We start from the raw sequence: 56,419 nt of genomic DNA, 5'->3' as shown, positions 1-56,419 counted from the left end.
ACGGCGTCGTCGACCAGGGCGGCCACGTCGGCGGGGTCGCGCACGTCGACGGCCCGGAACGCCGCGCTCCGCCCGCCGGCCGAGGGCAGGGACCCGGGCTCGTTGCGGGCGCATACCAGGACGTCGGCGCCCGCGGCGAGGAAGTGTTCGGCGACGACGAAGCCGATGCCCTTGGTGCCGCCGGTGACGATCACGGCGCGTCCGGTGTGGTCGACGGGATTGGGAAGGTGCACGTGGCTACCTTTCTGGAACTCGGGTCGGTTCGAGACTGCTTGCCGTCGCGCGCCTTTCGTGGCCGCGAGCGGGAACCGACGTGGACAAGCAAGTGCTTGGTCAAGGATAGTGGACGGGACGCCTGGGGCACCAGGATTTCCGTAGTGGCGAGAGAACCGGGAGCAGGGACACATGGGCAAGCTGGACGGCAAGGTCGCGCTCATCACGGGCGCGGGACAGGGGATCGGACGGGGCATCGCCCTCGCGCTCGCCAAGGAGGGGGTGCACATCGCGGCCGCCGGCCGCACCGAATCCAAGGTGGTCGCGACGGCCGAGGCGATCGAGGAACTCGGCGGCAAGGCGCTGGCGTTGCGCTGCGACGTGAGCAGCGCCGACGACGTCGACGCGGCGGTGCAGCGCACCGTGGCGCATTTCGGCGGCGTGGACATCCTGGTCAACAACGCCAACGACTGCCGGCCCGGCCCGCTGCTGTCGTTCACCGACGCCGAGTACGAGCGGTCCTTCGCCACCGGCCCGCTCGCGACGCTGCGGCTGATGCGGGCCTGCTACCCGGTGATGAAGGAGCGCGGGGGCGGCTCGATCGTCAACCTCGTCACGTCGGCGGCGGTCCGCTGGGACGCGAGCAACTACGGCGTCTACGGGTCGATCAAGGAGGGCATGCGGTCGCTGACCCGCGCCGCGGCCTGCGAGTGGGGAGTCGACGGGATCCGCGTCAACGCCATTGCACCACACGCGATGTCGCCGGGACTCGAGGCCTGGATGGCGCGCAACCCGGAGGAGGCGGAGGAGTTCCGCGCGGGAATCCCGTTGCGCCGCATCGGCGACCCCGAGACCGACATCGGGCGGGCGGTGGTCTTCCTAGTCGGCGAGGATGCGGGGTATCTCACCGGCGCGACGATCCCCCTCGACGGCGGCCAGTCGCGCTGGGGCTGACGCCCCCGGTGCGTCCTTTGGGCTGCCCTGGCGGCCCAAAGGACGCACCGGCGCCGCAGGCGCCTATCCGGTGACCCGCCCGGCGTTGCCGGCGTCGACCGGCAGCACGGTGCCGCTGATGTGGGCGCTCGCCTCGGCGGCGAAGAACAGCACCACGCGGGTGATCTCCGCCGGTTCGAGCCACGGCACCGGCTGCGCGTGCAGGCTCTGGAAGATCGGAGCCACGTCGTCGGCGCCGGGATGCTCGAGATCCGGACGCATCAGGCCGTAGAGGAAGTCGTTGTGGATCATCGGTGTCGAGATGTTCCCGGGGGCAATCGCATTCACCGTGACACCGTGCGGCGCCAGATCCAGCGCGGCGCTCTTGGTCAGGCCGATCACGCCCCACTTCGATGCGCTGTACGCCGCCATGTTGGTGTTGCCCGCGCGGCCGAGCATCGATGAGATCGTCACGATCCGCCCGTAGCCGCGCGCGACCATGCCGGGCGCCACCGCACCGACGGTGTTGAAGACACCGGTCAGATTCGAGCCGATCGCCTCCGCCCACTGCGCCTCGGTCATCGCCTGGATCGGGGCGGCCACCGACACGCCCGCGTTCGCCACCGCGATGTCGATCCGCCCGAACTCGGCGTGCGCCTGCGCCACGAGTTCGTCCATTGCCGGGCGGTCCGCGGTGTCCAGCTTCGCGGTCAGGCACCGGCGCCCGGTGGCGCGCACCGCCGCCGCGGTCTCCTCCAGATCCGCCTCCGTGGCCAGCGGGTACGGCACCACCGGGCTGTCGGCGCACCGGTCGCACAGCACGATGTCGGCGCCGCGCTCGGCCAGCGCCACCGCGTGGCTGCGGCCCTGGCCCCGCGCCCCGCCCGTGATCAGCGCGACCCGGCCTTCGAACTCACTCATCGAACCCACTCCTGTCCTCCTCGGTCAGCAGGTCGATGCTCCAGCCCCGGCGGGCCCGCAGGGGTGCGGCGATCCCGCTCAGCGGGAAAAGGGCAGGCCGCGGGCCGTCACACCACCGCTGCGGCGGGCACCAGCGCGGCGCCCAGGCCGGACGGCGCGTAGTTCGGCCGGTACGACGGCTGGGGCCGGTTCCCCGCGACGAGCAGCGCGACGACGACGAACGCGATCGCCAGCACGAGCGCGAGCGCGCCGACGATCGACCAGAAATCCGGCCGCAACGACCGTCGGCGGGGTTCGTCGCCGTAGGTGAGCCGCTTGACGCGCCGGACCTCGGCGGCGGGCGGGGCGGAGTGGGCGGCCGCCGCGTGCCGGGACGCCGGCGGGCGGACCGGCTCCGCCGCGGAATCGCCCGGCGTGAGCACCTGTGCGATGGGCTGTGTGATCGCCTGGGGGTCCACCGACTCGAGGTTGTGCATGGCCGTCCGTTCTCTCCATTGCCGACGGCCGTGAATCGCCGATTCGGAGACGTCCGTTACCGCGATCCTCGCGACACGGTCAGTCGGTCCACGCGAAGCGGAACCGTTCCGCGAGTTCGGCGGGCGGCCGCGAGCGGTACTCCCCGAACTCGTAGCGTTTCACGGCGAGCAGGGCCTCCATGATCGACGGCCCGAACAGGCGCTGCGCGAGGCCGGAGGACCCGAGCGCGGCGAGCACGCCGTCGGGGTCCGTCGGCAGGACGCGGACCCCGAGTTCGGCGCGTTCGGCATCGCCCATCCGGCCCGGATCGACCGGGATCTCCGGCGGAACCGGGAGCGCGTCGGTGAGACCGGCGTGGGCCGCCCCGAGGATCGCCGCGCCGGCGAGGTAGGGGTTGGCCGACGGGTCCACGGGCTTGACCTCGAGGTGGGCGCCGTAGGGGCTCCCGGGCGTGAGCGCGCACAGCCGCAGCGCGGCCTCACGGTTCTCGAGCCCCCAGCAGCACCACGCGCCGGACCACATGCCCGGCTGCAGCCGCAGATGCGAGAGCACGGACCCGGTGAGGACCGCCCCGAACTCGGGCAGCGCGCGCACGATGCCGGCGACGACGCTGCCGCCCGCCGCAGTCACCCCGTGCGGGCCGTCGCCGCCGGACAGGAGCGGCCGCCCCTCGCGGGTGAAGGACACGTGGACGTGGGCCCCGTTGCCCGCCCCGCCGACGACGGGGACGGGGGAGAACGACGCCCGCAGACCGTGCCGCCGGGCGGTGCGGCTGATCAGGATGCGTGCGAGCACCAGGTCGTCGACCGACTCCACGGGGGCTGCCGGAGACAGGGAGAGTTCGAACTGCTGCGCGCCCGCCTCGGCGTGAATCTGGTCGATGCCCAGACCCGCTTGCGCGGCCGCGTGCAACAGATCCGCGACGAACGGGTCCCGCCCGAGGACGGCACCGAGACCGTATGCGGACCATTCGCTGCGCCCGCCGTCGAAGAGCGTGAACTCGATCTCGTGCCCTGCCCGGGCCTGCACGCCGGCCGCGGCGAGCTCCTCGACGACGCGTTCGAGCGCTGCGCGCGTGCACAACGGTGACCGCGTCCCGTCCTGCTCGTACAGGCCGGCCGGCGCCCACCGGACGCCGTCCCCGACGGGCCGGAGCCGGTCGCGGTCGATCCGCAGCCGGAGATCGCCCGTCACCGACAGTGACGGCGTGAACGCCAGGTGGTCGTCGACGCAGAAGACCGCCCAGCTCGGCGACGCGCCCGCGCCCGACTCGACGAACGACGTAAGCCTGTGTCCGGGAAACACCTTCGCCCGCGAGATGCCGGTCGAATCGACGACCGAGCCGACGATGCGCTCCTCGCGGGCGCGTTCGCCCGTCACGGGGTCGAAGCGTTCCTCCGTCACAGGGTCGAAGCGTTCCTCCGTCACAGGGACCTCCCGCCCGCGCCGTCGGCCACCGGCGGCATCGCCGGGCACGAGGACGCCGGGCACAAGGACACAGTAGAGGCGAGGTCGGGTCACGGGGACCGTCTTCGCCGACACAGGACCGTGCCGGCGAAGACGGGCGTCCTCACCGCGGCTGATGCTGGGTGATGCAGTGGATGCCGCCGCCGCGGCGGAAGAGCGGCCGGGCGTCCACTCCCACGACGCGACGGCCGGGATACGCGGCCGCCAGGATCTCCGCGGCCTCGTCGTCGGCGGGGTCGCCGAAGCGGCAGGCGATCACCCCACCATTGACGACGTAGTGGTTGATGTAGCTGTAGTCCACCCAGCCCTCGTCGTCGCGGACCGTCGCCGGGGCCGGCACCCGGACGATGCGCCACGGCTCACCGCGCACGTCCGCCGTGCGCTGCAGCCGCTCGACGATCAGCGCGGTGACGTCGAAATCCGGGTGGTCCCGGTTGCGCTGGTCGTGGACGAGGACCACACCCGGGGACGCGATCGCGGCGACGATGTCGACGTGACCGCGGGTGCCGTAACGATCCTGGTCCCGCGTCAGCCCGCGCGGGAGCCAGATCGCGCAGGTCGCGCCGATAGTGCGCCGCAGTTCCGCTTCGACCGCGGCCTTGTCGAGGTGCGGGTTGCGCCCGGGGTCGAGCTGGACGGTCTCGGTGAGCAGGACGGTGCCGAGACCGTCCACCTGCATGCCACCGCCCTCGTTGACGAGTGTCGACGCGACCCGTTCCACGCCGGCCCGCTCGAGGACGAACGACGCGATCCGGGCGTCGTGGTCCCACCGGGCCCAGTCCTGCGCGCCCCAGCCGTTGAACACCCAGTCGACCCCGCCGCACCGGCCGTCGTCGTCGAGGACGAAGGTCGGCCCGATGTCGCGCATCCAGGCGTCGTTCAGCGGGGCCTCGACGAGTTCCACGTCGCGGGACAGGTACCGGCGGGCCGCGTCGACCTGGCCGGGATCGGCCACCACGGTGACCGGTTCGAACTCGGCGACGGCGTGCGCGACCGCGGCCCACGTGGCGCGGGCCTCGTGGTGCTCCTCCGCGGTGTCGCCCAGCGAATATCCCTCGGTGGGGAAGGCCATCCACGTGCGCTCGTGCGGTTCGCTCTCCGCGGGCATGCGCCAGGTCATCGCGTGGCTCCGAAGGGTGCGTGCGCGTCCACCGGTGCGGTCAGCGAGCCGTAGGTGTCCGGGCGGCGGGTGCTCAGGAACGGGAACAGCGACAACCAGTCCCGGCGCTGCGCGAGGTCGAGATCGGCCACCAGCACGGCGGATTCGTCGCGCGGAGCTTGCACCAGGATGCGCCCGTAGGGATCGGAGACGAACGAGGAGCCGTAGAAGGTGATGGCTCCCTCGCAGCCGTGCCGGTTCGGCACGATCATGAACGTGCCGTTGGCGATGCCGTTTCCGACGATCACCTGCTGCCACAGCGGGCGGGTGTCGAACTCGGGGTGGTCGGGCTCGGAGCCGATCGCCGTCGGGTAGACGAGGATCTCGGCCCCGGCGAGCGAGTACGCCCGCGCCACCTCCGGGAACCACTCGTCCCAGCAGGTCGGCATGCCGATGCGGGCGCCGTCGAGGCCGTCGGGGGTGTGGACGGGATACGGGTCACCGGCCGGACCGCCCCGGAAGTAGGTGTCCTCGTAGTATCCGGCGGTCACGGGGATGTGCAGTTTCCGGGTCCGGGCCACCGGTTCGCCGGCGGGGGAGACGAGGACGGCGGTGTTGTAGCCGAGGCCGTCGGGTGCGTCGGCGCGTTCGTAGAGGGACGCGTGTACGAACACACCGTGGGCGGACGCGGCGGCCGCGGCGAAGGCGACGGTCGGGCCGGTCCGCAGGTCCTCGGCGGTCCGGGCGGCGTCGGCGCCGCCGGGCGTGTCGGCCGGGTAGCGGCTCAACGTGAGTTCGGGCAGGAACACGACGCGCGCGCCGAGTCCGGCGGCGCGGGCGATGCCCTCGGTGAGTTCGGCGTGCAACGCCCGCTCGTCGTCGTGCCAGCGGTGCTGAACCAGTCCGACGCGCAGCGGCGGCCGATCGGGGGCGTCGACCCGGCACAGCGAGTCGGGCGGCGTGGTGGCGGTGATGGTGAGCATGGAAGTCCTCGGCTCGATCCGGGGGGATAAAACGAATTTGATTCGTTAAGTATGGTGGACGAGCGCGTCCCGGGCAAGAGCCCACGACGATTTCGAGGAGTTTTCGTATGCCACGACCGCCGAAGCGGCTGCTGTCGCCCGAAATCATCACGGACGCAGCGATTCACATGGTGGACACGGCGGGCGACTTCACCATGCCGGGATTGGCCGAGCGGCTGAAGGTGCGGCCGTCGTCGCTGTACAACCACGTGTCGGGACGCGCCGAGATCGTCGAGGCCATGCGGGCGCGCATCATGTCCACCATCGTCGTGGGCGAACCGGCCGGCGACTGGTCCGAGACGGTCGCCGGCCTCGCCCGCGAGTACCGTCGCGCCTACGCCGCGCATCCGCGGTTGATCCCGTTGTTCACCGCGCAGACCGTGCAGTCCCCGGTCGCGTTCGGCCTCTACAACGCTCTCGCGCAGGCCTTCACGGATGCCGGATTCACGCCCGCGCAGGTGCTGCATGCCATCACCACGGTGGACAGCTTCGTCCTCGGCTCGGCGCTCGACCTCGCCGCGCCCGAGGTGGTGTGGGCGAACGTCCCCGAAACCGGCGACGCGATGCGCGCCGCGCTGCAGACCGCCTGCCCGAATCCGCAACGGGCCGACGCCGCCTTCGAATTCGGCCTGCGCGCACTGGTGGCCGGCCTGGTCGCCCAGACGCCGGCCGGGGCCTGAACGGCCCCGCCGGCGTCGGCGCGGTGGTCGGTGCGGTCCGGGTTCAACCGCGGTCGATGGTGAACACGTCCGTCTCCCCCGTGAGCGCGGCGGTGCTGCGCGTGAGGGTCTCCCCGCGGAAGAACTGCGGATTGCGCACCCGCATCACCAGCATCAGGACCGCGCCGAGCAGCAGGATGCCGAAGCCGAGGAAGAACACCAGCCCGACGCCGCCGAGCTCGGCGCCGCTGCCGTTGTCGGGATTCATGCTCTCGCCCACCGAGATCGCGAAGACGGCGGCGAGCATGATCCCGCCCGACAGGGGGAAGACGAACCGGAACACGGCGTTGCGGGCACTGGTGAACAGACGTCCGCGGAAGTACCACACGCACGCGAACGCGGTGATCCCGTAGTACCAGCAGATCATGATGCCCAGCGCGGCGATGGTGTCGAGGAGGGTGCGTTCGGACAGGAACGTCACGCCGGCGTAGAACACCGCGGTGACGACCCCCGCGACGACCGTCGCGTACGAGGGCACCAGAAAGCGGGGATGCACCGCGGCCAGCCGGCGCGGGAACGCGCCGTAGGCACCCATCGCGAGCATCGTCCGCGCCGCCGGCAGGAAGGTGGTCTGCAGGCTCGCCACCGACGAGACGAAGATGGCGAGGAAGAGCAGCAGACCACCCCACTGGCCCAGGACCGGATCGGCGAGGGCGCCGAAGATGTTCTCGGAGTTGTCGGGATTGCCCAGCCCGAGACCCGTCGTACCGACACCGGCATACATCATCGCCGCGACCGACACCAGCAGGTAGGTCAGCAGGATCGTCGCCACGCACAACAGGCCGGCCCGGCCCGGGGTCTTCTTGGGGTCCCGGGACTCCTCCCCGAGGGTGAGGCACGTGTCCCACCCCCAGAACGCGAAGATCGAACCGGTCACGCCGATCACGAAGGCGCCGATCGCAAGCCCGTGGAACGGGTCGAACCAGGAGGCGTCGAGCGACAGCCCGGCGGGCGCGTCGCCCGCGCCGACGTGCACGAGTGCCGCGACCGCGAACGCGAGCAGGAGCACCATCTGGAACCCGACGAGCGCGTACTGGACGCGTTCGCTCGTGGTGATGCCGCGGCTCGCGATCCATGTCGCGATCGCGATGAACACCAGGGTGGTGCCCACGTTGACGAACTTGTTCCCGGGAAGATCTGCGATCGCGGAGTCTCCGGTGATGCGGGCGAGGAACAGGTAGAAGAACTGAACGGCGATCGCGGCCAGGTTGGACAGCACGATGATCGTCGCGATCACCATGCCCCAGCCGCACATCCACCCGACGTACGGGCCGAAGGCCTTCGTCGACCACGTGAACGACGCCCCGCAGTCCGGTGATTCGGAATTGAGTTCGCGATAGGCGTACGCCGTGAGGAACATCGGGATGAACCCGGCGATGAAGATCGCCGGCATCTTCAGCCCGACGGCCGCGACGATCAGGCCGATGCTCGCCGTCAGCGTGTAGCCCGGCGCGACGGACGAGATGCCCAGGACGGCGCCGGCGAACGTGCCGATCCTGCCGGCGGCCAAGCCCTTCGGCACGACCCCGTCGCCGGGGGTGATCACCGGGTCGGCCTCTCGAACCCGGGTGGGAGGAAGCGAATTCGTCATGGCGGGCCTACTCACTGTTCTCGGGGTCGTGGGCGGGAACGACGACCATGGGCACCGGAACGACCCGCAGCATCTTCGCTGCCGTCGAACCCAGGAAGAGCCGGTGCGGCTGGGCGAGCCGGCTCGAGCCGACCATCACCACGTCGCCGTCGCGCCACTCCAGCGTGGCCACCGCCGATTCGACGGTCGCACCGTCCGCGACGAGGGAGGCGACCGGGAAGTCGTCGGGGAGCTGGGCGCGTGCGGTGTCCAGGACGCACCGGGCATGTGCCCGCGCCGATTCGAGCACGTGCTCGTGGGACGGATGTGCGCCGCGCCCGACCCCGTGCGGATCGAACGCGACGAGCGAGACGAGCCGCAGCGGCGTGCGCATGTGCTCGCAGGCGCGCACCGCGGTCCGGAGCAGGACGTCCGCTCCGGTGCGGGTGCCCAGTGCGCACGTGACCTCGCGGATCCGGGGGCGGCGGAGTGCCGGAATCCCCGCGGTGCCAGGGCCAGCGGCACGGGCGCGGAATGCAACAGCTCGGACGACACCGTGCCGATGGAGTGCCGGCCGAGGAGCCCGTCGCCCGCGGCACCGACGACGACGGCGCGGGCGCCGAGCCGCGCCACCTCGTCGAGCAGGCCCTGCGCGAAGGACTCGTGGAAGCTCAGGTGGGTATGTGCCCGCACGTCGTCGGGCACCGTGGCCGCCGCCTGGGCGAGCCACGCTTCGCCCGTTCCGGCGAGGACGTCCTCGTACCCGGGCTCGGTGGGTGCCCGGGAGGGCACCGGGCGATCCGGGGGCAGGACCATACAGATGTCGAGTTCGGCGCCCAGGCTGCGGGCCAGCTGGACGCCGAGCGCCAGCCCGTCCGCGCCGCTGGGGGTGGCGAGGTATCCGACAACCAGTCTCATGGGAATCCGATCCGGTAGGGAAGCCGGAGCCGGGGTGGTGCCGGCTCCGGCGACGGCGCGGTGGGGCCGCGGAAGGTCAGTCGTGGGTGCTCATCACGTGCTTGATGCGGGTGTAGTCCTCGACGCTGTAGGCGGAGAGGTCCTTGCCGTAGCCGGAGTGCTTGAACCCGCCGTGCGGCATCTCCGCGACGAGCGGGATGTGGCAGTTGATCCACACCGCCCCGAAGTCCAGCGCGGCGGACAGGCGCTGGGTGCGCCCGTGGTCGCGGGTCCACACGCTCGCGGCGAGCCCGTAGCGGACGTCGTTGGCCAGGGCGACGGCCTCGTCCTCGGTGGCGAAGGACTGCACCGTCAGAATCGGGCCGAACGTCTCGTCCTGCACGATGGGGTCGTGCTGGTCCACGCCGGTGACGATCGTCGGCTCGAAGAAGAAGCCCTTCTCGCCGGCGCGCGTGCCGCCGGTGACGATCGTCGCCGAGGCGGGCAGGGCGGCGATCTTGTCGGTGACGCGCTGGAAGTGCTGGGCGTTGTTGAGCGGGCCGTAGAAGGCGTCGGGGTCGTCGGGCCGGCCCGGTCGCAGCTGCTCGGCCTGCCGCGCCAGCGCGTCGACGAGATCGTCGTGGACGGACTCGTGGACCAGTACCCGGGTGGCGGCCGTGCAGTCCTGGCCACCGTTGAAGAAGGCGGCCGCCGCGACGGCCTCGGCGGTCTTGGCAACGTCGGCGTCGTCGAACACCAGGACGGGGGCCTTGCCGCCGAGTTCGAGGTGGGCGCGCTTGAGCTGCCGGGCCGCGGAGACCGCCACCTCGATGCCGGCGCGGACCGAGCCGGTGATCGACACCAGGCCGAGTGCGGGATGTTCGACGAGGGCGGCCCCGGTGGCGGCGTTGCCGAGCACGACATTGAAGACACCGTCGGGCAGGATGCCCTGGGTCAGGCGGGCCAGCACCAGCGTGCTGTCCGGGGTGGTGTCGCTGGGCTTGAGCACGATCGTGTTGCCGGCGGCGAGCGCGGGACCGATCTTCCACAGCGCCATCATCAGCGGGTAGTTCCAGGGCGTGACCTGGCCGACCACACCGATCGGCTCGCGCCGCACGTAGGAGGTGTGGCCCTCCATGTACTCACCGGCCGCCTTGCCCTCGAGCAGGCGGGCCGCGCCGGCGAAGAAGCGCAGCTGATCCGCGCCGACCTTGACCTCCTCGTCCGCGATCATGGACTTCGGCTGGCCGGTGTTGCGGCACTCGGCCTCGACGAGTTCGTCGCAGTGCTCCTCGAGGGCGTCGGCGAGCTTCAGCAGCGCCGTCTGGCGTTCCTTGGGGGTGGTCCTGCCCCAGCTCCGGAACGCGCGCTGCGCGGCCGCCACCGCGGCGTCGACGTCGGCGGCGGTCGACACCGGGATCGAGCCCACGAGGGACTCGTCGACCGGGTCGATCAGTGGCAGGGATTCCGTGGCCGTCGAGGGCACGAACGCGCCGTCGATGTAGTTCTCGCGGATGTCGGTCATGGGGGGTCCTCTCGGAAGCCTGCCCGGCCGGGTGGGAGGGGCAGGGATCTCTGGTGATCAGTGTGGGCCGCGCCGCGGGTGCCCGGCCAGGGGTCCGGCGGCGGGATGGGAGCGCAAGCTCGGAAGCCGGCGGCGCCGCCGGAGGGGCGGCGCCGCCGCGACCGGAACGCTCACGTCGTCGTGAGCGCGTCGGGCGCCGCGACGGGCGCGCCGAAGGAGTCGTGAAAAGTGGTGTAGAGCAGGTTCTTCGGGGTCGAGGCGGCCGGGCCGCTAGGGGCGGTCAGTGTGCCGGAGCGCCGGCCACCGCGGCCGCGGCCGACCGGGAGCCGAGGGCGTCGAGGATGCGCCGGGCCGTGTCCTCGCCCATGCGCACGGCTCCGTCGACGTGCTGGTAGCCCTCCGCGGCGAGGTCGGACGACGAGAAGAGGATCGGACCGACGGGGGTGAGCTGGTCCTTGCCGTAGCGGTGCAGGCCGCCGAGGTCGTAGCTTGCCGCGTAGGCTCCGCGGGTCCACTCCTCCGAGCCCCAGTCGGATTCGTAGTAGACGACCGGGCTCAGCGCCTTCTCGCCGAGGTAGCCGGCCATGGACGAGAGGATCGCGGCCTTGCGCTCCTCGGCGGGGAGTTCGAAGACGGCGTCGGCCTTCTCGTCCGCCACGAAGGCCACCAGGGTGCCGCGCGGATCCTCGAAGTTGGTGTTGTCGTAGATCTCCTGGACGAGTGCCCCGGCGCCGAAGCACGTGCCGGACAGGCCGTCCTCGCGCCAGAACGGCGTGTCGTACACGGCATGCACCTTGATGACGAGACCGAGGGACTGGTGCTGGTGCATCTGGTGCTGGCGGCGCGGCAGCGGCGGGACGTAGGAGATCCGGGAGTACAGGTTCGGCGGCACGGCCAGCACGGCGAAGCGGGCATCGACGGTGACGCCGTCGGCCACCGCCCGCACGTGCCCGGGCGCGCCCGGTTCTTCGCCCTCGGACCAGTGCAGGGTCCGGACCGGGTTGCCGAGAAAGACGTCGTCGCCGAGCTTTTCGGCGAGCCGCTGCGACACCTGCTGCATGCCGCCCACGACGCGTTTGTCGAGGATGAAGTCCTCGTCCACGAGGTTGCTGAACGAGCCCGCGGAGGCCGCCATGAGGATCGCCTGCAGTGCGGAGAACGCGTGGGCCGGCTTGGTGAGCATGCCCCCCGCGATGAACAGCCCGATGTTGTTGCACGCCTCCTCGTCGTCGGAGTTGGCCCGCAACCAGTGGTGGAAGGAGACGGTGTCGAGTTCCCGCGCCCGCGGATGCGCCCACGGCTGCTGGGGGCCGATCTCGGCGGCGAGTTCGTCGAGCAGCGCGATCAGCTTGTCCATCTCGGCGCGGGTGTGCTCGGACGTGGGGAACATCTCGCCGCGGTACCGGACGGGCCGGCCCTCGGCGTCGAGGTAGATGTTCTCGCCCTCGCGGTAGCGGGAGAACGTGCGCAGGCCCAGTTCGTCGAGCAGCGCGATCAGGGCGGTCTGGTCGGGGGACACCCACTGACCGCCGATCTCGAGCATCGCTCCGTCGATCGTGTCGGTCCAGGTGCGGCCGCCGACGCGGTCGCGGGCTTCGAGGACGGCGACCCGCAGGCCCGCCTGCCGGAGGCGGTAGGCGGCGGTCAGGCCGGACGGGCCCGCCCCGACGACGACGACGTCACGCTCGATGGATTTCATGGGATTCCCCTTCGAGAAAATGAACGACATTCATATGTGTCGCATCACACTGTAACCTCATCGGGGCGCGAGGAGAAGACCTTCGCGGCAATTCGTGGCCGGAATCGTGAGACGAAGGGGAGCGGCGTGGGGGAGGGGACGCATCGACGCGCCGGCCGGCCGTCGACGAAAGTGCTGTCTCGGCAGGCGATCACCGACGCGGCGCTCGACGTGATCGAGCAGGGCGGCTACGACGCCTTCACCGTCGCCAAGCTCGCCCGTGCCCTCGGTGTGGCCCCGTCCGCCCTGTACAACCACGTGAGCTCGAAGCAGGACGTCCTGCTGTGGGTGCAGGAGGACCTCATGACGAAGGTCGACGTGAGCGGCTTCGGCGCCGAGCCGTGGGCGGTGGCGACGCGGCGGTGGGCCCTGTCCTACCGGGACGTGTTCGCCCGGCACGCGCCGCTGGTCCCGGTGATCGCCGTGATGCCCGTCGCGGGCGCGCCCCGCACCCTGGCGGTGTACGAGGCGGTGGCGGCGGGCTTCGCGGAGGCCGGGTGGCCGATCGACACGATCGTGCCGGTCGTCGTCGCGCTGGAGTCGTTCATCTTCGGCTCCGCGCTCGACGCCAACGCACCGGCCGACATCTTCGACACCGCCGACCTCGCCGGCGACAGTCCGGTGTTCACCGCGGCGATCGACGCGTTCGCCGGATCGGGCGGCCACTACACCCCGGACGCCGGTTTCGACGCCGGACTCGACGCGATGATCGCCGGACTCGAGGCGCGCCTGGAGCTGCTCCGGAAGGACTGAGCCGCAAGAGGATACGGCTCGGTCCGGGACCGGCGGTGTGCCGTGATCCCGGACCGAGCCGGTATTCGATTGCCGGGGCGGGCGTCCCGCCCCGGGTCCTACAGCGCGATGTACTTGGTGTCGAGGTACTCCTCGATACCCTCGGCCGCGCCTTCGCGGCCGAATCCGGACTCCTTGACGCCACCGAACGGGGCGGCGACGTCGGAGATGATGCCGCGGTTGACACCGACCATGCCGGTCTTCAGCGCGGACGCCACGCGCATCGCGCGGTCGAGGTCGCGGGTGTAGAAGTACGCGGCCAGGCCGTATTCGGTGGCGTTGGCGGCGGCGATCGCCTCGTCCTCGGTGTCGAAGACGGTGATCGCCGCGACCGGACCGAAGATCTCCTCCCGCAGCAGCCGCGCGTCGGCCGGGACCTCGTCGAGCACGGTCGGCGGGTAGAACGTGCCGGGTCCGGCGGGGATCTGCCCGCCGGTGCGGACCCGGGCACCGCGCTCGACGGCGTCGCGCACCAGTGCCTCGACCGTGGCGCGCTGCCGGGCGGTGATCAGCGGGCCGAGGTCGGTGCCGTCGTCGAGGCCGTGGCCGGTGCGCAGCGCCGCGATGCGGGCGGTGAGCTTGTCGGTGAACTCGCCGGCGACGCTGCGGGCGACGTGGAAGCGGTTGGCGGCGGTGCAGGCCTCGCCGCCGTTGCGCATCTTCGCGGCCATCGCGCCGTCCACGGCGGCGTCGACGTCGGCGTCGGCGAACACCAGGAACGGGGCGTTGCCGCCGAGTTCCATGGACGTGCGCAGCAGCCGGTCGGCGGACTGGCGGACCAGCAGCTTGCCGACGCCGGTGGAGCCGGTGAAGGTGATCTTGCGCAGCCGCGCGTCGGTGAGCAGCGGCCCGGTCAGCGCCGCGGCGTCGGTGGCGGGCAGGATCGACAGCACCCCGGCCGGCAGGCCGGCGTCGGCGAAGACCTGCCCGAGCAGCAGCATCGTCAGCGGGGTCTCGGCGGCCGGCTTGAGAAGGATCGGGCAGCCCGCGGCCAGGGCCGGGCCGATCTTGCGGGTGGCCATCGCCAGCGGGAAGTTCCACGGGGTGATCGCCAGGACCGGCCCGACCGGTTCCTTGGTGACGAGGATGCGCCCGCCGCCGGCGGGGGCGGTGGCGGTGCGGCCGCCGATGCGCACGGCCTCCTCGGCGAACCAGCGCAGGAACTCGGCGCCGTAGTTCACCTCGCCGCGCGCCTCGGCGACGGTCTTGCCCATCTCGAGGGTGATGACGCGGGCGAAGTCGTCGGCGCGGGCGTGGACGAGGTCGAAGGCGGTGCGCAGGATCTCGCCGCGCACCCGGGGCGGGGTCGCGGCCCACTCGGTCTGCGCGGCGACGGCGAGGTCGAGGGCGCGCAGCCCGTCGTCGGCGGAGGCGTCGGCGACGTCGGCGAGCACCGCGCCGGTGGCGGGGTCCTCGACGGGGAACGTCGCGCCGGTGGACGAGTCGGTGAGCTTGCCGCCCAGCCAGAGCCGGGTCGGGACGCCCGCGGGGAGGGTGTGGGTCATCGGGTGGCTCCTGCCAGGGTCGGGCGCACGCCCGCGACGTCGCGGACGGCGGAGGCGAGGACGTCGAGGCCGTCGGTGAGCAGCTCGTCGGAGATCACCAGCGGCGGCAGCAGGCGGACGACGTTGCCGTAGGTGCCGCAGGTGAGCACGATGACGCCCTGCTCGAGCGCCTTCGCGGCGATCGCCTTGGTGGCCTCCGGATTCGGCTCGCGCGTGCCGGGCTGCACGAACTCGACGGCGAGCATCGCGCCGCGGCCGCGGACCTCGCCGACGATGTCGACGTCCGCGGCGAGCGCCCGCAGCCGCTCGGTGGCGATCTGCTCGATGCGCCGGGCGCGGCCGCACAGGTCCAGCTGCTCGATCCGGTCCAGCGTGGCCAGCGCCGCGGCGCACGCGACGGGGTTGCCGCCGTAGGTGCCGCCGAGGCCGCCGCCGTGGACGGCGTCGATCAGCTCGGCGCGGCCGGTCACCGCGGCGAGCGGCATGCCGCCGGCGATGCCCTTGGCGAGGGTCATCAGGTCCGGCACGACGTTCTCGTCGTTGCTGGCGAACCAGTCGCCCGTGCGCGCGAAGCCGGTCTGCACCTCGTCGGCGACGAAGACGATGCCGTTGGCCTTCGCCCAGTCGACGAGGGTCGGCAGGAAACCCTTGGCCGGCACGATGAATCCGCCCTCGCCCTGGATGGGCTCGAGCACGATCGCGGCGACGTTGTGCGCACCGATCTGCTTGTCGATCTGCACGATCGCGCGATGGGCGGCCTGCTCACCGGTGACCTCGGTGCCGTCGTAGTTGCGGCCCTCGCGGAACGGGTACGACGCCGGCACGCGGTGGATGTCCGGGGCGAACGGGCCGAAGCCCTCCTTGTAGGGCTGGTTCTTCGCGGTCAGCGCCATCGTCAGGTTGGTGCGGCCGTGGTAGGCGTGGTCGAAGACCACCACGGCGCTGCGACCGGTCGCGACCCGGGCGATCTTGACCGCGTTCTCCACCGCCTCCGCGCCGCTGTTGAACAGCACCGTGCGCTTGGCGTGGTCGCCGGGGGTCAGGGCCGCGAGCTTCTCGGCGACGGCGATGTAGCCCTCGTAGGGAGTGACCATGAAGCAGGTGTGCGTGAAGTGCGCGACCTGCTCCTGCACCGCCGCCACGACCGCCGGGTCCGAGGCGCCGACACTGGTGACCGCGATGCCGGAACCGAGGTCGATCAGGGCGTTGCCGTCCACGTCGACGACGATGCCGCCGTCGACGTCGGCGGCGTAGACCGGCACGGAGGAGGCCACACCCGCCCCGACGGCCGTGCGGCGACGCTCGGTCAGTGCCGCCGAGCGCGGGCCGGGCAGCGCGGTGACCAGGCGACGCTGCTGCGGAAGGCGGTATTCGATGCTCGTCATGGGGGACTTCCTCGGGCTCGGCGGCGTAGAGACGATTCGAGTATGGGAGCGTCCGCGGACCCGAGACAGGGCCGATTCGTACAACCCGGTGAATCGCACCGCGCCATTTCGTCGAGCGGTCTTACGATGGCCCCATGAGCGTCGGCATCGCCTGGCTGCTGCGGCAACCGGGACTGGGATTGGCACTGCGCGGCGGCCGGACCGGGAAGGAGCGGCCGATCGGCTTCGTCCAGCCCACCGAACTGCTGGACCCGCGGCCCTGGCTCTCCGGCGGGGAACTCGTCCTCACGACCGGCCTGGGGCTGCATGCGGAGGAGGGCGGTGACTACGTGCGCCGCCTCGCGGAGGCGGGCGTCGCCGCCCTGGGGTTCGGCACCGGGCTGTCGCACGAGCGGATCCCGCAGTCGGTGCTCGAGGCGGCCGACGCGGTGGGGCTGGCGCTGCTCGAGGTGCCGTACACGACGCCGTTCGCCGCCGTCAGCCGTGCCGTCACCGCCCGGCTCGCCGAACAGCAGTACGAGCTGGTGCGACGCGCCGCCGACACCCAGGTGCGCATCACCCGCGCCGCGCTGCGCGGCGGCGTGGCCGCGATCGTGCGGGAACTGGCCGTCGCCACCAGCGCCGCCGTCGCCTACCTCGACGAGCGCAGCGGGGAGGTGGTCGCTCACCCCGAGGCCGCGGCGGAGCTGGCAGAGCAGATCTCGGAGCTGCGCCGGGACGGTGCCGGCTCGGTCACCACGAGCCGGCCCGGCCGGACGCTGACGGTGCAACCGGTCACGCACGCCGGCCTCGTCAGCGGACACCTGGCCGTGCAGGCCGACCGCCCGCTCGAGAACGTCGAACTCGTCCTGATCGGCCACGCCGTCTCCCTCGTCACCCTCGAGCTGGACAAGCCGCGGCGGCTGCGCGCGGAGCGGAACGCGCTGGGCGCGAAGGCATTCGGCCTGCTCGTCGACGACGTCCTCGACTCCGGCGACGCCTTGGAGTATCTCGCCGACGCGGTCGGCGCCCGCAACCGCATCCGGATCCTGCGTCTGCACACCCCGGCCGCGGCCGACGTGCGGCGCGTGCTGGACGCCGGTCTCGGCGCCCGGCAGCGCCCGCTGTACGCGCGCAGCGGCGACGAGGCGCTCACCGTGCTGCTGCGCGGTGAGGACACGCTGTCCGACGTGGCGGCGCTACTGGCGGACCTCGCCCCGTCGCAGGCGCGCACCCTCCGCGCCGGGCTCAGCGCCGCGCACCGGCTCGCCGACACCCGCCGCGCCGTCGAGCAGGCCGAACACGCCGTGGCCGCGGCGGACGCGGCCCACCGCCTCGTCGAGTTCGACGCCACGCACGGAACCGCCCTGCTCGCCTCCCCGGCGGTGCGGGCCGTACTCGAATCCGTGGCTGCGTCCACTGTTTCCGCTCTCGCCGACTACGACCGCGGCCGGGGGACCAGGCTCGTCGCGTCGTTGCGGGCGTTCCTCGAGGCGAACGGGCAGTGGGAGGCGGCGGCCGCGGCTCTGGAGGTGCACCGGCACACCCTGCGCAGCCGGATCGCCAAGGCGGAGCAGGTGCTCGGCGTCGACCTCGGCGACGCCCGCGTCCGGGCCGAGTTGCTGCTCGCCCTGCTGATCGGGGAACCGGCGCCCTAGGTAGCTGGAAACGGCGTAGTGCTGCAGTCGTAGTCGGCCCTTCACGCTGCGGGCGAGCTCGTCCAGCCGGCCGGAATGCCGTCGGAGCCGGCGCGGCACCGTTCCCGGGGAGAGCCCGAGTGGTCTTCGCGGGGCGACTTCGGCCGGGAACAGGAAAGTATGGTTGAGTGTTCAACTATATGATTGAGTAATCAACTATATGACGAGCGTCGCGCCCTTCCGTCGGGAGGGGCGTGACCGAAACCGACCGTACGGAGGATCATGGCTAGCAGTTCGACCAAGCACAGCGGCTCCATCGGGACCGTGTCCCAGAAGGGCATCCCCGACGAGGTGGACGTGGCGATCGTCGGGTCCGGCGGCGCAGGCCTGATGGCGGCGCTCACCGCCGCCAAGGAGGGGGCACGAGTCCTCGTGGTCGAGTCCCGGGAGATCGTCGGGGGCGCCACCGGCATCTCGGCGGGTGCCGCCTGGATCCCCAACCACGGCTTCTCGACCAAGGACCTGAAGGTGCACGACGACCTGGACCAGGCGCGGCGGTACATCTACGGCCAAGGTCGCGACCGGATCCTCGACCACGACCTGGTGGAGAAGTTCCTGGAGACCGGACCGCACGTCGCCCGGTTCATCGAAGAGCACACCTCCTTCGGGTGGATCCCGACGATCTGGCCGGACTACCGCTCCGACATCGACGGCGCGTCCGTCGGTCGGGCACTGTTCCCCGGCCCGTACTCCCCGGAGGGACTCGGGGAGAACGCGAAGTACGTGCGACCGGCCCTGACCACGGGCATGGCCAAGAACCCGCTCCCGTTCTGGTTGCTGGGCGGGATCGGCATCGACGACGTCTGGCTCGCCGGACCGGCCTTGATCGGAGCACTGCTCGAGGCGGGGCTGCGCAACGGCGTCGACGTTCGCGTCGAGACGCCCGCGACCCGGCTTGTCACCGACGAATCGGGGGTGCGGGGGATCGTCGTGCGGGCCGACGGCGTCGAGCACACGGTGCGTGCCACCCGGGGGGTCCTGCTGGCCAGCGGCGGGTTCGAGAGCTCGACCGAGATCACCACGACCTACCTCGACGCGCCCTTCGGCGTGCAGGTCTCCCCCCAGGGCCACGACGGCATCGCGGTGCAGCTGGCGCAGGAGGTGGGCGCTGATCTGACCGGCATGGAGGACGCCTGGTGGATGCCCGGCGTGCAGCTGCCCGGTGAAGAGCTGGAGGGCCGCCCGCTCAGTCGTGTGTTCCTGGGCGAGCGAGCGCTGCCGCACAGCATCATGGTCAACAGCAAGGGTGAGCGCTTCGCGAACGAGGCCCTGGCCTACGACCAGTTCGGGCAGATCATGCGCGAGGTCGACCCGGAGACGGGCACCATGCCCAATGCCACGGCCTGGCTGATCTTCGACCACAACTACTGGACGAAGTTCGGGATCTTCGGCGTCACGCCGGGCGCAGAGGTGCCCGACTACCTCCACCGCGCCGACACCCTGTCGGAGCTGGCGAACAAGATCGGGGTCGACGAGGTGGGGCTGCTCCGCACAGTCGACCGGTTCAACCCCGAGGCCGCCCGAGCTCGCGACCCGCAGTTCCACCGCGGGGAGACCTTGTTCGACCGCTACTTCGGCGCCTACTATCCCCGGCTGGGCAAGAACTCGCCCGACGCGCGGTTCCCCGCCGCCACCGCAAAGGCGCGGATGCGCATCGCCGCGGCGATCGGTCCGATCGTGAGCAAGCTCGCCGGACGGGTGGCGAAGCGGAACGACCCCGAACGCGTGCGTTCCCTCGTGGTCGGACCCCTGGCGAAGATCATCCGGCCCATGCTGAAGAGCCCGAAGTCGAGCGTGCTGGGACCGGTCGACACCGCGCCGTACTACGCGCTCGAGGTCCAGGCCAGCGCGCTCGGCACCGTGGGCGGCCCGAAGACCGACGCACTCGGACGCGCGCTGAACACCGAAGGCAAGGTCATTCCAGGCCTGTACGCCGCCGGCAACGCAGGAGGCGCACCCACGAAGGGCTTCTACGGAGGCGCCGGGGGGACGATCTCGCTCGGGCTGGTGTTCGGTTACCTCGCGGGACGGGAAGCAGCCAAGCGGCAGGATGACGCGTAAGCATCTCGTCGGTGCCCTCGACCGTCGGCACGGCGGTCGAGGGCACCCTCGCGAGCACCGGCCTTCGCCGCAGGTGACCGAGCGCGAAGACCACGCATCGACCACGCCATAGCACCATGCCGCACACAGGGTCCCGTCCCTGCGAGGCACGCGCTCAACGGTCGAGCAGGCGCAGTTCCCCGGCGATCACGGCCAGCCGTGCGGTGTCCACCGCGTCCTCGCCGCGGAGCCGGTCGAGGAGCCGCACGAGACGGTGCGTGCGACCGGTCGGGTCCGCGGCACTCCCGTCGAGCGCGGTGACGACGAGCGCGTCGAGGCGGTCGGAGATCTCGTCGCGCAGGGCCGCCGCGCCCATGGCCTCCCAGTAGGAGCCGCGGACGCGGATGGCGAAACCTTCGAGCAGCCAACGGATGTGAAGGCTGTCGATCAGTGCGTCCCGGGCCGCGGCGACACGGGCGGGGTCGGTGCCCAGGCGCAGCGCCACCGCGGCGTTCGCGAACGCGCCACGGCAGTCCTCGGCCGACGGCCGGTTGCCCAGTGCGGCGGCGACGGGCGCGGCGAAGAGCGCCACGAGAGCCTCCGGTGTGTCCGCGTCGTCGCACGCACCCGCGAGCACGTCGCGGAGCGTCCGGCGGGCGGTGTGGCGCAGCAACCACGCCATCTCGGCCTCGACGACGCGCGCGAGCGCGCTCAGCTCCGCCAGCGTGCTGCGGGCATCGGAGCCCGCCGCGAGGATCCGGGTTCGGATGTCCTCGGTGTGCAGCACGCTGCTGACCACCACGTAAGCGCGCGCCGAGTCCGCGGTGGCGGCGCCGAACCGTTCCTCGAACCGGTACAGGGCTCCCGGGCCGAGACGGTTGACGAGCTCGTCCGCGAGCGACGCGACGACGATCTCCCGGCGCAGCGGATGCTCGGCCACGCCGCTTCCGGCGCGGGCCAGGATCTCGGCGGGGAAGTAGTTCTCGGCCCACGGGGTGCAGGCCGGGGAGTCCGGCAGCGACGACGCGGCCAGCTCGCTCGCGACGACGTTCTTCGACTGCGCCAGCAGCACAGCGAGTTCCGGTCGCAGCAGGCCCGTTCCCGCCCGGCTCCGCTCCCGGATCTCCGCCGTCGGGGGCAGGCCGTCGCCGTCGCGGGCGATCCGGCCGGCCCGCGCCAGATCCTCGATCAGCCGCTCGTGCTGGGTGAGCAGCGCCGGGGCGTCGTGCTCGCTGCAACCCAGGGCGAGCACCTGATCCCGGGACGCCGTGAGCACGGCCTCGGCCACGTCGTCGGTCACCGCGGCGAGCAGCGTCTCCCGCTGTCCGGGCGCCAGCGTTCCGGCCGCGACCGCGCGATCGACTGCGATCTTGATGTTGACCTCCCTGTCGGAGGTGGCGACGCCGGCGGCGTTGTCGATGAAGTCGCCGTCGCAGCGGCCGCCGTGGCGCGCGTACTCGACACGTGCGGCGCGGGTGAAGCCGAGATTGCCGCCTTCACCGACGATGCGCGCACGCACCTCGCAGGCGTCGACCCGGACCCGGTCGTTGGCGGGATCGGCGGCGTCGCCGTGCGTCTCGTCGGAGGCCTTCACATACGTGCCGACGCCGCCGTTCCACAGCAGGTCCACGGGCGCGCGGAGCACGGCCTTGATCAGTTCGTCGGGCGTCAGGGTCTCGGCGTCGATCCCGAGGGCCGCGCGGGCGGCCGCGGACAGCGGCACGGCCTTGGCGGTGCGCGGCCACACGCCGCCACCCGCGGAGATCGCCGCGGGGTCGTAGTCGGCCCAGGACGAGCGCGGCAGCGCGAACAGACGCGCGCGCTCGCGGTGGGAGGCGTCGGGATCCGGGTCGGGGTCGAGGAAGATGTGCCGGTGGTCGAAGGCCGCGACGAGGCGGATGCGGTCGCTGAGCAGCATGCCGTTGCCGAAGACGTCACCCGACATGTCGCCGATGCCCGCGACGGTGAAGGTCTGCGTGTCGACGTCGTGTCCGAGTTCGGCGAAGCGGTGCCGCACGGCCACCCATGCGCCGCGGGCGGTGATGCCCATCGCCTTGTGGTCGTAGCCGGCCGAGCCGCCCGAGGCGAAGGCGTCGCCGAGCCAGTAACCGTATTCGGCGGCAACGGCGTTCGCCGTGTCGGACATGCGGGCGGTGCCCTTGTCGGCGGCGACCACCAGGTAGGCGTCCGCGCCGTCGTAGGCGACGGTGTCGGTCGGGGTGGTCGGCGCTCCGTCGACGACGTTGTCGACGACGTCGAGCAGGCCGCGGATGAAAGTGGTGTATGCGGTGGTGAGGTCCGCGGTGGATCCGGGGCGGATCACGAAGGCGCCCTTGGCGCCGCCCGGGACGATGGGTGCGTTCTTGACGGCCTGGGTCGCCATCAGTCCGAGGACCTCCGTGCGGTAGTCCTCCGGGCGTTCGGAGAACCGCAGCCCGCCCCGCGCGACGAGCTCGGCCCGCACGTGCACGCCCTCGACGTCGCGGGAGTGGACGTAGATCTCCCGCAGCGGCACGATCGCCCCGCCGACGGTCAGTGCGGACGGATCGAGCTTGAACGACGCGTACGGTTTGGTGCCCCCGCTCTGGAACCAGTTGGTACGCAGGGTCGCGTCGACGAACGAGCGCAGCCCTCGCAGGGTCCGGTCGAGGTCGAAGGTCGCGGCGCGATCGATGTGGCCGGCCACTGCCGAGGCCGCGGCGGCGACGGCGGCTTCCCGGTCGGGCAGCCCGGGGCGGAACCGGGCGTCGAACAGTGCGGCGAGGGCCGCGGCATAGCCGGGGGTGGCCGTCAGGCAGCCGAGCATGTACGTCGGCGACAGGCCGATGCCGGCCTGCGCCAGGAACCGGACGGCTGCCCGGATCAGGTCGACCCACCGCCACGAGATGCCCTCCTGCAGAACGAGTATCGAGAAGTCGTCGATGTCGGTGCGGCCTTCGGCGCCCGCGACGAACGCGTCCGCGATCAGGTCGAGCACCCCGGCATCCGGAGCGGCGGTTCCGGACGGCGCGATCGTGAAGTGGTGCGCCCCCGGCTCGTCCAGCGGCCGGTGGTCGCTCACGTGAAGACCGAAGCGCCGCAGGACGTCGACGACGTCGGTGAGAGTGAACCGGTGGTTCGGCCACGAGGCGAGGCAGCCGAGCGGACTGCCGTCGGCGGAGTCGAGGAAACGCAGCGTCGTCGTGTGCTGGGACAGGGAGGGGGCGCTCACGTGGGGTCCTTTCCGGGGCGGCGGCGATGGGGCGAGTCTGCCGCCTCTGCCTTCGGTAAGGCAGGGCCGAAGTGGAGCGGTCGGAGCGCCGCGAATCGCCGATTCGGAGTGGAGGCTGATCCGCTCGAGGCTGCGGGTGACCTGTGTATATCCGTCGGCGTCGGTGAACTGTACGCCGCGCCGGTGGGCGAGGGCCGGGCCGAGAAGATCTCTGCGGGGAGCTTCTCGGCCCGGGGCCTTTCTCACCGGTTCATGGATTGGACCGGTTTGCCGTCGTACGCGGCTTCACGAGGGTCAGGGCTCCTGGTGACGCGAGTCGTTCGGCTTCGTGGCCGACGGACGCCATCGGCGTAGCCCGGTGCCGGACTCGTAGGCCTGTGACGTGGGACGGGTGACGAGTTCGATGGTGCTACCCCAGGGCGTTCGGGCGTACAGATAATGGTTTCCCCGTCCCGCGTCGCCGCCGGGCAGCTCTGTCGGCGGGCTCATCAGCTGACCTCCTTCAGGATTACTTGGCGGGAGTCGCCGGCGTCGCCGCGGGTTCGTGCAATCGCCGAGCGGAGGAGATCGAGCACCATGCGCCGGCGGTGTGCGCTCCGTCGGCGTCGAGGTGCCGCATCGACACGTCCGGCCATGCGGTCAACAGTTTCGGATTCGGAGAGTCCGGAAGTGTCCGCATGAGAGCCGAGTCGAGGTCGGGCACTGCGTCGGTCAACAGGTGGCGTGGAACGGAGAGGAGTGTTCTTGATCCAGGTCCCGGCACTGAGGCACTCGGCGGGGCCTACGCCGTCCCACAGGGCAGCGGTGCCGGAAGCGTTTTCGGCGCCCCGACTGCACTGTTCCAGGACCTCCGTTCCAGGGCGGACGATGAGGACCGCGACGTACTCACCTGGGGTGCGACGAAGTTCGGCGGCGCGTCGGTATCCGCTCATCGAGCCGACGCTGCATCCGACCACCAGTGGTCGCCATCGTCCGATGATGTCCGGCCGGGTGTTGACACTCCGAGTGTTGTGGAACACAATCTGAGCGCAGTTGACATGACTGTCACGTCATACTGCATGTCCGACGCGTTTCACTGTCCAGAGGAGATATCGATGACCGCCGCCGTTCCTGACATGCGTGAACTCGGACGAAAGGTACGGAATTGGGGGCGGTGGGGCGCCGACGACGAGCGCGGCACGACCAACCTCATCACCCCCGAGCGGGTCAGGGACGCGGCACGGCTGATCCGAACCGGACAGATCTTCGAACTGGGCATCCCGCTCGACGGCAACGGTCCGCAGCCGGGCGGAAGCCGGATCAACCCGATCCGGCTGATGTCCGAGAACGGGCAGGAGCAGGTGTTGCCGGGCGGTTTCAAGTGGGCCGACGACTACGTCTTCATGCCGCTGCAAGCCGGGTCGCAGTACGACTCCCTCGCGCACGTCCACTACGACGAGCAGCTGTACAACGGGCATCCCGGCGACGGCGTCACCGTCAAGGGCGCCGACAAGTGCGGCATCCACACCCAGGCCAAGGGCATCGCGGGCCGCGGCGTGCTCCTCGACGTCGCCCGGCATCGGGGTCTCCCATGGCTCGAGTCGGGAACCGCGATCACACCCGAGGAACTCGATGCCGTCGTGGAAGCGCAGGGCGTCGAGGTCGGGCCGGGCGACATCCTCCTGATCCGAACCGGTTGGCACGCCAAGTTTCTCGCGGAGTCCGATTCGGCCGCGTACATGGCGGGAGAGCCGGGGCTGAGCCTGTCGTGCGCACAGTGGCTGCGCGACCGGGACGTGGCGGTCGTAGGTGCCGACAACTGGGCCGTCGAGGTGATACCCGGGGAGAACCCGGGCGCCCTCTTCGAACTGCACATGGTCCTGATCCGAGACATGGGCATGACGCTCGCCGAGATGCTCGACTTCGAAGAACTCTCGAAGGCATGCGCCGCCGACGGCGTCTACGACTTCTTCTACACGGGGCCGCCGTTGCAGTTCACCCGGGCAGTCGGTTCCCCGATCAACCCTCTCGCCATCCGTTGACACGACCGGCAGCCGGAATCCTCGCGCTCGGCTGAACCGACCCGATACCGCCCATTTCATCACGCCAAGGAGAACCGAATGCTGCTCAGCGACATCGTCGAGTACGGCGCACGCAAGCATCCCGATCGCATCGCCCTGCGCTTCGAAGACGAGACGGTCGGCTACGGCCAGCTGCGCGACCGCAGCCGCCGCCTCGCGAACGCACTCCTCGGCGTCGCGGACCCCGGCGACCGCGTCGCGATCCTCTCCACGAACCGCACCGAGTACTTCGACTGCTACTACGGCGTGCCCATGGCGGGCATGGCGTTGACGATCCTGAATTTCCGGCTGCATCCCGAGCAGATCGCGGCGCTCGTCGAGCACTCGGGCGCCGCGGTCCTCGTAGTCTCCGAGGACTTCGCCGAGATGGTCGCGAGTATCCGCGACCGGATCACGTCGGTGCATACCGTCGTCGTGATCGGCGCCGCCGACGCCGATGCGGCGTTCTTGTCATGGGACGCGTTCGTCGCCGGCGCGCCCGCGACGGAACCGAAGGTGCGTCCGCGTCCTGACGACATCGCATGGATCGTCTACACCAGCGGCACGACCGGGGTGCCGAAGGGTGTGATGCTCAGCCACCGCAACCTCCTCACCGGCATAACCTCCTCGGCCCTCCAGTGGGCGCTGCCGGAGGACACCGTCTTCCTGTTCTGCTTCCCGCTCTGCCACGTCGGCGGTTACGTGACGCTCCTGAACCACCTGATGGGTGCCACGGTCGGGATCATCCGCGCCTACGACAATGCCACCTTCCTCCGGCTGGTCCAGCAGTGGAAGGTCACCCAGACCGGCCTGGCGCCCACGATGATCAACTTCCTGCTGCAGGATCCGGCGCTCGACGCGCACGACCTCGGCACGCTGGAGGCGATCGGGTACGGTTCGTCGGCGATTCCCGCTCCCGTACTGCGGGAGGGACTCGACCGCCTCGGTTGTGACTTCTATCAGGGTATGGGCATGACCGAGCTGGCCGGAAATGTGCTGCACCTCGACCAGCAGGCGCATCGGCGCGCCGCGAACGGGGAGTCCAACCTCCTTGCGGCAGCCGGAAAGCCGATGCGTTTGGCGGATATTCGAATCGTGGACGACGAGCTGCGGGACGTTCCGGTCGGTGAGATCGGCGAGATGGTCGTCCGTGGCGACCAGGTGATGGCCGGCTACTGGAACGACACCGACGCGACGGACGCCGCGTTCACCGACGGCTGGTTCCACACCGGTGATCTGGTGCGACGGGACGCCGAAGGATTCGTCTACATCGTGGACCGCAAGAAGGACCTGATCATCAGTGGTGGCGAGAACATCGCTTCTCTCACGGTGGAACAGGCCCTGTACAGTCATCCGGCGGTGGCCGAGGCGGCCGCGATCGGCGTCAAGGACGAGACGTGGGGCGAAATCGTCTGCGCCATTGTTGCTCTGCGCTCCGGCTCCACCGCTACCGCGGACGAGATCATCGCGACGTGCCGAGAGCACCTCGGCGGATTCCAGGTGCCGAGGCGCGTCGAATTCGTCGACGCCCTCCCGAAGAACGTCAGCGGCAAGATCCTCAAGCGCGATCTTCGCGAGCGCTTCGCCACCCGAACACTCGTCTAGCACAAGCCTGCCAGTCCGGCCCGCCGCCCCGAGCGGCACTTCTGTCCTGCCCTGCGCACCTCTCGACACACGGAGCGACCATGAAACGTACTCTTGCCGTGGGCCTTACTGCCCTGTGCACCACCGCCGCCCTGGCAGCCTGTTCCGGCCGGGACACCGCCACTTCGGCGGGTGACTGCGATCCCGGAATCACCGACACCGAGATCCGCTTCGGAACAAGCCTCATGCAGTCCGTCGCGGGACCTCAAGCGGTCGCCGCAACCGCGCTGTTCGACGAGATCAACGCCGCGGGCGGGGTCACCATGGGTGACGGGAAGACCCGCAAGATCGAGTACATCGCGATGGACGACGGATACGACCCCGCACGCACCGTCGGCAACGTCCGCTCACTGGTCGAACAGGAACAGGTCTTCGCGATCCAGAATCTGATCGGCACCGCCTCGACGCTCGCCGTCGTGGACTACCTGACGCAGAAGAACGTGCCGCTCGTGTTCCCGATGACCGGCACCGACGAACTGCTGGCCACGCACGAGCAGCGCCCTGTCGTGGCCGGAGCGGTGAACCCGCAGACACGATGGGAGGTCTCGGAGCGTGCCGAGATCATCCTGCGCGACCATCCACAGGCGAAGATCGCGGTGCTGTACCCGAACGACAGCCTCGGCAACGGAAGCCTCGACGCCCTGAAGTCCGCACTCGACGGCAGCGGTACCGCGGTCGTCGCACAGCAGGCCTACGAGCAGACGACGCCGTCCGTCGACTCGCAGGTGGTCAACCTCGCGAACTCCGGCGCCGACGTCTTCGTCAACTTCGCGACGGCGAGCTTCGTGACCCAGTCGCTGAAGAAGGCGCACGAACTCGGATGGAAACCCGACACCTACATCTACTCGGGCGCCACCGACACCAACTTCGTCCTCGCCCCTGCCGGTCCGGACGCCGCCGAGGGCATCCACTCCTTCTACTGGATCTACGACGTCAGCAGCACCGACCACGACGCCAAGCCCGGAGTGCAGAAATGGCGGGAATTCGCCGAACGCAACTCCGGGAAGATCAAGACCACCGACACCATCGCGGCGACCGGCTACAACACCGCCCAGCTGCTGGTGACCGCACTGAAGCAGATGAACGGCTGCACGCGGGCCGACCTGCTCGACGCGGTGCAGAACATGCGGGGTGTGACCACCGACCTCGCGATCGAGGGAATCACCTTCGACACCACGCCGGACTATCCCTACGCGATCACCTCGATGGCGCCGATGACGTTCCGCGACGGCAGGTGGCACTACGACGCTGCGGTCACCCGCAGCACCGAGCGATGACGTCCGTACCGGACGCCGGCGACGACGGCGCGGTTCCCGCCCTGGTCGTGGAGGAGGTCCGGCTCCGGTTCGGCGGCGTCGTCGCGCTCGACGGTCCCTCGTTCACGATCGAGCCCGGCCACATCGTCGGGTTGATCGGTCCGAACGGGGCGGGAAAGACGACACTGTTCAACTGCATCAGCAGGCTGTACCAGCCGGAATCGGGACGAATCGCCTTCGGGGACAAGGATCTGCTGTCGCTGTCGGCGGACGGGGTCGCGGATGTCGGTATCGCCCGAACGTTCCAGAACATCGGGTTGTTCCCCACGATGTCGGTTGTGGACAACGTGCTGACCGGTGCGTACTCGCGTACCCGGACCGGGTTTCTCGGGGCCGCGCTGGGTCTGCCGATGACCGGACGTGAGGAGCGACGCGAGCGCGACGAGGCATGGGCACTGCTCGAGTCGATGAACCTCGCCCGGGTCGGTCGCGAACCGGCGGGCACCCTTCCGTACGGGACGCTGAAACGGATCGAACTCGCGCGGGCGCTGATGCAGCGTCCGAAGTTGCTGATGCTGGACGAACCCGCGAACGGCCTCATCCATGAGGAGGTGCTCGAACTCGCCGAGACCGTCCGGCAACTGCGTGACGAACGAGGATTCTCGGTGCTGCTGGTCGAGCACCACATGGCGATGGTGATGTCGATTTCGGACCGCGTCGTCGTGCTGAACTTCGGGCAGAAGATCACGGAGGGGCTTCCGGCCGACGTGGCCGCGCACCCCGAGGTCGTCGAGGCATACCTGGGGGGTGCGGCGTGAGCCTGCTGAGCGTCGAGGGGCTTTTCGCCTGGTACGGAAGTGCAGAAGTTCTGCACGGCATCGAATTTCAAGCCGAGAAGGGCGCGGTGACGGTGGTGCTCGGCGCGAACGGTGCCGGCAAGACCACCATCCTGCGGGCGCTGTGCGGCATGGTCCGCACTCGTGGCCGGATCGAATTCGACGGCCGGGACATCGCAGGCATGCGCACCGACAGGATCGCGCGTCTCGGGATCGCGCACGTTCCGCAGGGCCGCGGCACCTTCGGCGACCTGACGGTCGAGGAGAACCTCCGCATCGGAGGGTACGCGGCCGCCGTCGCCGACACCGACCGGGCGATCGAGCAGTGGTACGACTTCTTCCCCCGGCTGCGGGAGCGGCGTCGGCAGCAGGCCGGCGGACTCAGTGGCGGCGAGCAGCAGATGCTCGCCATCGCCCGGGCCCTCGTCGCCGCACCACGGCTGCTGCTGCTCGACGAGCCGTCCCTCGGCCTGGCCCCCCGCATCACCCAGGAGGTGTTCCGTGCGCTGAGCCGCATCAATGCGGAGATGGGGACGACAATTCTCGTCGTCGAGCAGAACGCGCACCTGGCCCTCGACATCGGGTCATCCGCGGTGCTCGTCGACGCCGGTCGCATCGTCGCCCAGCGTCCCGCCGCCGGTCTCGCACACGACGAGTCGGTGCGACGCGCCTACCTCGGCTACTGAGCACAGGAGTGAGTCATGCACGTCTTTCTTCAACAATTGGTAGACGGGCTCACGTGGGGCGCACTGTACGGTGCGTTCGCATTGAGCATCGTCCTCGTCTACCGGGCCTCCGGGATCGTGAACTTCGCGCAGGGGGAGATGGCGATGTTCGCGGCGTTCTTCGCGTGGCAGTTCCACCAGTGGGGTGCGCCGCTGTATGTCGCGATCCTCGGGGCGATGGCGGTAGCGTTCCTCATGGGCGCCGTCACCGAGCGGGTGCTGATCCGGCCGCTGGCGGGCTCGCCGAACCACATGCCGCTCGTCATCATCACTCTCGGACTGATGCTGGTCCTCAACAGCGCGGCCGGCTGGATCTGGGGTGTGCAGAGCAGGGAGTTTCCGTCGACGGTGTCCGGACCGGTGGTGACGCTGGGGACGGTGGCAGTCTCGCGGCAGTCCCTCGTGATCGTCGGCGCGGTCGTGGTTGTCGCGGCGCTGCTGTTCCTCCTGTTCCAGCGTACCCGTGTCGGCCTCGCGATGCGGGCGGCCGCCGGAAATCCGGATTCCGCTGAGCTGGTGGGTATTCCGGTAGGTCGCATGCTGATGATCGGCTGGGGATTGGCGGCGGCGATCGGCGCACTCGCGGCGTCGCTCGCGGCCCCGCAATTGTTCCTCCAGCCGAACATGCTCGTCGCGTCGCTGATCTACGCATTCGCTGCCGCCGTTCTCGGCGGATTGGACAGTCCGGTCGGCGCCCTCGTCGGCGGATTGTGCGTCGGTGTCGCGGAGAACCTCGCCGGTACGTACATCGAGTGGATCGGCCACGACTTCAAGCAAGCCGTGGCACTGGTCCTCATCCTGGGGGTGTTGCTCTTCAGGCCGGAAGGTCTCTTCGGTGCGCGGAAGGTGGCGCGGGTATGAAAGTCCTCGATATGCTCCGCCGCCCCCGCGCCGAACTCGACGCACCGGTGTGGCTCCGCCGTACCACCGTTGCGGTGGTGCTCGTCCTCGCCGCGGTCGCACCGCTCGTCTCGGCGCCGTACGTCAACTTCGACCGTTCCATGGTCCTCGTGTACGTCGTGGTCGGACTCGGCCTGAATCTGCTGACAGGCAACACCGGTCAGATCTCCCTGGGCCATGGCTTCTTCTTCGCCGTGGGCGCCTATCTCAGTGCGGTGCTGATCGAGAACCATGGTGTCGCCTATCCGGTGGTGCTCCCGCTCGCCTTCGCGGTCTGCTATGTGGGCGGGTACCTGTTCGGGCTGCCGGCACTGCGGCTCCACGGCCTCCAGTTGGCGCTCGCCACACTGGGTCTCGCACTGGTGACCCCCGCCGTGATCAAACGCTTCGAGCACGTGACCGACGGTCAGGCGGGCATCAACGTCACCGCGGCCGAGGCACCCGTATCCTCCGGTCTCGATCGCGACCAGTGGGTGTACTACCTGTGCCTGCTCGTCGCCGCGCTGACCTATCTCGTGGTGCGCCGGCTCTCCACCGGCCGCATCGGGCGATCGCTGATCGCGATCCGTGACTACGAGGCCGTGGCGACGACCCTCGGTATGCCGGCCACCCGGACGAAGACCACCGTGTTCGCCCTCAGTGCCGCACTCGCCGGCGTCGGCGGGGTGCTCTACAGCTTCGTCGTCCAGTACGTCGGCCCGGAGGCCTTCGGGCTGCCGCTGGCGATCGCGTTCATCACCATGATCGTGGTCGGAGGTCTCGGTACCGTGCCCGGTGTCGTGTTCGGCGCCTTCTTCGTCGTCTACGTCCCGCAGTGGACTGCTGAACTCAATCAGTCGGCGGCCGGCATCACCTACGGCGCTGCGTTGATCCTGTTCATCTTCGTACTGCCCTACGGCTTGATCAGTCTGGTGCGGTGGGGGCTCGCGCCGCTCGTGGCATGCATCCCGGGTCGTCGCAGCGACGGGGGACGGTCCGAGGGCACAAAGAACCCGGGACTGGAATTGGAACCGGTGGCCACCGGCTGAACTGCCCGGACCACGACCGGCGACGGACGGGCACCCTCGATCAGGATCTAGGGTGCCCGTCCGTCGCTGCGGTGTTAGTGGTCTCCGGCTGTCGCCCGGTGCGATCGGTACCGAAAAAGCCCGCCTGGCCATGTGGCCAGGCGGACCCTTCCGGCTCAGCGATCGGCGAAACGGGAACCGAGTTCGTTCACCTCGGACAGTCCGATGAACCCGGTGAACTCGTCGAAGGAGGGCAGGCGCGACAACGCCGCCGCCGGGGTCCCGTCGCGCACGATCGTGGCCAGGAAGTCCTGGATCGACCTCGTAGCGGCCAGCAGCGCGCCGATCGGGAACAGCACAAGAGCGAATCCCAGCTCGCCCAGCACATCCAGCGGCATCGGCGGAGTGCGCCCGCCTTCTACCCAGTTGAACACCAGGCGATGTCCCTTCAACCGGGTCGCCACCGCACGCACCTCGTCGATGCTGGCCGGAGCCTCCACGAACAACAGGTCGGCGCCGGCGTCCGCGTAGTGCAGGGCGCGATCGATTGCCGCGTCCAGCCCGTCGACGGCCGCGGCGTCGGTCCGAGCGATGATCAGGAGGTCCGGATCGGTGCGGGCCGCGACGGCCGCCTCCAGCTTGGCCACCATGTCGGTGACCGGGACGACCGCCTTGCCCTCCATGTGGCCGCATCGCTTGGGAGCGACCTGATCCTCGAGCTGGATGGCCGCGACACCGGCCCTCTCGTAGTCGCGGACGGTGCGAATGACGTTGAGAGGGTTGCCGTACCCGGTATCGGCATCGGCGATCAACGGGACGTCGACGGCAGCAGCCATGCGGCGGGCGTTGTCGGTCATCTCCGTAGCGGTGAGCAATCCGACGTCGGGGCGACCGAGCAGACTCGCAGAGGTGCCGAAGCCGGTCATGTACGCCGCATCGAACCCGGCGGCCTCGACCAGGCGCGCGGACAGGCTGTCGTAGGCCCCCGGCGCCAGGACCGGTGCCGCGCTGTCCAGCAGTTGGCGCAGCCGTGGTCTGGTAGGGGTCGGTGATCCGAGAAAATCTGACATGGAATCGCTTTCGATCACGTGGTGAGGTGGCGTGGATTGGCGACGCGCAGACGGGCCAGGACCGCTGTCGAGACGGCTCGACGCACAAGGGGGTCGGTGTACGAGAGCGTTCCCCGGTGAAGCGCGGTTGCGAGCTCGGCCTCGGTGGCGCAGCCGACTTCGGTCAACAGGTCCCCGAGCACGGTGCTGTCGCCGGAGTCGAGTTCCCGACGCGCCGTGCCCAGGAGGTTGACGCAGATCCGCAGCAGGTAGCGCTCCCGGTCCTGCGTCCGGTCGAGTGCCGGACCGATTTCGTCGGTGAGCGCCCAGGAGACGAGCTCGAGAATCTCCGCCAGGCTCGGGCGGTCGTGCAGCGACTCGGCCGGCGGAGCAGGTGCCGCCGGTGGCTCGTCGTCGAGCAGATCGAGGATCAGGAGCAGGTCGTATTCGGATTCGCAGACCCGGCGGCCGATCGCGGCGAGTTCGAGCGAGCGCTCGGCGCCGCCGAAATGCCGCTGCGCCTGGAGCCGGCTGAGCACCAGCCACCGCAGGGTGCCGTAGGTCTCCCACCAGTGCAGCTCTGCCGTCGAAGGCCGCTCACCCGTCGCCTTCTCGTAGCCGTCGAGCAACTGCTCGCGGGTCCCCACACCGGCGACCGGGAGTTCGGCACCGAACCGCCATGCCCGGACGCAAAGCCATCCGAGGTCCTCCATCGGATCGCCCAGATGGGCGAGTTCCCAGTCGAGGACGCCCCGGATTCCGGTGTCGTCGACCAGAAGGTTGCCGAGGCGGAAGTCGCCGTGCACGAGAGTGGCCGGTCGGCGCGAAGGCCGATGGTCCCGAAGCCACCGCAGCCCAATTTCGACCGCCGGGCGCGGGTCGTCGAGAGCCCGATAGACGGACTCGAGCAGGTCGAGCGGGTCTCTGGTGTCGAGCATCGTGAGGGCTCCGACAGCGCTGCTGTGGATCTGTCCCAGCACGAATCCCATCTTCTCGGCCAGCCGCTCCCGCATTTCGGCGAGCGCCGGATCCCGTTGGATCTTCCGGGGAATCGACTCGCCGGCCACTCTTTCCATCAGCAGGAAGGGGGCATCGATGCCGGGGGCGGTGTCACCGCTGGCAAGGACAGCGGGTACCGGCACACCGGCGGCGGCGGCGGCGCGCAGGCATGCCGCCTCCGCGCGCATCCGCTGTGCGTCGCCGTGCCCGGGGGGATCACGCCTGAGGACTACGGGCAGGGGGTTGCCCGCGGCATCGGTTGCCTGCGCCGACCACACCTCGCGGCTCGCGCCGCCGGTCAGCTGTCGGGGTTCGCCGACCGAGACGTTCTCGCCGCGCACCTCGATGAGGATCGCTCGGATCCCGTCACCCAGTGACGAGGAAGCCTCGGTCACAGCCACGGCGCCGCGCCCGGGTCGCGCAACAGTGTGCGAGCTGTGGACATGCGGTGGACCTCGTCGGGGCCGTCGTAGATGCGGGCGTACCGGGCCTGCCGATACATCCGCTCCAACGGCGTGTCGGCGGTCAGCCCGAGCGCTCCGTGCACCTGGATGGCGCGGTCGACGACGTCGTGCAGCATCCGTGCACACCAGAACTTGACGAGCCCGATCCGGATGCGTGCATCGTCGCCGGAGTCCATCGCGCGGGCGGCATCGAGTGTCATCAGCCGGGCAGCGTGGATCTGCGCGGCGGATTCCGCTATGTACCGGTGGACCTCGCCCTTCTCCGCAAGGAGAGAACCGTGCACGTAGCGGGTGTTGGCCCGCTCGCACATGAGCTCGTAGGCCCGCTGCGCCTGACCGAGCCAGCGCATGCCGTGGAAGATGCGCCCGGGTCCGAGGCGGTCCTGTGCGACGGCGAACCCCTTGCCGCGCTCGCCGAGCAGGTTGTCGGCAGGCACCCGCACGTCGGAGAGCCGGACCTCGTAGTGGTCGCTGGGATCGTGGCCCATCGTCGGGATCGAGCGGAGGATCTCGAAACCGGGGGTGTCGGTCGGAACGATGATCGCGCTGATCCGGGAGTGGCGGGGCACGTCCTCGGGCTCGGTGCGCGCGAAGACGGTGCAGTAGCCCGCGTCTTTGACCCCCGTCGTGAACCACTTGTGCCCGTTGATGACCCAGGTGTCCCCGTCGAGCTCCGCGCGGGTGGTGATCAGGGTCGGATCGGAGCCGGCGACCTCCGGCTCCGTGAGTCCCACCGAGGGCAGGAACTCGCCGGCGACGAGCGGCGGGATCCATCGTTCCCGCTGTTCCTCGGTGCCGTGCTTGCGCAGCATCAAGGTGTCCTGCATGGACACGGACCCGACGGCGAGCTGCCCGAACTCGGACCGGCCGATGATTTCGTTGAGGTATACGAAATCGAGGAACCGCACACCACCACCCCCGACGTCCGCCGGGTGACCCAAGGCCCACAGACCGAGCTCTTTTGCCTGCGTGCGCAGCTGATCGAGTGCCTTGCGGGCGTCGTCGTCCTCGCGCGCGAGGACCGGCTCGGCAGGAATCACCTGGTTGTCGATGAACGAGCGCATGCGGGCGCACAGGTCTGCGATGTGGCCCTCGGGATGATCGGTGGTCATGCCCCGTTTCCCTTCGTTGTCGTGTCGGTTGTCTCGTGCAGCGGTCGGATGGCGGCGGAGTCGACGTACTCGTCGATGCGGGTGATCCGTCCGTCCACGACCCGGACGAACAGTGCGGCAGGCACTTCGAGCGGACCGTGTCCCGGCAGGGCCCCGCGCACCACGTGCTGCTGTACGAAGCCGTCCGGAACCGCGTCGCGGCGGACGTCCTCGTAACGGAAGTCCTCGAGCGTGCGGGTGAGCCAGCGCAACACGCGCAGGTTCTCCTCGACGGTCTGCTCGCGGCCGTCGTCGTTGTGCCAGATGCGCGCGTCCGGCGCATACAGGTTTGTCAGTGTGTCCACGTCACCGGCTCGGACGGCGGCGAAGAATCGGTCTGCGAGATCCAACATGCGAAGGTGGTTCTCCTCGGTGCTGCGGATGGGATGTCAGGGGGAATCGGATTCCAGTCCCAGGGCGCCCAGGCACATCTGGTCGAGGGTGCTCAGCAGTGCCTCTTCGTCCGCCGCCTCCCCCTGGATCAGCCAGAGGTAGAGGGTGTGATCGACCATCGCGGACATCGCGCGGGCGGCGAGTACCGGGTCGAGCGACTGCCGGACGAGTCCCTCCTGTTGCCAGCGGGCGATCGCCCGGGAAGTCCGTTCGATGAGCTGGGAGCGGTGCTCGTGGCGCAATTCCCGGAACTCGTCGTTGATGGTCGCGACCTGCTCGACGATCGCCATCAGCCGTGCATTGCGCCGATAGGCCTTGTAGTACGAGCGATTCGCCGCGACGAGCCGTGCCGCGGGGGACAGGTCGGGATCGGTCGGTTCGCGGCGGTGTACATCCTCGAACAGGCGGGTGCTCAGTTCGCGGAAGATGTGTTCCTTCGACTCGAAATACCGATAGAAGGTGCCATAAGCGACGTTGGCCTCCTGCGTGATCTGCTCGACCCGGGTGTCGGGGAATCCGACGGTCTCGAATACGGTGCGCGCCGCGTCGAGCAGGGCGTCACGAGTCTTCCGCCCCCGCGCCGTGAGGGTCTCGACCGGCGCGGGTACGGACGGGGTGTTGACAGATGACTTGGCCACGGTCAGACTATCCCCGAAGGTGACATGACTGTCAAGTCATCTCGTACCCCTTGTTCTCTGATTCTCTCCGTTTCCTGCCCGGATTTCTCCGAATCAGTGCCCGAAAGGATTGCAGTGACCACATCGAATTCGAAGTTCGAACTCCGCGGGATCAATCACCTCGCCCTCGTCTGCTCCGACATGAAGCGGACGATCGACTTCTACTCGGGAACCCTCGGCATGCCCTTGGTGAAGACGGTCGAGCTGCCGGGGGGGCTCGGCCAGCACTTCTTCTTCGACTGCGGGGGAGGCAACACCCTCGCGTTCTTCTGGCTCGAGGACGCACCCGATGCCGCCCCCGGCGTCGCGGCGCCGAAGGGCCGCCCCGACGAGGGGGAACTTGCCAGTGCGGTCGGATCGATGAACCACGTGGCCTTCGCTGTCCCACCGGAACTGTTCGGCGAGTACCGCGCACGGCTGCAGGCGGACGGTGTCGAGGTCAGCCGCGTCCTCAACCACGACGACAGCCCGTCCGGCGTAGCCAGGGAGGTGCACGACGGCACCTTCGTCCGATCGTTCTACTTCCAGGATCCGGATGGCGTCCTCCTCGAATTCGCCTGCTGGACACGCGAGTTCACTCCGGAAGACGTCGTGCACGAGCCGAAGACCGCGGCCGACCGCCGCACGACCGGCGCCTCCTGACCGACGGCCGAAAGGACAATCGACATGCCCCGCCTCCGTGAAGTCCCTCGTGCCGAGGTGACCGACGAAAAGATCCTCTTCTTCTACGACCGGCTGTTCGGCGCCGACAAGGACCCCGCCGTCAACCACGGCACCATTCATGCCACGCCGGGCGACTGGTGGACGGTGTTCGCACAGTCTCCGGCCGTGTTCCGGCATGCGGTACGGGGCTTCGCGTTGTACCGCAACGCAGGTCTCGACCCGCTGCTGCGCGAGCTCGGTCAGGGCAGGGCCGGGTACGCGCGCGGGAGTCAGTTCGTGTTCTCCCAGCACTGCAAGCAGATGCGTTCTCTCGGGATGTCCGAAGAGAAGATCGCTGCCCTCCCGCACTGGCAGATCAGCGACCGGTTCTCGGAGCTCGAGCGCGCCGTGCTCGCCTACACGGACGGGCTCGTCCTCGGTGGCGGCCGGGTGCCCGACGAGGTGTTCGCCCTGCTCCGGGCTCACCTGTCCGACCAGGAGATCATGGAACTCACCTACATCACGTGCATGTACGACATGCACGCTACAATCTGCCGCGCGCTGAAGCTCGAGTTCGACGACAGACCCGAACCGGTCGAGGAGGTCCGGATCCCGGACGGCGTCCATGTCTCCGACCTCTCCGCCGATCTGGCCGGCGAGTAGCGGCCGTTGCATCATGCGCGCTGCGGTTCTCTCGCGCCCTTCGTCGGACCGGTTGTGGTTGTTCGACGGCGCAACCGGTCCGGCGGCGCCGCGCACCGCGAGGCGGTCAGCGGGTCGTCGTCGGGATCTCGGACGAACAGCATGCCGCCGTCGATGAGCACGGATTGGCCCGTCATGTAGTTCGAGTCGGGGGCCGGCCAGGTAGAAGACGAAGGCCGCCACGTCCTCACCGGTGGAGACGCGACCGAGGGTGATGCCCTCGGCCATGGCCTTCATCGACTCACCCTCACCGACATCGTTGATCGCGCCGAGCCCGGTGCGGCCGCTCGGGGTCTTCCGGTCCTCAGCCGTTCGCCGCATCGGCGAACCCGAGCACCACCTTCAGCACCACGTGCAGCGCGGGATTGGTGTCGTCACGCCGCCACGCCACGCGTAGGTCGACGTCGGGGGTCGACTCGTCGAGCGGAACGAAGACGACATGGGGATCGGTGACGTTGCTCGCCACGGACGCCAACGTCAGGTGGCACCCGACCTCGGCGCTGACCAGCGCCAGGGCGGTCTGCGTATCGGGGGCGACCTGGACGACGTCGGCGACGAACCCGCCCGCGTGCGCGAGCCGCCGCAACCGGTCGGGAAGCACCGCACCCTCGTGCGGCGGGAGGGAGACGGAGCTTTCCGCGGCAAGCTGGGCAATCGACAACCGGCGCGCGCCGGCCAGCGGGTGGGTGTCGGGCAGCGCGACGACGAGGGAGTCCGGCATCGCTGGCCCGGTTCGGCTTCAACGAGTTTGCCAACAAGAAGCTCGTGAGAAACCCCGGGGGAAGAAGTAACCGAGCGCGTCGACGGCAAGACTGCCGTGCGTCCGAGGGTGCAGTGCGGTCGCTGACGAAGGTGGAGTGAGCGACCGTCACTGCCCGGGCGGCGGACCTGCCGGGCGGCCACCGGCGGGGCCGCCTCCCATCCCGCCCTGCGGCGGCGCATCGGACTGGACGTTCGCCGACTTCTCGGCGACACCGACCGTGATGTCGACGGCGTAGCCGGTGTCGATGCTGCCGGTGACGGTCGCGAGTTCGGCGTCCCAGCCGTCGCCGAAGACGTTGTCGGAGTCGAGGCTGATCTGCGCCAGGTTGCGGGTGCTCTGCGCGTATCCGTCGGCGCCGGCGTACGCCGTCTCGCACACGTCCTGGGGGAGGGCGATCTGCGAGGTCAGCCGCGCGTTGTCGCCGGCGACGGCGACCTCGAGGGAGTCGTACACCTCGAAGTGGATGTGCGGCCAGCGCCCCGAGTAGCAGGCCGGGAAGATCGAGGTGAACGAGACGGTGCCGTCGGCGTCGGCGACCTGCACGCCGCGCAGGTAGTTCTGGTCCGTCAGTCCGTCGCTGTAGAGGGAGTACTGTCCGTCGCGGTCGCAGTGCCACAGATAGACGGCCATGCCCTGGCCGGGGCCGCAGCCGGCGGCGAGATCCTGCAGGTGCAGGGTGATGGTGGTCGGCACGCCCTCGGCGGTGCCGGTGTAGTCACCGAAGCTGGTGGTGATGTCCTTGCGGACGATTCCCGACTCGATCAGGACGTTGGGCCCGTTCGATCCGTCGCCGGGGTACGGGCCGGCCGTCTCCTGTGGTGCGGCGGCGACGCACTCGCCCGCGGCGGTCGCGGAGGTCGTCGAAGCGGCGGTGGTGGTGGCCGACGCGGATGCCGAGGTGGACGTCGACCCGCCCGTCGAGCACGCAGCGAGGGCCGCGGTGCCGGCCGCGCCGAAGACGGCCAGCATCCGCCGGCGCGACAGCATCGTCCTCATGTCGTGGGCCAGGCCCAGGTCGTGCTCGTGGAGTTCGGGGTCGGTGGGAACGCGACGCGCCCGGCGTGAACTCATTGCGGTGTCCTCTCGGCTCGGTTCGGTGGGGTTCACGCTACGAAGGGAAGCTTGGGAAACACCGGACGGATGCTGGGAACTTGCTGGCAGCCGGCCTCGGGTGGATCCGTCCTTCGGTCGTCGAGCCCGGCTCGCGCCGCGCGGGCGCGGGTAGGATACGAAAGGTCGGCGCTCCCGCTGATTCCCGATCGCCACGACATGAGGAATGCGATGTACTCGTACAAGGTTGTCGAGGTCCGCGAGAAGATGCTCGGCGGGAAGATGTCCGGTGACAAGCTCGAGGATCTGCTCAACGAGCACGCCCGGCAGGGGTGGCGCCTGAAGGCCATCACCTCCGCCGAGATCAAGGGCCGCGTCGGCCCGGGCGGGGTCGAGGGGCTGCTCGTCACCTTCGAACGCGAGGGCTGACGGGCGCGGTTGGCCCGACTCGTCCGTCGCCGCGACTCGAACAACGCGGCATCGGGGACACTGTCGTGGCCGCGCCTCCCCGCGTCCCCTGTGCCGACGACGTCCCGGCTCTCGGCTTCCTGCAGGTTTCGCCACGCGAAAGCGAGATCCCACGACCGACGGTCGTGGGATCTCGCTTTCATAGGAGCCGACGTGTGAGAGCTGCCCGGTGCAGATCTCCGATCAGTGCTGAAGCGCCAGGGGCTCCTTGACCTTCAGTGGTTCCACCTTCCCCATGACGAACAAGTAGTTTGCTGCCCCCAGCAGTGCCACTGCGCCGATCACCGCGAGCGGGGCGACGTAGGACCCGGTGCTGTCGACGAGGACGCCGATGACGAGCGGCGTGAAGATACCCGCGAGATTCGACGCGAAGTTCTGGATTCCGCCGATCGACCCGACATGCTTCGAACTGGGTGCGACGTCCGCCGGAAGCGACCAGATTCCGGTAGCGGCGACGGTCAGGCTGGAGTACGCAAGAGACAAGAGCGCCAACGCCATCCACGCCTCGGGGACGACTGCGGCGAACATGATGACCGATCCGCCGACCAGGCCTCCGGCGATCTGGGTCTTGCGAACCCGGGTGACCGAGTGTCCCCGACGTACCGCGCGGTCGGCGGCGAATCCACCGAGCCATCCGCACGCCACCGCGCACACACCCGGCAGCGCGCCGAACATTCCGAGCTTCAGGAGATCGAATCCCCTCTCGCTGACGAGGTAGCTGGGGAAGAAGGTGATGAAGAAGTAGATCGCGCTGTTCAGGCAGAAGAAGCCGAACATCATGCTCAGGATGGTGCGGTACCGGAACAGCGACCGCCAGGGTAGCTTCGCGGCGTCCGCGTCGTCACTGCCGGCACCGCGTGCGCCGCCGCTCTCGATATGCGCGAGTTCGGCGGTACCGACCCGCGGGTGATCCTGAGGGGCCCGATAGATCTTCCACCAGGCGAAGGCCCATACGACACCCAGAGCGCCGATGATGATGAAGACGCCGTGCCAGGTGGTGAAGGAGATGATGAGCGTGACGATCGGAAGGGCGATCACCGCGCCGACGCGCGAGCCGGAGTCCCAGATGCTCGTAGCGAAGGCGCGCTCGCTCTTCGGGAACCAGGTGGCGACCACCTTGGCGGACGTACTCGGTGCCGGGCTCTCACCCACTCCGAGCAGGAAACGGACCGCGAAGAGCGAACCGAATCCCCGCGCGAAGGACGTGGCCATGGTGCAGACCGACCACCAGAGGGCGGCGATGGTGAACGATCGCCGGGGGCCGACCTTGTCGACATACCAGCCGGCGGCGAGCTGGCACACATCGTAGGCCCAGAAGAAAGCTGCGAAGATCATGCCCTGCTGGGTGGCGGTGAGATGGAAATCCTCGCCCATGAACGGCAGCGCGACGCTCAGGCTCGACCGGTCGAGGTAGTTGATACTGAGGCCGACGAATGCGAGCCAGATGATGGCCCATCGCATTCGAGTCATGGTCCGAGGTGCTTTCACTTCGGAGTCACTTCCTACTGCAGTACTCATGGGGGTTCTCCCTGACATGACCATTGTTTCCTCGAATCCTCGAACATGAGGCAGGTGGGGTGAGGTCGATCGCGGCACGAGATCGTATAGGAACACTGGCGATCGTATAGGTCACATGGAATCAGGTGACTGCCGTCACTGTCAAGCGGGCCGGGGAGGGGCAACCCGGCACCTCGGAGCTTCCCGTTCCGGTCGCGAAAGGGCGCCGGCGGAATCGACGCGTCGAGGAAACGCCTGGATCGTCGGCGTCCGACCTCGTCTCCCCTGGGACGTCGCGCTAACCGACGATGTGCGCCTTCTGCGTGCGTGCGGTCTCGGAGGCATCCAGGGGTGGCATGTTGCCGTCGAAGGCCTGCGCGAATCGCGTGAAGGAGTTGCGAATGTGGTCGGCCATGGCCTGCTCGGCGGTCTGCGGCTCGCAGGCACGGATGGCATCCCAGATCTGCCGGTGTTCGGTGACGGTGACCGACCCGTCGACGTCCGCGGGATAGAGCCGGAAGATGTGCAGGTGGCAGTGGGTCTGGACGAATGCGTGCTGGACCACTGGGTTGCCGGCCGCACCGAGGATGGTGTCGTGGAAGCGGGTGTCGTGGGCGACGAGGTCCTGGCGCAGGTCGCCGCCCTCTTCGACGCGGCGCTCGAAGGATTCGAGCTCCCGGTCCAGGGCCCTGCTCGGGTTCGTGAGCCGATCCACCGCCGCGGATCGTGCTGCCCAGGGCTCGACGAGCAGTCGGAACTCGAAGAGGGATCGGAGTTCGGGAAGGTCGAGCAGGGGGGTGGTGCTGTACCCGCGGCCGGGGCTGTAGACGACCAGGTTGTCCCCCTCGAGCCGCTGCAACGCTTCTCGGACCGGCGTCTGTGAGACGCCCAGGTCGCGCGCGATGGCATCGATGTTCATTCGGGTGCCCGGCGGAATCTCGCTGGCCACGATGGAGTCCCGCAGCTTCGAATAGACCTCGCCGGCAGCTACTTTCGGCTGAACTCTCGGGGCGTCGGACGTATCGCGCCGGGCCATGACCATCTCTCTCCACTTCTCGGCCCGCTGTGGCGGTGCGGCAGGTGGCGGGCGCTCGGACATGCCGACTGTATACGCCCCGGTCCTCTTCGCCGTCGACCAGCCTCGGGGCCCCTCTCGGGCCCCGGCGGGGTGACCGATCCATCTCCGGCGGCTTGACGCGGGCCACACTGCCTATATGATTACGGCGATTCCTATACGATTCACGGAAGTGAGTGCCATGTCTCACCTCGTCTCCATCACGACCGACGATGTCCGGTTCCCGACGTCGCTGGAACTGGACGGTTCGGATGCGGTCAACGTCGACCCGGACTATTCGGCCGCCTATGTCACGATCCGCACGGATGCCGGCGACGAAGGGCACGGCTTCGTCTTCACCTGTGGTCGGGGCAACGATGTCGTCACCCATGCCATCGACACCTACGCCCAGCTGCTGATCGGCCGGAACACCGAGGAACTGATCTTCGATCTCGGCGCCGCATCCAAACGTCTCGTCCACGACTCGCAACTGCGGTGGCTGGGCCCGGAGAAGGGCGTCAGCCAGATGGCCTGCGGCGCTCTGATCAACGCGCTGTGGGATATTCGGGCCCGTCGCGAAGGCAAGCCGCTCTGGTTGCTGCTGAGCACAATGTCCCCGGAGGAGATCGTCGACGTCGTCGACTTCACGCACATCCGCGACTCCCTCGATCCGGCTCGGGCCCTCGACCTCCTCCAGCGCGGCAGCATCGGCAAGGCGGACCGCATCGCCGCACTCCAGGCCGGCGGCTACCCCGCTTACACGACGTCACCGGGGTGGCTGGGATACAGCGACGAGAAGCTCGTGCGTCTCAGCAAGGAGGCAGCCGCCGACGGCTTCTCCATGATCAAGCTCAAGGTCGGCGGGAGCGTCGAGGACGACCTTCGTCGCCTGGCCCTCGCCCGCGAGGCCGTCGGTGACCTGCCGATCGCGATCGACGCCAACCAACGGTGGGAGGTCTCCGAGGCCATCGATCGGGTGAACGAGCTCGCGCAGTTCGACCCGTACTGGATCGAGGAGCCGACCAGCACCGACGACATCCTCGGCCACGCCGACATCCGTAAGGGTGTCGCCCCGACGCGGGTCGCGACCGGCGAGGCTGTCGCGAACCGTATCGTCTTCAAGCAACTGCTGCAGGCCCAGGCCATCGACGTGCTCCAACTGGACTCCACCCGCGTTGCCGGAGTGAACGAGAACATCGCCGTCATGCTGCTGGCCGCCCGCTTCGGGGTGCCGGTGTGCCCGCACGCCGGCGGAGTCGGGCTCTGCGAACTCGTTCAGCACTTCTCGTTCTTCGACTACGCAGCCCTCAGTGGCTCCCAGGAGGGACGCATGATCGAGTACGTCGACCACCTGCACGAGCACTTCGCGGAACCCGTCCGGATCGTCGGGGGACGTTACGCCGCGCCGGCCCTGCCGGGTATCGGCGCGGAGATGCTGGCCGCGTCGCGCGAACGCTGGGTCTTTCCCACCGGCCCCGGCTGGCGAGAGGTGAACGGACGCGCGGCGACCACGAAGACCGGAGTGGAGGTGGCACCGTGAACACGACCGTCGAGGAACTGAACCGGAAGGTCGAAGCGGCCCACGCGGCATTTCAGAAGGCCCGGACGGTCCCCCCGGACACCCGCGCCGGCTGGCTCGAGGCCGTCGCCGAGGGGCTGGAGGGCGACGCTCCGGCCCTGGTCGACATCGCTGCGCGGGAAACCGGTCTGGGGCTCGACCGGCTTCAGGGCGAACTACGGCGCAGTACTTTCCAGCTCCGGTTGTTCGCCGACGAGGTCCGCCGCGGCGAGCATCTCGACGCCGTCATCGACCATGCCGACGACTCGTGGGGGATGGGGCCGCGGCCGGACATCCGCCGTGTCAACGTGCCGCTGGGCGTCGTCGGTGTCTTCGGTGCGTCGAACTTCCCCTTCGCGTTCAGCGTGATGGGCGGCGACAGCGCCTCGGCGCTGGCCGCCGGATGCGCTGTCGTCCACAAGGCCCACGACGGGCACCTCGAGCTCGCCGCACGCACCGCGGACGTCGTGGTCGCCGCACTCGAAGCCGCCGGAGCCCCTGCCGGTCTCTTCGGGCTCGTGACCGGCAGACCCGCAGCAGAGGCGCTGGTGGATCACCCGCTGGTCAAGGCTGTCGGCTTCACGGGTTCGACCGGTGGCGGCCGCGCCCTGTTCAACCGCGCGGCGGCACGCCCCGAGCCCATTCCCTTCTACGGCGAACTCGGTGGAATCAACGCGGTGTTCGTCACCGAGAACGCGTGGAACAGCCGCCGCGAAGACATTCTCACCGGCTACGCGCAGTCCTTCACTCTCGGCATGGGGCAGTTCTGCACCAAGCCGGGACTGCTGTTCGTGCCGGCGGGTGACACCGGATCCGTTGCGGCTGTGCTGGCGCACGCCCTCGACCGCTTCGAGCCGACCGTGCTCCTCAACGATCGCCTCCACGACGGATACCGCGAGGCGGTGACGCGGGTCCGGGCCGCCGCCGGCGTCGAGGTACTCGTCGAAGGCGACTTCGCGGCGATGCCGTCGCCGATGGTGCTGCGCACCACGGCCGCGAACGTACGCGCACATCCGGAACTCCTGCGACAGGAGATGTTCGGGCCGGCGAGCCTGATCGTCGAGTACGCCGGTGAATCGGAACTGGTCGGTCTGGCACGGCTCCTGGAAGGCCAGCTCACGACGACTGTGCAGGCCGAAGCCGCCGACGACGTCACCGAACTGGCCGCCGTGCTCGTCGACATCAGCGGTCGGGTACTCTGGAACGGCTGGCCCACAGGCGTGACCGTCAGCTACGCCCAGCACCACGGCGGACCGTACCCCGCGACGACATCGACGACCACCTCCGTGGGCACCGCCGCCATCTCCCGGTTCCTCCGACCGGTCGCGTACCAGTCCTTTCCCACATCGCGTCTGCCCGAGGCGTTGCAGGACGAGAACCCGTGGGGGATCGCACAGCGGATCGACGGCGAGTGGCACCGTCCGGCAAGGCCGGGAGCGCAGCGATGACACACGCTCACGTCCTGCCCGAGGACGCCGACCGGGCGCGATTGATCGGGCGCGTGTGGGACGTCGAGACGGGCGGCCCCCGCGTCGTCGCCGTGCGGGACGGGGGTGTCTTCGATCTCCATGCAGTCGCCGGAACCGTGTCCGAACTGCTCGAGTCGTCCACCGTCCTCGCCGACGTCGACAGCGTGACGGCGCAGTCGCCACCCCGCTGGCAGGTCTCCGATCTCATTGATGCCTCCCTCGTGCAGGATCCGGCCCGTCCGCACCTCCTGGCCCCGATCGACCTGCAGGTCGTGAAGGCCTGTGGGGTGACCTTCGTCGAGAGCATGATCGAGCGCATCATCGAAGAACGCACGGCCGGGAACCCGGATCGCGCCGCCGAGGTGCGGGCCTCGATCGGACGAACCCTCGGCGGCGGCATCGCCGCCTTGCGGCCGGGCTCACCCGAGGCCGCCGCGACCAAGCGGATCCTGCTCGACGAGGGTTTGTGGTCCCAGTATCTGGAGGTGGGGATCGGTCCCGATCCCGAGGTCTTCACGAAGGCTCCGGTGCTGTCCTCGGTCGGGGTCGGAGCGAAGATCGGCATCCCGTCGTTCTCGTCGTGGAACAATCCCGAGCCCGAACTGGTGCTGATCGTGAACTCGGTCGGCACCGTGGCCGGCGCCACGCTCGGCAACGATGTGAACCTGCGCGACGTCGAGGGCCGCAGCGCCCTGCTGCTCGGAAAGGCGAAGGACAACAACGCCTCGAGTGCGCTCGGTCCCTTCATCCGGTTGTTCGACGGGGACTTCGGTCTTGAGACGGTCCGCAACGAGGAGATCCGGCTTCGCGTGGACGGTCCCGACGGATTCAGGATGGAGGGCGTCAACAACCTCGCCCGCATCAGCCGGCCGTTCGAGGAACTGGTCGCCGCAACAATGGGCGATCACCACCAGTACCCCGACGGCTTTGCCCTCTTCACCGGAACGCTCTTCGCCCCTGTCGCCGATCGCGAGGAGCCCGGGCAGGGCTTCACCCACAAGATCGGCGATGTCGTCACCATCCGTAGCGCACATCTCGGTGCGCTGATCAACGAGGTGGGGGCCACAGAATCCCTGCCCGCATGGTCCTTCGGGCTGCGCCAGCTGTTCGACTACCTGCACACCCACCCGGCCACACCTGCGCCGGTCGCTGCCACCACCGCATAGACCGCGCGCCGGCCACGGGACCGGACCCGCCGAGCGGCGTAGTGGACCCTCCTCCTACGCCGCTCGGTGTCTCGTCGCATCCCCCACTCGACGCCCGATCAGGAGCTGGTCATGACCGAATCCACCCGGCACGGCATCGCGCCGCACCACATCGTCGACCATCTCGCCGCGGCCGGTGTCGGTTGCGGAGATGCCGTTCTCGTCTGTATCGGGGACCGCCGGACCCGCGAGGCGGTCATCGACAACGCCAACTCGGCCGGGCACGCAGTCCTCGTCCCGCTCGTCGCACCCGACCGGCCCGGGATCGGAGACCTCGCAGTCGCAGTGGGCGCAGCCGCCGTCATCACCGACAGATCCGTGCCGCTCCCCCTCCACCCGCGCGCCCTGCTCGCGTCGACCCCGCCCCCATCCGGAGCCGCCTCGCCCCCATCCGAGGACATCCTCGGGTGGGGGGTGAGCATGCATCGGCGTTGGATTCTGCATCCGGTCCCGCAGTGCCGGGCTTTCGTCTGGTGCCGCATCCCGGCCGGCTGGCATGTCGACCCGAGTACCGTCGGCCGTCCCCCGCGATGGGCGCAACGGCCCTCGGCCTCCGGCTCGCCCGGCCACCCTGGAGGATCGCTGTGACTTCCGGCAACGCATCACTGCGCATGACGGTGCTCATGACGCCCGACATGGCCAACTTCTCCGGCAACGTCCACGGCGGCAGCCTCCTCGAACTACTCGACCAGGTCGCCTACGCCTGTGCCAGCCGCTACGCCGGTACCTACGTCGTCACCCTCTCCGTCGACCGGGTTCTCTTCCGCGACGCAATTCACGTCGGAGAACTGGTCACCTTCTCGGCGTCGGTCAACTACACCGGACGGACCTCGATGGAAATCGGGATCCGGGTCGACACCGAGAACATCCGAAGCGGAACACGTCGCCACACCAACAGCTCGTACTTCACCATGGTCGCCGTGGACGACACCGGTGAACCCGTTGCCGTGCCCCCCTTCACACCGAATACGGACGTCACGCGAGATCGTTACGAGGCGGCTCGGCTCCGCCGACAGGCCCAGTACGCCGCGTTCGCCTCCCCGCACTCCGTCCCCCTCGACGAGCTGTCCGAGACGACACGCAACGGTTGAACTCCGAGGCGCACTATCCCCCTGTGAGGACAGCGGCGAACGCACGGCACGAATCGATCCGAGGTGGGCCGTGGGGGAACAGTCACGGCGGGGGCACGGGTTCGAACGCTCCGAGGTGCGCTCCGATCTGATAGCACGCCAGGACGAAGGCGGGTGCGGGAACGGACGGGGATTCGACGCGCGACCCGTAGAGGGCGACCACCAGCTCGAGTCCCGGTGAGACGAACAGCATCTGGCCGTGGATTCCGGTGGCCGTGTAGGAGCCGAACGGGTCGTCGAGCACCCACCAGTAGTCGCGGTACGACAGCGTCGACCGTGAGTCCGGTGACGCATTCGGTGGCCGCACACGCGCGCCGGGACCGGTGGGTACGCGGGCCCCGAGGCCTGTGACCACCGCGGCCGGCAGCGCCTGCCGGCCACCCAGCGCACCGCCGCAACGCAACACCTCGCCGAGCCGGGCGACGTCGCGCAACGTGGCGCAGAACCCGCCGCTCGCCATCTCGGTGCCGTCGGAATCGAGGACGAAGTAGCCGTCCTCCTCGGCGCCGATGCGGGACCACACCAGCTCGCCGACGAGGTCGGCGAGCGTGGTTCCGGTGGCCCGGCGGAGCACCTCCGCGACCATTTCGACATTCCCGTTCTCGTAACGGAATTCCGCGCCGGCCGGACCGGTCGCCCGGGCCGTCGCCAGGTGCTCGCGGATCGAGCCCGGCCCCGTGTATCCGAAGGGGCGCGCGGCCGGGCTCACCGCGGCGAGCAGGCGCTGCGCCTCGGCGCGACGGTGGTAGATCCGGCCGCTGTACGACACCCGGGTGCTCATGTGCAGCAGGTCGTCGACGCGTGCGTCACCGAACGCGGTGCCTGCCGCTTCGGCTACGTAGCGCGAGGCCGGGTGCCGCCGATCGACGACGCCGTCGTGCACGAGAATCGCGGCTGCCAGGCCGACGACGGACTTCGTCATCGAGGTGGTCAGGTGCGGATCGTGTGCCGCGAAGCCCGGCCGGTGGTACTCGTGGACGACGTGGCCCCGATGCACCACCGCGATGCCGTCGGTGTCGGACGTCTCCAGCATCCGCTTGAAGGTCTCCGGTCGTCCTCGGAGCCGTTCGATGGGAAGCCCTGACAGGTCGGTCGGTGCGGCGGGCAACTCCCACACGCCGCCGCGGCCGCGCCACACGCGCCGGGTGGGCATCGTCTCGCGGCGAGACGTCAGGTACCGGCGCACGTCGGCGGGATCGGTCAGGCCACGAGCCCACGTGAGATCCGGACCGGTGCGCATCGACGGGGCCGTTTCCATTCCGCGGTGCGCGGTCACACCGCACCGGCCGTGGCGTCGTCCGCGGTGCCGGTCGTCCCGACCCGGGTCAGACGACGCGCATCGTGGGCGGGACGGATGGCTGCGATGGCATACACGCCGCACGCGATCATGACGACGGCGGCGAGGGTGAACGCGGTGCCGTATCCGGCCACGACCGTGGCGCCGCCGTCGACTATCCGGCCGGTCAGGTACGGGGCGACGAGCCCGGGCAGGGTGCCGGTGGCGGCGAGGATGCCGAAGACGGCGCCGCGCTTGGCCGGCGGCACGACCGCAGCCGCCGTCATGTAGTGGAGCGGGAACGCGACGGCCGAGCCGCTGAACGCGATCACGATGAGCACGAGGCGGATTGCGGACGCGTCCGCGAGCGGGACGAGCACCATCGCGAGGCCCGCGATCGTCACGGCGACGCCCTGCAAGGCCCCGTGCGCCCAGCGCACCGACAGTCCCCTGCGCAGAAGCAGGTCGGACAGCGGGGAGATGGTGAGCAGCAGGACGAGGCTCGTGCCGGAGATCGCGCTGATCACGCCGGCGACGTCCGCAGGACCGAATTGCATTGTGGTGTGCAGGTACTCGGGAAGCCATGCCGAGTTGACCGCCATCGCCCAGTGGCCGCCGAATGCGCTCGCCGCGCTGCCGAGGAACGTGCCGCTCACCAGGATCTTCCAGATCTTCGGATTGCCGGCCGCGCCCGACGGGCCGGCCGCGGCGCCGTGCCCGTGCCGGGTGTCGCGGTCGAACGGTCCGTCCTTGCCGATCGCGAGCCAGGCGATGCCCCACAGTCCGCTCACGACGGCCAGTGCGATGAACGCGGCCCGCCATCCGTGATCGCTGATGAGCCACGTCAGGACGGGGGCGGCGATGAGAACTCCCAGGGCGGCACCGCTGATCTGCAGGGCCGACGGCAACCCGCGCTTGTGCGCCGGGAACCACTTGTACAGGGCGTGCATCGACATCGGCGTGGCCGGGCCCTCGGCGGCGCCGAGGAGCACGCGTCCCGCCACCAGGGCCGGGACCGTGGCGACCAGCAGCACCGGAATCTGCGCGACCGTCCACATCATGGCCATCGAGAACAGCAGGAGCCGGCTGGAGACCCGGGCGGAGACGAAGCCGACCACGATGCCCGCGATGCTGTAGAGCAGGTAGAACGAGCTGGCGATCAGTCCGAACATGCTGCGGTCGATCCGGAACTCGTTCATGATCGGTACCGCCGCGAGACCGAGCACGGCCTTGTCGCCGAAGTTGATGATCATGAAGAAGACGATCATCACGAGGACGGCGAGGGCACGTCGACGGCTGTACCCGGGTGGGTTCACCTCCGGCGCCGTGGTCGCCGGGCTGGGGGTTCGAATTGTCGCCATGCATCCTCCTCGGCTCGTCCCGATCCTCGATCGGTGGCCACGTCGTCTGGGAATCCGATCGGCACCGGGCCCGCGTTCGTCGTCGGTGGCCCGACGGAAGGGCGGCGCATTCCGGTCGATCGTCACGAGAAGTCGAAGTCGTACACCGTCCCGTGTTGCACTCAGCCTACTGTGACGGACGCCATAACGCAAGGGCTGTGTCAGTGAAATATGTTAGAGGACAACATAATTCGACTGCGCTGTAGCTCGCGGGGTGACGATCGGAAATGCCGGGTCGAACCTGCCGCGCAGGTCGAACGGCACCCGCCACGCGGCAGCGTCACCCGAGATCGTGACGTGCCCGGCGGCCTCGGCGTCGGCCGCGGTGAGTGCCCCGAGCACCAGTCGCGCCAGCACCGGCCGCGACAGTGCGACGGTGGCATCCACGTCGCCGCGCTGCGGACGACGGCTGTGGACGAGCACACCGTGGCAGACCAGGACGAAGATCCGCCCGTCGCCGTCCACATCGAGCGCCACATGGGCGTCGCATTCGGCGGCCGCGGCTCCGTCGAGCCGGACCGCCAGGTGATCGAGCAGCATCTCGGTGGTCATCGCCGTGAGCATGTCGCCCCGCGCCCCACCGCCCCCGGCGTAGGCGACGCCCGAGCGCAGTTCCTGGGCACCCGTCAGGTAGAAGTTCCGCCACGAGGCCGCCTCCGCCTGATATCCGAGCTGCTCGAAGGCGTCGGCCTGCAGGGCCCGCGCGTCCTCGTTCCCCGGGTCGGTGAAGACGACCCGGCCGACCACCTCGGCGACCCACCGGTAGTCGCCGGCGTCGAACGACGCCCGTGCCTTGCGGAGGACCTCGTCCGCACCGCCCATGAACTCCACGTACCGCGCCGCCGCCGCGGCGGGCGGGTGGGGGTGCAGGTTCGCCGGGTTGGCGTCGAACCAGCCCAGATACTTCTGGTAGACCGCCTTGACGTTGTGTTCGAGGGTTCCGTAGTAGCCGCGGTTGGACCAGTAGGTCGCCAGGGCGGGCGGAAGCTCGAGTCTCTCCGCGATCTCGGCCGCGTTCAGCCCGCGCGCCGCCCACCGCAGCGTCTCGTCGTGGATGAAGCGGTACAGGTCGCGCTGCTTCTCCATGAATTCGCGGATCGCCTCGCGCCCCCATACCGGCCAGTGATGGCTGATGAACAGCACATCGGCCCGGTCGCCGAAGAGATCGAGGGCGTCCCGGATGTAGTTGCTCCACGCTGCGGCGTCGCGCACCTGAGCGCCGCGCAGGGTGTAGAGGTTGTGCATGTTGTGCGAGACGTTCTCTGCCATGCACAACGCCCGCAGGTCGGGAAGGAAGAAGTTCATCTCCGCCGGAGCCTCGCTGTCCGGGGTGTACTGGAAGACGATCCGCACCCCGTCGAGCACCATCTCGGTACCGGTCTCGGCGACCAGGTCGGTGGGAGCGAGCAGCGTCGGTGCACCGTTGGCGAGTGCGGCTCCGAGCCCGACCGAGACGACACCCCGGTCGTCTGCCGGCAGGAGCGAGCCGTACATGTACTGTGCGCGCCGCTTCATCGCGTTGCCGGCGTGGACGTTCTCGCTGACGGTGTGTTCCATGAAGCCCGACGGCGCGACGATCCGCACCGCACCGCGCGCCACCTCGTCGCCGGACACGACGCCCTTGACCCCACCGAAATGGTCGGTGTGGCTGTGGGTGTAGACGATCGCGCGGATCGGGTTGTCCCCGAGGTGTTCTCGTACGAGTCGCATGCCGGCGGCGGCGGTCTCCGGGGTGAGCAGCGGATCGATCACCAGGTATCCGGTGTCTCCCTCGACGATCGTCATGTTCGCGATGTCGAAACCCCGGATCTGGTAGATGCGATCGGTGACCCGGAACAGGCCGTGCCGCACGGTGAGTTGCGCCTGCCGCCACAGGCTGGGGTTGACGGTGTCGGGGCAGTCGCCGCCGAGGAAGTCGTACCGGGTCAGATCCCACACCACCCGGCCGTTCTCGGCGCGGATCACTGGCGGGTCGATCGTGGCGACGAATCCGCGGCGGGCGTCGTCGAAGGAACGCCGGTCGGCGAAGTCCAGTGTGCTCAGCACGGCCCGGTTGGCCGCCGCGGTGGCGGGGGTGGCCGCCTTCGGCCTCGACAGTGGGCTGGTCATGCCGCTTCCTTTCCGCGCGCCGGCTGAGCGAGCAACTGCTTGGCGATCCCGTTCTTCTGGATCTCGGACGACCCGGTGAGGACGCGGAACATGCGCAGCCGCCGGAACAGCCATTCGACCTCGGCGCCGCGGACCATGCCCGCCTTGCCGTGGATCTGCACGGCCTCGTCGGCGATGCGGAAGGCGTGCTCGGCGACGAACAGCTTGCACATGAACGCCTCGACGCGCGGCGGTGTGCCGGCGTCGAGCGCGGCGAGGGCGTCGTAGGTCATGCTCCGGGCCGCGTAGTAGTCGGTGGCCATGTCGGCGATCTTGTGCTGGATCGACTGCAACGCCGCCAGGGGTGCGCCCTGCACGTGCCGCGTCTTCGCGAAGTCGACGGTCAGGTGCAGCGCGCGTCGCGCGCTGCCCAGCACCGTCGGGCAGTGCAGCAGCCGGTTGACGGTCACGCGCCCCAGCCCGATTCGCAGACCGTCGCCGACGGAGCCGAGCAGTTGCTCGGGCCCGACGTAGCAGTCGTCGAGGATGATGTCGCTCTCCACGTGCTGGCCCGACATCGGCAGGTCACCGTCGACGACGGTGCAGCCGGGGGAGTCGAGATCGACGAGGAAGGCCGAATAGACCTCCGGGTCGGTGTCACAGGCGGGGGCCATTCGCGCGACGAGCACGGAGAAGTCGGCGAACGGGCCGGCGGAGGAGAACACCTTGCGGCCGGTCAGCCGCCAGCCGTCCCCGTCGGGGGTGGCGATGGTTCGCATCCGTCGTACGTCGGATCCCGCGTCCTCCTCGGTGAGCGAGAAGCAGCACGCCCGCTCGCCGCGCAGCACCGGCATCAGGTACTTCTCGAGCTGGTGGTCCGTGGCCACGCCGAAGATCGACCCGACGCGGAGCGGCCCGCCCATGTCACCGAGGACCGAGTGGGCGAGGATCCGGCCGCTGGCCCCCACCTCCTCCTTGAGGACGGCGAGTTCGGTGTAGGACAGGCCCTGACCGCCGAGGGCCGGCGGCAGATGGATTCCGTAGAACCCGAGTTCACGGCTGCGCCGCCACACCGGTTCGAGTTGCTCTCGGGTATAGCGGGTTTCCGGTCCCAGGCCGAGTCGTTGTTCGTACTCGGCGAGTTCGCCGTCGAGGTAGTCCCGCAGGCGCGGAACCAGTGCCGCGAGCCGCGGGTGGTCGTCGTAGGACGGGGTGAGGGTGAACGACATGGGGGTCCTTGTCAGTGAACGCGGCGCTCGGCGCCGGACCAGTAGGAGTCGCGCACGGCGCGGCGGTCGACCTTGCCGTTGCGGTTGATCGGAAGGGACTCGACGAAGTCCACCGAGCGCGGCTTCTTCATCCCGGCGAGCCGCTGGGCGCAGTGGTCGATCAGTGCGGCTTCCGTCGGCCCGGTGCCGGGGCGCGGCACGACGACGGCCTTCACGGCCTCGCCCCACCGCTCGTCGGGGACGCCGACGACGCAGACCTCGGACACGTCGGGGTGCTCGTACAGGGCAGCCTCGACCTCGCTGCAGTAGATGTTGAACCCGCCGGAGATGATCATGTCCTTCTTGCGGTCGACGATGAACAGATACCCGTCCTCCCGCAGGCGCCCGATGTCGCCCGTGTGGACCCACCCGTCGCGGAAGGTCTCCGCCGACAATTCCGGTTCGTGCCAGTACTCGCGCACGCAGTCCGGCCCGCGCACGACGATCTCGCCGAGTTCGCCTGCCGGCACGGGCCGGCCTTCGTCGTCGACCACCCGGACTTCGGTGTCGAACACCGCGCGTCCGCACGACAGCAGGAGCTCGGGGTCGGAGTCGATTCCTCGCTCCACGTCATCCGGAGTGAGAATTGTTACCCCACTGGTGGTTTCAGCCTGTCCGTAACCCTGGGCGACGACCGGTCCGAACAGGTCGACGGCGTCACGCAGGCGTTGCGGGGAGACGGGCGCGCCACCGATCCGCACGCATCTGAGGCTCGAGTAGTCGGTGGTGGTGGCCTCCGGGTGGTCGAGCACCAGGTTGAGCATGGTGGGCACCATGAACGTCGAGGTGATGCGCTCGGACTCGAGGGTGCGCAGGAACAGCCCGGTGTCCCAGTGCGGCAGGATCACGACGGTCGATCCGCGGGAGAGGGAGGCGAGCAGGCCCATGCCCGAGGCGTGGGTGATCGGGCCGGGTGCGAGGTAGCGCTCGCCGACACCGAGCGAGCTGTCCGGAGTCATCAGGCGCTTGCGCATATTGGCCAGGCGGTTGCCGTGAGTCTGCACCGCGGCCTTGAGTTTTCCGGTCGAGCCGGAGGTGAAGTTCAGGACCGCGGGAACCTCGGGGTCGACCTCGATCGCCACCGGGCGATCGTCGCCCTCGGCCAGCAGGTCGCTGTAGCGCACCGCGCCGTCGCAGCTGTCGTCGTAGTCGACGACCGTGCAGTCCGCCCCCGTGTCGGCGACGATCTTCAGCGCGGCCTCGGCGTGCTCGGCGTCGACGAACAGCATGCGCACGGCCGCGTCCCGTAGGACGTGGGCGACCTCGGCGGCGCCGAGTCGCGCGTTGATCGGCACGCGGAGCAGTCCGGCCTTGCACAGGGCCATCTCGGTCTCCACCAGCTGCGGGCGGTTACCGGCGAAGGTGGCGACCGCCTGCGCCGGTTCGAGTCCGCGCCCGAGCAGTGCCGAGGCGAGCCGGTTGGTGGAGTCCTCCAGGCGGCGGTACGTCCAGCGCTCGTCGCCGCACACCACGGCTTCGTGGTCGGGCCAGTACGTACTGCTGCGGCTCAGATAGATGCCGAGGTTCATTTCCGCTCCTTCGCGGACAGAGTGACTGTTATTGGACACGATGTATTGAACTGGTGTCCGTGTCAAGACTTGCGCTAGCATGGGCGTCCTGGTACCGGGAAGGGAGCCGGCAATGGCAACGGAAGACCGCCGGGTGCGTCGCACCAAGCGACTGCTGCGCGATGCGCTCGTGACGCTCGTGCTCGAGCGCGGCTACGGCGCCGTCACCGTCGAGGACATCGCCGAACGGGCCGACCTCAGCCGCGCCACCTTCTACGGGCACTACACCGACAAGGACGACCTGTTCGGGCGGATCGTCGCGGATCTGATCGCGGAGTTGAACGAACGCCTGCGCCCGCTCGTCACGGACTCGTCGGCCGGGTTCACCGGCAAGCCGGTCCTGGAGATGTTCCGCCACGCCGCCGAGGAACGCGACGTGTACCGGGTGATCCTGCGCGGGGAGGGCGACGGCCGTGCGCTGCGGGAGTTCATGGACGACCGCAGCGAGGTCGTCGCCCGGATCTTCCGCAAGCGCGCGGACGCCCACGGGGTGACCCCGCGCATCGACGTCGACGTTCTCGCCCGGGCCTGGGTCGGCGAGCAGATCTCCGTGCTGCGCTGGTGGATCGAGTCGGACCCGCCCGTGCTTCCCCTCGAGGACGTCACGGAAATGCTGCTGGAACTGTCCCTGCGCGGCCGGTACTGGGCGAACGGCTTCGACGGACCGCCGCCCGGGGCCGGATCCTGACGGTCGCCGATCAGCGCGGCGCGGCGGGCGACAGGCCGGCGAGTACGTACCGCCGCACGTAGCGCAGCACGGCGGCGGCGTCGTCGGGGTCGAGGGTGTTGCCCGGCACGGTGGCGAGGCTGATGAGCGAGCGCGCCACCCACTCGGCGGCCTCGACGGGATCGGCGTCGTCACGGACCTCCCCGCGTTCGATCGCCGCGACGACGAACTCGAGCCAGAACGCCGCGAGATCGGGAACCAGTTCGCGCACCCCCGCGCCGGCG

At 69.6% G+C, this 56,419-nt stretch carries 50 protein-coding genes and 1 pseudogene (2 of these 51 only partly in view); 21 read left to right on the top strand and 30 right to left on the bottom strand.

Annotated elements, in window-relative coordinates; genetic code table 11:
- Nucleotides 1–233, bottom strand: partial view of an SDR family oxidoreductase gene (locus ISO16_RS11975; protein WP_006935178.1) — the 5' end (the start) only. It extends 544 nt beyond the left edge of the window; the window shows 233 of its 777 coding nt (coding positions 1–233); the start codon lies at nucleotides 231–233; the stop codon falls past the left edge of the window.
- 172 nt (nucleotides 234–405) lie between these two features.
- Here ISO16_RS11975 and ISO16_RS11970 point away from each other — a divergent pair, with 172 nt between their 5' ends.
- Entirely contained in the window at nucleotides 406–1,167 is a 762-nt protein-coding gene (locus ISO16_RS11970) for an SDR family NAD(P)-dependent oxidoreductase (RefSeq protein ID WP_072636120.1), read from the top strand.
- A 63-nt stretch (nucleotides 1,168–1,230) separates the two neighbouring features.
- Here the strand turns inward: ISO16_RS11970 and ISO16_RS11965 are convergent, their stop codons facing one another.
- The 5 genes from ISO16_RS11965 to ISO16_RS11945 form a co-directional block, all read right to left on the bottom strand.
- Complete coding sequence (locus tag ISO16_RS11965; protein WP_043798722.1) at nucleotides 1,231–2,067, bottom strand: mycofactocin-coupled SDR family oxidoreductase; 837 nt, start codon at nucleotides 2,065–2,067, stop codon at nucleotides 1,231–1,233.
- Between the two features lie 107 nt (nucleotides 2,068–2,174).
- Nucleotides 2,175–2,543, bottom strand: coding sequence for a hypothetical protein (locus tag ISO16_RS11960; protein ID WP_006935181.1), 369 nt, complete (start codon nucleotides 2,541–2,543; stop codon nucleotides 2,175–2,177).
- Nucleotides 2,544–2,622: 79 nt separating this feature from the next.
- A complete protein-coding gene (locus tag ISO16_RS11955; RefSeq protein WP_072636119.1) occupies nucleotides 2,623–3,948 on the bottom strand; it encodes a glutamine synthetase family protein in 1,326 nt (441 codons plus the stop codon).
- A gap of 166 nt (nucleotides 3,949–4,114) precedes the next feature.
- Nucleotides 4,115–5,131 carry an agmatine deiminase family protein gene (locus ISO16_RS11950; RefSeq protein WP_072636118.1) on the bottom strand — a complete coding sequence of 339 codons (1,017 nt, stop codon included), beginning with the start codon at nucleotides 5,129–5,131 and terminating at the stop codon, nucleotides 4,115–4,117.
- Nucleotides 5,128–6,093 (bottom strand): nitrilase-related carbon-nitrogen hydrolase, encoded by a 966-nt coding sequence (locus tag ISO16_RS11945; RefSeq protein ID WP_006935186.1) that lies wholly within the window; start codon nucleotides 6,091–6,093, stop codon nucleotides 5,128–5,130. The genes ISO16_RS11950 and ISO16_RS11945 overlap by 4 nt, the downstream gene beginning before the upstream one ends.
- 107 nt (nucleotides 6,094–6,200) lie before the next feature.
- Here ISO16_RS11945 and ISO16_RS11940 point away from each other — a divergent pair, with 107 nt between their 5' ends.
- Nucleotides 6,201–6,812 (top strand): TetR/AcrR family transcriptional regulator C-terminal domain-containing protein, encoded by a 612-nt coding sequence (locus tag ISO16_RS11940; protein WP_072636117.1) that lies wholly within the window; start codon nucleotides 6,201–6,203, stop codon nucleotides 6,810–6,812.
- A gap of 43 nt (nucleotides 6,813–6,855) precedes the next feature.
- On the opposite strand, the gene ISO16_RS11935 is transcribed toward ISO16_RS11940, so the two are convergent.
- The 4 genes and pseudogenes from ISO16_RS11935 to ISO16_RS11920 all read right to left on the bottom strand — a co-directional run bounded on the left by ISO16_RS11935 (nucleotide 6,856) and on the right by ISO16_RS11920 (nucleotide 12,542).
- Nucleotides 6,856–8,442, bottom strand: a complete 1,587-nt coding sequence (locus ISO16_RS11935; protein ID WP_072636116.1) for an APC family permease — start codon at nucleotides 8,440–8,442, stop codon at nucleotides 6,856–6,858.
- Nucleotides 8,443–8,449: 7 nt separating this feature from the next.
- Nucleotides 8,450–9,339 (bottom strand): annotated as a pseudogene (locus ISO16_RS11930) (universal stress protein).
- A gap of 76 nt (nucleotides 9,340–9,415) precedes the next feature.
- Nucleotides 9,416–10,843 (bottom strand): gamma-aminobutyraldehyde dehydrogenase, encoded by a 1,428-nt coding sequence (locus ISO16_RS11925; protein ID WP_072636115.1) that lies wholly within the window; start codon nucleotides 10,841–10,843, stop codon nucleotides 9,416–9,418.
- A gap of 280 nt (nucleotides 10,844–11,123) precedes the next feature.
- Nucleotides 11,124–12,542, bottom strand: a complete 1,419-nt coding sequence (locus ISO16_RS11920) for a flavin monoamine oxidase family protein (RefSeq protein ID WP_072636114.1) — start codon at nucleotides 12,540–12,542, stop codon at nucleotides 11,124–11,126.
- A gap of 126 nt (nucleotides 12,543–12,668) precedes the next feature.
- Here ISO16_RS11920 and ISO16_RS11915 point away from each other — a divergent pair, with 126 nt between their 5' ends.
- Entirely contained in the window at nucleotides 12,669–13,334 is a 666-nt protein-coding gene (locus tag ISO16_RS11915) for a TetR/AcrR family transcriptional regulator (RefSeq protein ID WP_006935192.1), read from the top strand.
- Between the two features lie 98 nt (nucleotides 13,335–13,432).
- On the opposite strand, the gene ISO16_RS11910 is transcribed toward ISO16_RS11915, so the two are convergent.
- Together ISO16_RS11910 and gabT are read right to left on the bottom strand one after the other, a co-directional pair.
- Nucleotides 13,433–14,878 carry an NAD-dependent succinate-semialdehyde dehydrogenase gene (locus ISO16_RS11910; RefSeq protein ID WP_072636113.1) on the bottom strand — a complete coding sequence of 482 codons (1,446 nt, stop codon included), beginning with the start codon at nucleotides 14,876–14,878 and terminating at the stop codon, nucleotides 13,433–13,435.
- Entirely contained in the window at nucleotides 14,875–16,263 is a 1,389-nt protein-coding gene (gene gabT / locus ISO16_RS11905; protein WP_029545882.1) for a 4-aminobutyrate--2-oxoglutarate transaminase, read from the bottom strand. The genes ISO16_RS11910 and gabT overlap by 4 nt, the downstream gene beginning before the upstream one ends.
- A 134-nt stretch (nucleotides 16,264–16,397) precedes the next feature.
- Here gabT and ISO16_RS11900 point away from each other — a divergent pair, with 134 nt between their 5' ends.
- Together ISO16_RS11900 and ISO16_RS11895 are read left to right on the top strand one after the other, a co-directional pair.
- Nucleotides 16,398–17,900 carry a PucR family transcriptional regulator gene (locus tag ISO16_RS11900; protein ID WP_072636112.1) on the top strand — a complete coding sequence of 501 codons (1,503 nt, stop codon included), beginning with the start codon at nucleotides 16,398–16,400 and terminating at the stop codon, nucleotides 17,898–17,900.
- Between the two features lie 261 nt (nucleotides 17,901–18,161).
- Nucleotides 18,162–20,000 (top strand): FAD-dependent oxidoreductase, encoded by a 1,839-nt coding sequence (locus tag ISO16_RS11895; RefSeq protein ID WP_072636111.1) that lies wholly within the window; start codon nucleotides 18,162–18,164, stop codon nucleotides 19,998–20,000.
- 154 nt (nucleotides 20,001–20,154) lie between these two features.
- Here ISO16_RS11895 and ISO16_RS11890 read toward each other — a convergent pair whose 3' ends face one another.
- The gene (locus ISO16_RS11890) at nucleotides 20,155–23,190 is read right to left on the bottom strand and encodes an NAD-glutamate dehydrogenase domain-containing protein (RefSeq protein WP_072636110.1); all 3,036 of its coding nucleotides are present in this window, start codon (nucleotides 23,188–23,190) and stop codon (nucleotides 20,155–20,157) included.
- Nucleotides 23,191–23,484: 294 nt separating this feature from the next.
- Entirely contained in the window at nucleotides 23,485–23,679 is a 195-nt protein-coding gene (locus tag ISO16_RS11885) for a hypothetical protein (RefSeq protein ID WP_206003393.1), read from the bottom strand.
- Nucleotides 23,680–24,284: 605 nt separating this feature from the next.
- Here ISO16_RS11885 and ISO16_RS11880 point away from each other — a divergent pair.
- The 7 genes from ISO16_RS11880 to ISO16_RS11850 all read left to right on the top strand — a co-directional run bounded on the left by ISO16_RS11880 (nucleotide 24,285) and on the right by ISO16_RS11850 (nucleotide 31,618).
- Entirely contained in the window at nucleotides 24,285–25,211 is a 927-nt protein-coding gene (locus ISO16_RS11880; protein WP_043798519.1) for a cyclase family protein, read from the top strand.
- A gap of 78 nt (nucleotides 25,212–25,289) precedes the next feature.
- The gene (locus ISO16_RS11875) at nucleotides 25,290–26,834 is read left to right on the top strand and encodes a long-chain-fatty-acid--CoA ligase (protein ID WP_072636108.1); all 1,545 of its coding nucleotides are present in this window, start codon (nucleotides 25,290–25,292) and stop codon (nucleotides 26,832–26,834) included.
- An 80-nt stretch (nucleotides 26,835–26,914) separates the two neighbouring features.
- Nucleotides 26,915–28,150, top strand: coding sequence for an ABC transporter substrate-binding protein (locus tag ISO16_RS11870; RefSeq protein WP_072636107.1), 1,236 nt, complete (start codon nucleotides 26,915–26,917; stop codon nucleotides 28,148–28,150).
- Complete coding sequence (locus ISO16_RS11865; protein ID WP_006935204.1) at nucleotides 28,147–28,947, top strand: ABC transporter ATP-binding protein; 801 nt, start codon at nucleotides 28,147–28,149, stop codon at nucleotides 28,945–28,947. The genes ISO16_RS11870 and ISO16_RS11865 overlap by 4 nt, the downstream gene beginning before the upstream one ends.
- Complete coding sequence (locus ISO16_RS11860; RefSeq protein WP_072636106.1) at nucleotides 28,944–29,651, top strand: ABC transporter ATP-binding protein; 708 nt, start codon at nucleotides 28,944–28,946, stop codon at nucleotides 29,649–29,651. The genes ISO16_RS11865 and ISO16_RS11860 overlap by 4 nt, the downstream gene beginning before the upstream one ends.
- A 15-nt stretch (nucleotides 29,652–29,666) precedes the next feature.
- Nucleotides 29,667–30,551, top strand: coding sequence for a branched-chain amino acid ABC transporter permease (locus ISO16_RS11855; protein WP_006935206.1), 885 nt, complete (start codon nucleotides 29,667–29,669; stop codon nucleotides 30,549–30,551).
- A complete protein-coding gene (locus tag ISO16_RS11850; protein WP_072636105.1) occupies nucleotides 30,548–31,618 on the top strand; it encodes a branched-chain amino acid ABC transporter permease in 1,071 nt (356 codons plus the stop codon). The genes ISO16_RS11855 and ISO16_RS11850 overlap by 4 nt, the downstream gene beginning before the upstream one ends.
- A gap of 155 nt (nucleotides 31,619–31,773) precedes the next feature.
- Here the strand turns inward: ISO16_RS11850 and ISO16_RS11845 are convergent, their stop codons facing one another.
- From ISO16_RS11845 to ISO16_RS11825, 5 genes are read right to left on the bottom strand one after another with little or no spacing between them, the layout of a single operon-like run.
- A complete protein-coding gene (locus tag ISO16_RS11845; RefSeq protein WP_072636104.1) occupies nucleotides 31,774–32,667 on the bottom strand; it encodes an isocitrate lyase/PEP mutase family protein in 894 nt (297 codons plus the stop codon).
- A gap of 14 nt (nucleotides 32,668–32,681) precedes the next feature.
- Complete coding sequence (locus ISO16_RS11840; RefSeq protein WP_072636103.1) at nucleotides 32,682–34,040, bottom strand: phosphotransferase family protein; 1,359 nt, start codon at nucleotides 34,038–34,040, stop codon at nucleotides 32,682–32,684.
- Nucleotides 34,037–35,221: an acyl-CoA dehydrogenase family protein gene (locus tag ISO16_RS11835; RefSeq protein WP_170913982.1), complete on the bottom strand. Its 1,185-nt coding sequence runs from the start codon at nucleotides 35,219–35,221 to the stop codon at nucleotides 34,037–34,039. Before ISO16_RS11835 ends, ISO16_RS11840 begins: the two co-directional genes overlap by 4 nt.
- Nucleotides 35,218–35,613 carry a nuclear transport factor 2 family protein gene (locus tag ISO16_RS11830; RefSeq protein ID WP_006935219.1) on the bottom strand — a complete coding sequence of 132 codons (396 nt, stop codon included), beginning with the start codon at nucleotides 35,611–35,613 and terminating at the stop codon, nucleotides 35,218–35,220. Before ISO16_RS11830 ends, ISO16_RS11835 begins: the two co-directional genes overlap by 4 nt.
- A gap of 36 nt (nucleotides 35,614–35,649) precedes the next feature.
- Nucleotides 35,650–36,291: a TetR/AcrR family transcriptional regulator gene (locus tag ISO16_RS11825; protein ID WP_006935221.1), complete on the bottom strand. Its 642-nt coding sequence runs from the start codon at nucleotides 36,289–36,291 to the stop codon at nucleotides 35,650–35,652.
- A 114-nt stretch (nucleotides 36,292–36,405) separates the two neighbouring features.
- On the opposite strand from ISO16_RS11825, the gene ISO16_RS11820 reads away from it, so the two are divergent.
- Together ISO16_RS11820 and ISO16_RS11815 are read left to right on the top strand one after the other, a co-directional pair.
- Nucleotides 36,406–36,972, top strand: coding sequence for a VOC family protein (locus ISO16_RS11820; protein ID WP_072636102.1), 567 nt, complete (start codon nucleotides 36,406–36,408; stop codon nucleotides 36,970–36,972).
- 24 nt (nucleotides 36,973–36,996) lie between these two features.
- A complete protein-coding gene (locus ISO16_RS11815) occupies nucleotides 36,997–37,635 on the top strand; it encodes a carboxymuconolactone decarboxylase family protein (RefSeq protein WP_072636101.1) in 639 nt (212 codons plus the stop codon).
- Nucleotides 37,636–37,646: 11 nt separating this feature from the next.
- On the opposite strand, the gene ISO16_RS28695 is transcribed toward ISO16_RS11815, so the two are convergent.
- From ISO16_RS28695 to ISO16_RS11800, 3 genes are all read right to left on the bottom strand, one after another.
- Nucleotides 37,647–37,811, bottom strand: a complete 165-nt coding sequence (locus tag ISO16_RS28695) for a hypothetical protein (RefSeq protein WP_230304531.1) — start codon at nucleotides 37,809–37,811, stop codon at nucleotides 37,647–37,649.
- 167 nt (nucleotides 37,812–37,978) lie between these two features.
- Entirely contained in the window at nucleotides 37,979–38,395 is a 417-nt protein-coding gene (locus tag ISO16_RS11805; protein ID WP_083662321.1) for a LysR family substrate-binding domain-containing protein, read from the bottom strand.
- Nucleotides 38,396–38,542: 147 nt separating this feature from the next.
- A complete protein-coding gene (locus tag ISO16_RS11800; RefSeq protein ID WP_072636100.1) occupies nucleotides 38,543–39,508 on the bottom strand; it encodes an intradiol ring-cleavage dioxygenase in 966 nt (321 codons plus the stop codon).
- A gap of 210 nt (nucleotides 39,509–39,718) precedes the next feature.
- Here ISO16_RS11800 and ISO16_RS11795 point away from each other — a divergent pair, with 210 nt between their 5' ends.
- Nucleotides 39,719–39,916, top strand: coding sequence for a DUF4177 domain-containing protein (locus ISO16_RS11795; protein WP_006935226.1), 198 nt, complete (start codon nucleotides 39,719–39,721; stop codon nucleotides 39,914–39,916).
- A gap of 222 nt (nucleotides 39,917–40,138) precedes the next feature.
- Here the strand turns inward: ISO16_RS11795 and ISO16_RS11790 are convergent, their stop codons facing one another.
- Both ISO16_RS11790 and ISO16_RS11785 read right to left on the bottom strand, forming a co-directional pair.
- A complete protein-coding gene (locus ISO16_RS11790) occupies nucleotides 40,139–41,416 on the bottom strand; it encodes an MFS transporter (protein ID WP_230304530.1) in 1,278 nt (425 codons plus the stop codon).
- 334 nt (nucleotides 41,417–41,750) lie between these two features.
- Nucleotides 41,751–42,551 carry a GntR family transcriptional regulator gene (locus ISO16_RS11785; RefSeq protein ID WP_230304529.1) on the bottom strand — a complete coding sequence of 267 codons (801 nt, stop codon included), beginning with the start codon at nucleotides 42,549–42,551 and terminating at the stop codon, nucleotides 41,751–41,753.
- A 157-nt stretch (nucleotides 42,552–42,708) separates the two neighbouring features.
- Here ISO16_RS11785 and ISO16_RS11780 point away from each other — a divergent pair, with 157 nt between their 5' ends.
- From ISO16_RS11780 to ISO16_RS11760, 5 genes are all read left to right on the top strand, one after another.
- A complete protein-coding gene (locus ISO16_RS11780; protein WP_072636098.1) occupies nucleotides 42,709–44,046 on the top strand; it encodes an enolase C-terminal domain-like protein in 1,338 nt (445 codons plus the stop codon).
- A complete protein-coding gene (locus ISO16_RS11775; RefSeq protein ID WP_072636097.1) occupies nucleotides 44,043–45,512 on the top strand; it encodes an aldehyde dehydrogenase (NADP(+)) in 1,470 nt (489 codons plus the stop codon). Before ISO16_RS11780 ends, ISO16_RS11775 begins: the two co-directional genes overlap by 4 nt.
- Complete coding sequence (locus ISO16_RS11770; protein WP_043798719.1) at nucleotides 45,509–46,699, top strand: fumarylacetoacetate hydrolase family protein; 1,191 nt, start codon at nucleotides 45,509–45,511, stop codon at nucleotides 46,697–46,699. Before ISO16_RS11775 ends, ISO16_RS11770 begins: the two co-directional genes overlap by 4 nt.
- Nucleotides 46,700–46,810: 111 nt before the next feature.
- On the top strand, nucleotides 46,811–47,326 hold the full coding sequence (locus ISO16_RS11765; RefSeq protein ID WP_072636096.1) for a hypothetical protein: 516 nt from the start codon (nucleotides 46,811–46,813) through the stop codon (nucleotides 47,324–47,326).
- Between the two features lie 23 nt (nucleotides 47,327–47,349).
- Nucleotides 47,350–47,829, top strand: coding sequence for an acyl-CoA thioesterase (locus tag ISO16_RS11760; protein ID WP_051359212.1), 480 nt, complete (start codon nucleotides 47,350–47,352; stop codon nucleotides 47,827–47,829).
- Between the two features lie 82 nt (nucleotides 47,830–47,911).
- Here the strand turns inward: ISO16_RS11760 and ISO16_RS11755 are convergent, their stop codons facing one another.
- From ISO16_RS11755 to ISO16_RS11735, 5 genes are all read right to left on the bottom strand, one after another.
- Nucleotides 47,912–49,108: a serine hydrolase domain-containing protein gene (locus ISO16_RS11755; RefSeq protein WP_072636199.1), complete on the bottom strand. Its 1,197-nt coding sequence runs from the start codon at nucleotides 49,106–49,108 to the stop codon at nucleotides 47,912–47,914.
- Between the two features lie 32 nt (nucleotides 49,109–49,140).
- Nucleotides 49,141–50,505, bottom strand: coding sequence for an MFS transporter (locus tag ISO16_RS11750; protein ID WP_029545849.1), 1,365 nt, complete (start codon nucleotides 50,503–50,505; stop codon nucleotides 49,141–49,143).
- 213 nt (nucleotides 50,506–50,718) lie between these two features.
- Nucleotides 50,719–52,653, bottom strand: a complete 1,935-nt coding sequence (locus tag ISO16_RS11745; protein ID WP_072636095.1) for an alkyl/aryl-sulfatase — start codon at nucleotides 52,651–52,653, stop codon at nucleotides 50,719–50,721.
- Nucleotides 52,650–53,861, bottom strand: coding sequence for an acyl-CoA dehydrogenase family protein (locus ISO16_RS11740; RefSeq protein WP_072636094.1), 1,212 nt, complete (start codon nucleotides 53,859–53,861; stop codon nucleotides 52,650–52,652). Before ISO16_RS11740 ends, ISO16_RS11745 begins: the two co-directional genes overlap by 4 nt.
- An 11-nt stretch (nucleotides 53,862–53,872) precedes the next feature.
- The gene (locus ISO16_RS11735) at nucleotides 53,873–55,429 is read right to left on the bottom strand and encodes an acyl-CoA synthetase (protein ID WP_072636093.1); all 1,557 of its coding nucleotides are present in this window, start codon (nucleotides 55,427–55,429) and stop codon (nucleotides 53,873–53,875) included.
- Nucleotides 55,430–55,541: 112 nt separating this feature from the next.
- Between ISO16_RS11735 and ISO16_RS11730 the strand changes: the two genes are divergently transcribed.
- On the top strand, nucleotides 55,542–56,156 hold the full coding sequence (locus ISO16_RS11730) for a TetR/AcrR family transcriptional regulator (RefSeq protein WP_029545845.1): 615 nt from the start codon (nucleotides 55,542–55,544) through the stop codon (nucleotides 56,154–56,156).
- A gap of 10 nt (nucleotides 56,157–56,166) precedes the next feature.
- On the opposite strand, the gene ISO16_RS11725 is transcribed toward ISO16_RS11730, so the two are convergent.
- Nucleotides 56,167–56,419 carry the 3' end of a TetR/AcrR family transcriptional regulator gene (locus ISO16_RS11725; RefSeq protein ID WP_006935252.1) on the bottom strand. Its footprint extends 353 nt past the window's final position, so 253 of the gene's 606 nt are visible here — the last part of the coding sequence; its start codon lies off the right edge, out of view; the stop codon is at nucleotides 56,167–56,169.

It is taken from the genome of Rhodococcus sp. M8 (assembly GCF_015654185.1).
Lineage (GTDB): Bacteria > Actinomycetota > Actinomycetes > Mycobacteriales > Mycobacteriaceae > Rhodococcus > Rhodococcus aetherivorans.
Note: the sequence above shows the minus strand (reverse complement) of the source record. Positions and strands in the feature narration are given on the sequence as shown.

Excerpts from the sequence above, each read along its gene's own strand:
- ISO16_RS11970 (WP_072636120.1), top strand. The coding sequence starts at position 406 with ATGGGCAAGCTGGACGGCAAGGTCGCGCTCATCACGGGCGCGGGACAG.
- ISO16_RS11965 (WP_043798722.1), bottom strand. The coding sequence starts at position 2,067 with ATGAGTGAGTTCGAAGGCCGGGTCGCGCTGATCACGGGCGGGGCGCGG.
- ISO16_RS11960 (WP_006935181.1), bottom strand. The coding sequence starts at position 2,543 with ATGCACAACCTCGAGTCGGTGGACCCCCAGGCGATCACACAGCCCATC.
- ISO16_RS11950 (WP_072636118.1), bottom strand. The coding sequence starts at position 5,131 with ATGACCTGGCGCATGCCCGCGGAGAGCGAACCGCACGAGCGCACGTGG.
- ISO16_RS11945 (WP_006935186.1), bottom strand. The coding sequence starts at position 6,093 with ATGCTCACCATCACCGCCACCACGCCGCCCGACTCGCTGTGCCGGGTC.
- ISO16_RS11940 (WP_072636117.1), top strand. The coding sequence starts at position 6,201 with ATGCCACGACCGCCGAAGCGGCTGCTGTCGCCCGAAATCATCACGGAC.
- ISO16_RS11935 (WP_072636116.1), bottom strand. The coding sequence starts at position 8,442 with ATGACGAATTCGCTTCCTCCCACCCGGGTTCGAGAGGCCGACCCGGTG.
- ISO16_RS11925 (WP_072636115.1), bottom strand. The coding sequence starts at position 10,843 with ATGACCGACATCCGCGAGAACTACATCGACGGCGCGTTCGTGCCCTCG.
- ISO16_RS11920 (WP_072636114.1), bottom strand. The coding sequence starts at position 12,542 with ATGAAATCCATCGAGCGTGACGTCGTCGTCGTCGGGGCGGGCCCGTCC.
- ISO16_RS11910 (WP_072636113.1), bottom strand. The coding sequence starts at position 14,878 with ATGACCCACACCCTCCCCGCGGGCGTCCCGACCCGGCTCTGGCTGGGC.
- gabT (WP_029545882.1), bottom strand. The coding sequence starts at position 16,263 with ATGACGAGCATCGAATACCGCCTTCCGCAGCAGCGTCGCCTGGTCACC.
- ISO16_RS11900 (WP_072636112.1), top strand. The coding sequence starts at position 16,398 with ATGAGCGTCGGCATCGCCTGGCTGCTGCGGCAACCGGGACTGGGATTG.
- ISO16_RS11895 (WP_072636111.1), top strand. The coding sequence starts at position 18,162 with ATGGCTAGCAGTTCGACCAAGCACAGCGGCTCCATCGGGACCGTGTCC.
- ISO16_RS11885 (WP_206003393.1), bottom strand. The coding sequence starts at position 23,679 with ATGAGCCCGCCGACAGAGCTGCCCGGCGGCGACGCGGGACGGGGAAAC.
- ISO16_RS11880 (WP_043798519.1), top strand. The coding sequence starts at position 24,285 with ATGACCGCCGCCGTTCCTGACATGCGTGAACTCGGACGAAAGGTACGG.
- ISO16_RS11875 (WP_072636108.1), top strand. The coding sequence starts at position 25,290 with ATGCTGCTCAGCGACATCGTCGAGTACGGCGCACGCAAGCATCCCGAT.
- ISO16_RS11870 (WP_072636107.1), top strand. The coding sequence starts at position 26,915 with ATGAAACGTACTCTTGCCGTGGGCCTTACTGCCCTGTGCACCACCGCC.
- ISO16_RS11865 (WP_006935204.1), top strand. The coding sequence starts at position 28,147 with ATGACGTCCGTACCGGACGCCGGCGACGACGGCGCGGTTCCCGCCCTG.
- ISO16_RS11855 (WP_006935206.1), top strand. The coding sequence starts at position 29,667 with ATGCACGTCTTTCTTCAACAATTGGTAGACGGGCTCACGTGGGGCGCA.
- ISO16_RS11850 (WP_072636105.1), top strand. The coding sequence starts at position 30,548 with ATGAAAGTCCTCGATATGCTCCGCCGCCCCCGCGCCGAACTCGACGCA.
- ISO16_RS11845 (WP_072636104.1), bottom strand. The coding sequence starts at position 32,667 with ATGTCAGATTTTCTCGGATCACCGACCCCTACCAGACCACGGCTGCGC.
- ISO16_RS11835 (WP_170913982.1), bottom strand. The coding sequence starts at position 35,221 with ATGACCACCGATCATCCCGAGGGCCACATCGCAGACCTGTGCGCCCGC.
- ISO16_RS11830 (WP_006935219.1), bottom strand. The coding sequence starts at position 35,613 with ATGTTGGATCTCGCAGACCGATTCTTCGCCGCCGTCCGAGCCGGTGAC.
- ISO16_RS11815 (WP_072636101.1), top strand. The coding sequence starts at position 36,997 with ATGCCCCGCCTCCGTGAAGTCCCTCGTGCCGAGGTGACCGACGAAAAG.
- ISO16_RS28695 (WP_230304531.1), bottom strand. The coding sequence starts at position 37,811 with ATGACGGGCCAATCCGTGCTCATCGACGGCGGCATGCTGTTCGTCCGA.
- ISO16_RS11805 (WP_083662321.1), bottom strand. The coding sequence starts at position 38,395 with ATGCCGGACTCCCTCGTCGTCGCGCTGCCCGACACCCACCCGCTGGCC.
- ISO16_RS11800 (WP_072636100.1), bottom strand. The coding sequence starts at position 39,508 with ATGAGTTCACGCCGGGCGCGTCGCGTTCCCACCGACCCCGAACTCCAC.
- ISO16_RS11795 (WP_006935226.1), top strand. The coding sequence starts at position 39,719 with ATGTACTCGTACAAGGTTGTCGAGGTCCGCGAGAAGATGCTCGGCGGG.
- ISO16_RS11790 (WP_230304530.1), bottom strand. The coding sequence starts at position 41,416 with ATGCGATGGGCCATCATCTGGCTCGCATTCGTCGGCCTCAGTATCAAC.
- ISO16_RS11785 (WP_230304529.1), bottom strand. The coding sequence starts at position 42,551 with ATGTCCGAGCGCCCGCCACCTGCCGCACCGCCACAGCGGGCCGAGAAG.
- ISO16_RS11780 (WP_072636098.1), top strand. The coding sequence starts at position 42,709 with ATGTCTCACCTCGTCTCCATCACGACCGACGATGTCCGGTTCCCGACG.
- ISO16_RS11770 (WP_043798719.1), top strand. The coding sequence starts at position 45,509 with ATGACACACGCTCACGTCCTGCCCGAGGACGCCGACCGGGCGCGATTG.
- ISO16_RS11765 (WP_072636096.1), top strand. The coding sequence starts at position 46,811 with ATGACCGAATCCACCCGGCACGGCATCGCGCCGCACCACATCGTCGAC.
- ISO16_RS11760 (WP_051359212.1), top strand. The coding sequence starts at position 47,350 with ATGACGGTGCTCATGACGCCCGACATGGCCAACTTCTCCGGCAACGTC.
- ISO16_RS11755 (WP_072636199.1), bottom strand. The coding sequence starts at position 49,108 with ATGCGCACCGGTCCGGATCTCACGTGGGCTCGTGGCCTGACCGATCCC.
- ISO16_RS11750 (WP_029545849.1), bottom strand. The coding sequence starts at position 50,505 with ATGGCGACAATTCGAACCCCCAGCCCGGCGACCACGGCGCCGGAGGTG.
- ISO16_RS11745 (WP_072636095.1), bottom strand. The coding sequence starts at position 52,653 with ATGACCAGCCCACTGTCGAGGCCGAAGGCGGCCACCCCCGCCACCGCG.
- ISO16_RS11740 (WP_072636094.1), bottom strand. The coding sequence starts at position 53,861 with ATGTCGTTCACCCTCACCCCGTCCTACGACGACCACCCGCGGCTCGCG.
- ISO16_RS11735 (WP_072636093.1), bottom strand. The coding sequence starts at position 55,429 with ATGAACCTCGGCATCTATCTGAGCCGCAGCAGTACGTACTGGCCCGAC.
- ISO16_RS11730 (WP_029545845.1), top strand. The coding sequence starts at position 55,542 with ATGGCAACGGAAGACCGCCGGGTGCGTCGCACCAAGCGACTGCTGCGC.